The organism is Pantoea sp. ARC270 (assembly GCF_003236725.1).
In the GTDB taxonomy this organism is placed as follows: domain Bacteria; phylum Pseudomonadota; class Gammaproteobacteria; order Enterobacterales; family Enterobacteriaceae; genus Pantoea; species Pantoea anthophila.
Genome location: NZ_PUGA01000015.1, coordinates 1 through 55,455 on the forward strand (window position 1 = coordinate 1; position 55,455 = coordinate 55,455).

Genomic DNA, 55,455 nt, shown 5'->3' on the forward strand with positions numbered 1-55,455 from the left:
CAGCACCGCCAGCGCGCTCTCACTCGCCAGATGGTGCGGCGTCACCGCCATGCCCATCGGCGCCATATTACTCTGAATCATCTTTTTCTCGTTCTTCGGGTAACAGAACCGATAGCAAAGCAAGAGCTGTTCCAGTTTTTAGCCTGAGCTGACATTGCGCCGGTTAACCTGGCGTAAATTGTGCTAGCTTCTGCTGAAACAAAAGTTACAGGGTGCGATATGAAACAGCTTGATGAACGACTCCGGAGTCACTATCCCCAGCTCTCGCCGCAGGAGCAGCGCATTGCCGACTTCGTGTTTGACCACTTCGATGATCTGATCAGCTACAACAGCGCCGAGCTGGCGCGGCTCAGCGGCGTGTCGAAAGCCACGGTCAGCAGGCTGTTTAAGCGTCTGGGATATGAGAAGTACAAGGATATGCGCGATGAGCTGCGCATCCTGCGTCAGAGCGGCATGCCGCTGACCGATAACCGGGATGCGGTGCAGGGCAACACGCTGCTGGCGCGCCACTACAAGCAGGAGATGGCGAACCTGACGCAGTGGGTCAACAGCCTGGATGCCCGCCAGTTTAACGATGTGATCCAGCAGCTGGCGCAGGCGAAGCGCGTCTTTATCATCGGCATGCGCAACGCCTATCCGGTGGCGCTGCATCTGCGACAGCAGCTGGTGCAGGCGCGCTCGCAGGTCTTTATCCTGCCGCAGCCAGGCCAGACGCTGGCAGAGGAGCTGGTGGATATCACCCCGGAGGATATGGTGGTGGTGATGGCGTTTCGCCGCCGCACCCGCATCATCCGTCCGCTGATGCAGCAGCTTCAGGCGGCCGGAATACCGCTGCTGGCGCTGTGTGAGCCGCAGGCGCAGACGGTCACTGCGCTGGCACGCTGGCAGCTCTGCACGCCGCTCGACAGCGTTTCCGCCTTCGACAGCTACGGCTCGGCCATGAGTCTGATTAACCTGATTGCCAATGCGCTGCTGCATGAAATGCTGGCGCAGGGGCGGCAGCGTATTCATCAGATCGCCGATCTCTACCAGCAGTTCGACGAGCTGGAGCACCGTTAACAGGCACCATTTTGGTGCTTTGCCCCATTTCAGCACACGCCCGCCCGCGGCGTAATCCTCCCCGGTTACGCCCATTTTTCAGTGAAATCTTTGCCGCTTAACCCTTTTTACGCCGCGGCCCTTGTTGGCACATTAGTTGCAGATTGCCTGTTAAAGAATCTTTTGTTTCATCACATTTCACCGGGGTGCATAATGAAAAAAGTTTTAATGGCGGTTGCAACAGCGGCATTACTGATGGCACAGGCGGGAAGCGCACTGGCCGATCAACTGCAGGACATTCAGAAGCGCGGTGTGATCCGCGTGGCTGTTCCGCAGGATTTCCCGCCGTTTGGCTCGGTCGGTACCGATCTGCAGCCGCAGGGGTATGACATCGACATGGCGAAATACCTGGCGAAGCAGATGAAACTTAAGTTGCAGCTGGTGCCGGTCAGCAGCGCCAACCGGGTGCCTTATCTGCAAACCGACAAGGTCGATCTTGTGATCTCCAGCATGGGTAAAAATGCGGAGCGTGAAAAAGTGATCGACTTTACCCGCGCCTATGCGCCGTTCTTTCTGGGCGTCTTCGGACCGAAAGGTGACGAGATCAAGGCGGCCAGCGCGCTGAGCGGCAAGTCGATTGGCGTTACCCGCGGCGCGGTGGAGGATATGGTGCTGAGCGAAGTGGCACCGAAAGATGCGCAGGTGAAACGTTACGAAGATAACAACACCACCTTATCGGCGTATCTCTCCGGCCAGGTGCAGTATGTCGCCACCGGCAACCTGGTGGTCGCTGCCATTGCCCGTCAGAATCCGGAAAAAGCGCCAGTCGCTCAGTTTATGCTGAAAGATTCGCCCTGCTTTATCGGTCTGAAGAAAGATGAGCCTGCGCTGAAGGCGAAGGTGAATGCGCTGATTGAGCAGGGGATTAAAGATGGCACCCTGAACAAGCTGTCCGAAGAGTGGCTGAAAGCGCCACTGCCCGCCAGCCTGGGCGCATGAGGACAGATTCATGACCGGGCAACTTAACTTTCCCGCGTTGTGGCCCTACTGGCCGGAGCTGCTTTCCGGCCTCTGGGTCACCATTCAGCTGACGCTGCTGGCGACCACCGGTGGGGTGGCGATTGGCATCGCAGGCGCGGCGCTGCGCAGCGGTAAACCGGGCTGGCTGAGCCGCCTCTGGGGCCTCTATGTCGAGCTGATCCGTAATACGCCATTTGTGGTGCAGCTGTTCTTTATCGTTTTCGGTCTGCCGAATCTGGGGCTGAAACTCACCGCCGGTGAGGCGGCGCTGCTGGCGATGCTGATCAACCTGGGCGCTTACAGCACCGAGATCATCCGTGCCGGCATCCAGGTGACCCCGAAAGGTCAGTGGGAAGCGGGGCGGGTGCTGGGATTGACCCGCAGCCAGACCTTTCTGCGGGTGGTGTTACCTCCTGCGCTGCAGCGGATTTATCCGGCGCTGGTGAGCCAGTGCATTATCGTGATGCTGGGGTCGTCGGTGGTGTCGCAGGTCTCCTATGAGGAGCTGACCTTCGCCGCCAACCTGATCCAGTCGCGTACGTTTCTGAGCTTTGAAGTTTATCTGGTGACCACGCTGATCTATCTGGCGTTGTCGATTGCGATGCGCCATCTGCTGCTGGCGATAGGCCGTAAATGGTTTGGAGTGCAGCCTTCATGATGACGACCTTTACCGACTGGGACATCGTGCGCAACCTGCTGCTGGCGGCGCGCTGGACCCTGTTACTGTCGCTGGTGGCCTTTGTCGGCGGAACCCTGGTGACGCTGCCTCTGCTGCTGCTGCGTCTGCTGCAGCGCAAATGGCTGACGCGTGCGGTGCGGGGTTACACCGCGCTGTTTCAGGGAACCCCGCTGCTGATGCAGCTGTTCCTGGCCTTTTTTGGCGTCGGCTTATTTGGCATTGATGTGGCGCCCTGGACGGCTGCCTCGCTGGCGCTGACTTTTTATACCAGCGCCTTTCTGGTGGATATCTGGTACGGCAGCATCCGCGCCCTGCCGAAAGGGCAGTGGGAAGCGTCACGCTGCCTCGGCCTGACTTTTGGTCAGACGCTATGGCGGGTGGTTGCACCGCAGGCGATCCGTATCGGCATCGCCCCGACGGTAGGTTTTGCCGTACAGGTTATCAAGGGCACCGCGCTGGCGTCGATTATCGGGTTTATCGAGCTGACCAAGGCGGGCACGATTCTGAACAACGTGACCTACCAGCCGTTTAAAGTTTTCGGGCTGGTGGCGCTGGGCTACTTCCTGATGTGTTATCCGCTGTCTCGCTACAGCCAGTATCTGGAGAAAAAATTCAATGCCGCTCATCACCATTAATCAGGTGCAAAAATATTACGGCGACAACCATGTGTTGAAAGGCGTGGATCTGGATATCGACATGGGAGAGGTGATCTCGATCATCGGTCGCAGCGGATCGGGCAAAAGCACGCTGCTGCGCTGTATGAACGGGCTGGAAGGCTATCAGGAGGGCAGCATCAAGCTCGGCGGCATGACCATCACCAGTCGTGACTCGCAGGCGCGTGAAATCAGCCGCTCGATTGGCATGGTGTTTCAGAACTTCAACCTCTTCCCGCACATGACGGCGCTGGAAAACGTCATGCTGGCACCGCGCCGCGTGCTGAAGAAAAGCGACGCTGAATGCCGGGCGCTGGCGACGCAGATGCTGGAGAAGGTGGGGCTGGGCGAGCGCCTTAACTATTACCCTGCCAGCCTCTCGGGGGGCCAGCAGCAGCGCGTGGCGATCGCCCGTGCGCTGGCGATGACGCCCAAAGTTTTACTCTGTGATGAGATCACCTCTGCGCTGGATCCCGAACTGGTGGGCGAAGTCCTGAAAGTGCTGGAGCAGCTGGCAGCGGAAGGCATGACGCTGATCCTCGTCACGCATGAAATGAATTTCGCCCGCGACGTGGGCGATCGAGTGGTCTTTATGCATCAGGGGCGCGTCTGGGAGCAGGGCGACAGTAAAACGCTGTTTGCGCAGCCGCAGTCGCCGGAGCTGAAGCAGTTTATCTCTTCAGTGCGTCTCTGAGTTTTAAAAAAGGAAACCCGCATGGATATCAATCATTACCCGCAAATCAATCCGCCACAGCGTCTGCTGATGGGACCCGGCCCGATCAACGCCGATCCGCGCGTGCTGCGCGCCATGTCGAGTCAGCTGCTGGGGCAGTACGACCCGGCGATGACCCACTACATGAACGAAGTGATGGCGCTCTATCGCGGCGTATTTCGCACCGAAAACCGCTGGACGCTGCTGGTTGATGGCACCTCCCGCGCCGGTATCGAAGCGATTCTGCTCTCCGCTATCCGGCCTGGTGATAAGGTGCTGGTGCCGGTGTTTGGCCGCTTCGGCCATCTGCTGTGCGAGATTGCCCGCCGCTGCCGGGCAGACGTCCACACCATCGAAGTGCCGTGGGGCGAGGTCTTTACCCCCGATCAGATTGAAGAGGCGATTAAAAAAGTGCGGCCACGCCTGCTGCTCACGGTGCAGGGCGACACCTCCACCACCATGCTGCAGCCGCTGGCGCAGCTGGGTGCCATCTGTAAGCAGTATGGCGTGCTGTTCTACACCGATGCTACCGCGTCGCTGGCGGGTAACGCGCTGGAAACGGATGCCTGGGGACTGGATGCCGTCTCGGCGGGGATGCAGAAATGTCTGGGCGGGCCTTCCGGCACCTCGCCGATCACCCTGAGCGCAGAGATGGCCGCGGTGATCCGCAAACGTAAATGCGTGGAGCAGGGGATCCGCACCGAGGCGCATCAGGATGGCGAGGAGGAGATGATCTACTCCAACTATTTCGATCTCGGCATGATCATGGATTACTGGGGGCCGGAACGACTCAATCACCATACCGAAGCGACCAGCGCGCTGTTTGGCGCGCGCGAATGTGCCCGCCTGATCCTGCAGGAGGGGCTGGACAACGGCATCGCCCGTCACAAACTGCATGGTGAGGCAATGCTGAAGGGGATTCAGGGAATGGGGCTGGAAACCTTCGGCGACCTGAAAAACAAAATGAACAACGTGCTGGGCGTGATGATCCCGTCAGGCGTAAACGGCGACCAGGTGCGCAAGCTGATGCTGGAGGATTTCGGTATTGAGATCGGCACCTCGTTTGGCCCACTGCATGGCAAGGTCTGGCGTATCGGCACCATGGGCTACAACGCGCGTAAAGATTGCGTGCTGCAGACGCTGGCCGCGCTGGAAACGGTGCTGACTCACCTGGGGTATCGCACGCCGCAGGGCGCGGGAGCTCAGGCCGCCTGGGATCACTACGGGAGCCAGGCATGATGATGAGCGCCAGCGAAGCCCTCGCTGCTGCACAGCGCGTCATGGCGCGCTGTGATGCGCTGGCAGCGATTAGCGAAACGACGGAGGGCCTGACCCGCGTCTACCTGTCGCCGGAACATCTGCGCGCCAACGCCTGCGTAGGGGAGTGGATGCAGGCCGCGGGGATGACGGTCTGGCAGGATGAAGTCGGCAATATCTGTGGCCGCTACGAGGCAGCCGAAGCGGGGGCGCCCGCGCTGCTGCTCGGTTCGCATCTCGACACGGTGCGTAACGCCGGTCGCTACGACGGAATGCTGGGCGTGCTCAGCGCCATCGAAACCGTACAGTGGCTTCATGAGCACCAGTGCCGTCTGCCGCTGGCGATAGAGGTGATCGGTTTCGGTGATGAAGAGGGGACCCGCTTTGGCATCACGCTGCTTGGCAGCCGCGGTATTACCGGCAGCTGGCCGCAAAGCTGGGTAACCCATCCCGATGGCAACGGCATTACCGTGGCGCAGGCGATGGCGGATGTCGGGCTCGACAGTGCGCAAATCGGCGCGGCGGCCCGACGGATAGAGGACATCGTCGGCTATCTTGAACTGCACATTGAGCAGGGCCCCTGCCTGGAGCAGGAGGATCTGGCGCTGGGCGTGGTCACGGCCATCAATGGAGCGCGTCGTCTTCACTGCCGTTTTACCGGTGAGGCGGGCCATGCCGGCACGGTGCCGATGACCCACCGCAAAGATGCGCTGGCCGCAGCCGCCGAGTGGATGGTGTTTATTGAGCAGACCACCCGTGAGCAGGATCCGCAGCTGGTCGCCACCGTCGGCACCCTCAGCTGTGCTCCGGGGGCGGTGAATGTCATCCCTGGCGAGGTGTCGCTGTCGCTGGATGTGCGCGGCCCGCTCGATCATCCCCTGGAGACCCTGCTCTCCACGCTGTTAACCCAGGCCGAAGCGATTGCGCTGCGGCGTGGAGTGCAGTTTACGTCGAACGAATTTTATCGCATCGGGGCCACCGCCTGTGATTCGGCGCTGCAGCAGGCGCTGAGCCATGCGGTTGAAACGGTGCAGGGGCGCAGCCTGTCGCTGCCAAGCGGAGCCGGACATGACGCCATCGCCATTGCTGAACGCTGGCCGGTCGGTATGCTGTTTGTGCGAAACCATCGCGGCATCAGCCATCATCCGGCCGAGTCAGTCGCGGTGCAGGATGTGGCACCGGCGCTGCAGGCCTATCTGCAGGCGGTCACGCTGATCGCCGGACGGAGCTGAAAATGGAATTAACGACGTTTAATCAGCTGCCGGCTGACGAGGCGCTGGCGGCTATCCGGCATTGTGTGGCGATCCCGCACTGGCAGCTGTCGCTGGTGGCCGCTCGTCCGTTTGCCACCACAGACGCGCTGCTGACCCGCGCCGACACGCTGGCCCGCCAGTGGCAGCAGCCCGATCTGGCCGCGGCGCTGTCGGCGCATCCGCGCATCGGCGAACGCGCGCGGGGCGCAGACAAAGAGGCGACGCTGTCGCGCGGCGAGCAGTCCGCTATGCAGCAGGCCGATCACGCTCTGCAACAGGCGATGCAGCAGGGTAATCAGGCCTATGAGGCGCGCTTTGGCCGGGTCTTTCTGATTCGCGCGAAAGGGCGCAGCGGCGAGGAGATGCTGGCAGCGTTGCAGCGCCGGCTGCAGAATGACGATCAGGCTGAACAGCAGGAGGCGCTGGATCAGCTGCGTGAAATCACACTGTTACGCCTCAGGGAGACGATTCAATGAGTACCGTTACCACGCATATTCTCGACACGGCGCTGGGAAAACCGGCCAGTGGGGTGGCCATCTCGCTGGAGCAGAACAGCCCGGAGGGGTGGTTTCCCGTCTCTCAGGGTGAAACGGACAGCGACGGACGACTGAAAGATCTGACCCCGGAGCCGCTGACGCCGGGGCACTACCGCCTGACCGCTGAAATCGGCGACTATTTTGCTGCCGCCGGTCGGGATGCGCTCTACGTCAGCGCGCAGATCGATTTCATGATTGCCGAGGCGGGCAGCCATTTCCATCTGCCGTTTCTGATTTCCCCCTGGTCCTGGTCAACCTACCGCGGCAGCTGAGCCGCCCGTTTACAGCGAAAAGCGATCCGCATCCTGCCAGGCCGGGAAGCGTTCGCGGTAAGCGTGAAGCCCCTCCAGCGACAGCGTCGCATCCAGCCGGGCGCGCTGATGTGGCTCCGCCGCACTCAGGATCTCGCCCTGCGGCGAAATAATCTGGCTGTCGCCGCTGTAGTGATGCTGATTGCCATCACTGCCGACGCGGTTGCAGCCTGCGACATATGCCTGATTCTCAATCGCCCGCGCTAACAGCAGCGCCTGCCAGTGTAAGGCGCGAGGCGCTGGCCAGTTGGCGACGTAGAGCACCAGATCGTAGTCGTTGCGGTTGCGGGAGAAAACCGGGAAGCGCAGGTCGTAACAGATCTGTGGCAGGATGCGCCAGCCACGCCACGCCACCACCTGACGCGCTTCGCCGGGCTGATAGTGGTGATGTTCATCCGCCATGCGGAACAGATGTCGCTTGTCATACTGGTGCAGCGTGCCGTCCGGCTCCACCAGCAGGAAACGGTTCACCGCGCCGTTTTCGGTCTGGATCGCCGCGCTGCCGCCCACCAGCACATCGCTGCGGCGGGCATGCTGATGCAGCCACTCCACCACCCGCGCCTGCGGCAGCGAGCTTTTCGCAGCCTCCATCGCAAAGCCGGTGGTAAACATCTCGGGCAGGATAATCAGATCGCGTCCGGTGAGTCCGGCCAGCTGTTCGTCAAAATGGCGCAGGTTGGCTTCGCCATCCATCCAGCTCAGCGTCTCCTGCAAAAGCGTGATTTTTAAAGCTGACATAAGCGCTCCGCGGCAGCATCTAACGTCGCCGGCTGTTTAGCAAAACAGAGACGAATCAGTTTATGAGGAAAGGGATCGGCGCAGAACACCGACAGAGGAATCGCGGCGACGCCCACTTCGCGGGTCAGCCACTGGCAGAAACTGACATCATCCAGATCGGAGATCGCGCTGTAATCCACCAGCAAAAAGTAGGTGCCCTGGCACGGTAAAACCCTGAAGCGGCTGTGACGCAGTGCATTCGCCAGCCGATCGCGGCGGTCGCGATAGAAGGCGGGCAGGGCCTGATAGTGCTCCGGATGCTCACGCAGCATATCGGCAATCGCCAGCTGCGCCGGGGTATTGACCGAGAAGGTCAGATACTGATGTACCTTACGCAGTTCAGCGCTGATCGCCGCCGGGGCGATGCAGTAGCCCACCTTCCAGCCGGTCATGTGAAAGGTTTTGCCAAACGACGACACCGCGATGGCGCGCTGACGCAGGTCAGGATGGGCCAGCACGCTGGCGTGGCCCGCTTCATCAAAACAGATATGCTCGTAAACTTCATCGCTCAGCACGTAGACCGGTCGCGCAGCAATCGCCTGCCACAGCGCGGCAAAATCCTGCTGCTGCCAGACGGTGGCTGACGGGTTGTGCGGGGTGTTCAGGATCACCAGCCGGGTTTTATCACTCAGCAGCCCGGCAAACGCCTGCCAGTCTGGCCGGAAGGCGGGCGGCTGCAGCGCAATACGTTTCATGACGCCGCCCGAGAGCGTGACCGCCGGGGCATAGCTGTCGTAGCTGGGATCAAAGCAGATCACCTCATCGCCCGGACGCACCAGCGCGGTAATCGCCGCATAGAGCGCTTCGGTTGCGCCCGCCGTCACCGTAATCTCCGTTTCCACATCAGGCTGATAGTCATAAAGCCGCGCGGTTTTCTCCGCGATCGCCTGACGCAGCGGCAGCGCCCCGGTCATCGGCGCGTACTGGTTCGCGCCCTGGCTGACGTGATAGGCCAGCCGCTGCTGCAGATAGTCCGGGCCGCTGAAATCGGGGAAGCCCTGAGAGAGGTTGATGGCGTTATGCTGCTGCGCCAGCGCACTCATCTGGCTGAAAATCGTGGTGCCGAGCGCCGGAAGTTTGCTCTCGGGGATCAGGATGTGCTGCGTCATGATGTCAGGCCTTAAGCGCGAAGAGAGAAGCGGGGTCACCCGGGGTTTGTGCCACTATAAACAGGATGGTAGTATTTGGCAATCAAGACGCTTAGACGTCTAAATGCTTTATGCTCCGCGCGTCAGCGGCGTTGGCCGCGCTTGCTTACCCGGGTCACTTACTCATGTAAACCCGCGGGGATGCGCGCAGTTGCGGGCTTGCTAAGAGGCGGATTATCAGGCCGTGTGAGGGGCAGGGCTCATCGTATTATCAGTAATACGTCATCATTGGACACATACCAGCAGCGTAAAAGGGACATTATGCTTCATGACTGTCAGACTATGTCACTGGACAACATCTACCTCGAAGACATTCACCACATTATTCACCCGGACACGGCGGCACGAGACCTCAAAGACACCACGCAGCCCAACCGCATCATTCAGGAATGGACGTTACCACAGGGTTATATCCGGTTTGTCAGCCGGTATCATCAATTCCACTGGCAGCGTCCCTGGATGGCATATCGCGATACGCTGGACGATATCCAATGCGGGAAGCTCGTTCTTCTGAAGAAAAACAGGGCCGACTACGCCATCCCGGGTGTGCTGACGACAACGGGGGATATTCGCAATGACCTGCCTCTGTTTCTCCGATCCCGGCTTAGCGACCTTATATCCCGCCAACTGAAACGCCCGATATATTCCCTCCGCCCGTCAGTGGCAAAAACTATCAATAGTAAAGCTGCCGGCCGGTTACTGGCTGCTGGCGGAATCTATAACGGCAATATTGAAGGATTCAGAAAGACCGCTGAACAGCTCGGCGGTGATGCTTCAGCGGGATTCAATCAGGTCATGGATAGCAAAGCTCTTCTCATTACCGGCGCATCTGTAGTGGCCGGTTTTGCCATGGGTAAAATGGGAACGGTAAATGAAATTGAAAAGCTGTCAGTGCTGTCAAAAGTACCCACTCGTGCTCCATCAGAACGGGTCATTTTTGAAACCAGGCAGCTACAGAAGAAATTTAAGCACGCTGTGGATTTTAACGTATCGGGCAATCCAGGTGCTGAAGGATTGAAGTCATATGAACAGGCTATTAAAGCGCACATAGATGATCCGGTAACACAACAGATAGTCGGTAAATACCGATGGAATCAGGATGTTAATCACTACTTTAATCCTGAAACTAAAATTGATGTAATGACCAGGCCAGACGGTAACTTCATCTCTGGATGGAAGTTATCTGACACTCAAATTTCCGATCTTAAAGGTGAAGGTAATGTCTATTAATCAAAACGAAGCAGATATGCTGGCTCTTATCGAATCGTTTGTTACTGGCGCTATGTCGGCTACAGAGTTTGAGGAAAAATACCTGAACGCATGGCGTGAACACAGGGAGGCGGATTCTGCCAAAAATCAAAATAAAGAAACACAACGTTATTTTGACTCGGTATTCTCAGCTGTGGATTCTTATTGCTCCGATCCTGACCTGATTGATGAAGATGAATTAGATGCCCAGGATCTGCTTGAATGCGTCATGAATTTAAGAAAAACCTGGGAAGAATCGGTTCTGGCTTGATGGGTAACGCAGACTGACCAGAACCTTCCTGAGCCACCCGGCCTCACCTTTCACCGCAAGGAACCTTTATGTCGCAGAGTCATCCGTTAGATCAGCTGGTTGCCGCCTGTCACTGGATAGGCATGAAAGGCTGGGCTCCGGCCACCGGCGGGAATATGTCGGTACGCCGCGACGGGCATGTCTGCCTGCTGAGCGAATCGGGCAAAGATAAGGGCACGCTGACGCGTGATGATTTTATCGAGGTCGATATCGCCACCAGCCAGTCGCTGTCGGGCCGTAAGCCCTCGGCAGAAACCGGCCTGCACACGCTGATCTATCGCCTCTTTCCTGAAGCGGGCGCGGTGCTGCACACCCATACGGTCAATGCCACGGTGCTGTCGCGGGTGGAGCAGGGCGCGGCGCTGCTGCTGCACGGCTATGAGATGCAAAAATCGCTAAGCGGTCAGCATACCCATCTGGACACGGTGGCGATCCCCGTGTTCGATAACAGTCAGGATATCGTGGCGCTGGCGTCAGAGATTGAAGATTACGCCGCCCGATTTCCGCTGCGTTACGGCTTCCTGCTGCGCGGCCACGGCCTGACCTGCTGGGGCGAGGATGTCAGCGAAGCGCGCCGCCATCTGGAAGGTCTGGAATTTTTATTTGAATGTGAACGTCAACGTCGCCTGCTGGAGAAAGCATGATCCGCGCCATTGTTACTGATATTGAAGGCACCACCAGCGATATTCGCTTTGTGCACAACATCCTGTTCCCCTATGCCCGTCAGCATCTGGCGGACTTTCTGCGAGAGCATCAGCATCAGCCAGAGGTCGCGGCGGCGCTGCAGTCGGTGCGGGAAGAAGCGGGGCAGCCGCAGGCCGATCTGGCGGCGGTCATCGCGATCCTGTCCGATTTTATGGATCAGGATCGCAAATCGACCGGGCTGAAAGCGCTGCAGGGCATGATCTGGCGTGATGGCTATCTTAACGGCAGTTTTACCGGCCATCTCTATGCCGATGTGCTGCCTGCGTTACGCCGCTGGCAGGCGCAGGGCATTGAACTCTATGTATATTCCTCCGGTTCGGTTGCGGCGCAGAAATTGTTATTTGGCTACAGCGACGAAGGTGATATTACTGACATCTTCAGCGGCTACTTTGATACGCACGTCGGCGCCAAACGCGAGGTGACAGCCTATCGCACGATCGCCGCTGAGATCGGGCAGCCAGCGGAGCAGCTGCTGTTCCTCTCTGATATTCGTCAGGAGCTGGATGCCGCCGCGGAGGCGGGCTGGCAGACGATACAGTTACTGCGTGGCGAGGCGGACAGCGAGAGCCGTCATCGTCAGGTGACGGATTTTTCCCAGATTAACCCGGAGTCGATTTAGCATGAGCGCACTGACGATTTTTACTGACCGCGAAGCGAGCCAGCCGGTCTGGCACAGTACCGAAGCAGAGGCGATTCGGGAACGCCTGAACGCGAAAGGGGTGCGTTTTGAACGCTGGGAAGCCGATCGCGATCTGGGTGAGAACCCGGATGCGGAAACGGTCATTAAGGCCTATCAGCATGCGATTGATCGGCTGGTGGCTGAGAAGGGCTATCAGAGCTGGGACGTGATCAGTATGCGCGCCGATAATCCGCAGAAAACGGTGCTGCGTGAGAAATTTCTTTCCGAGCATACGCACGGCGAAGATGAGGTGCGTTTCTTTGTCGAGGGGGCCGGGCTGTTCTGTCTGCATCTTGACGGTGAGATCCTGCAGATCCTCTGCGAAAAGAACGATCTGATCTCGGTGCCTGCGGGCACGCCCCACTGGTTTGATATGGGATCGTCACCGCACTTCACGGCGATCCGGATTTTCGACAACCAGGAAGGCTGGGTGGCGCACTTCACCGGCGATAAGATCGCCGATGCCTATCCGCGTCTGGCCTGATCGGCCCACGGCCGGAAAGGGGTTTGCGGTGAGCCTCCGCGCTGCCGCAAACCCCTGATATCGCTTACTGCGGCTGGAAGATGCCGCTCTGCACCTGGTCAGGCGTGACCACCCCCGTGTCGAGTATCCAGCCGCTGATCAGGGCGGCTGGCGTCACATCGAACGCCGGATTGAAGACCCTGGCCGTTTCCGGTGCCCACTGCACGCTGCCAAAACTGCCCGCCACGCCCGTGACTTCGCTGGCGGCGCGCTGCTCTATCGGGATGGCGGCGCCATCCGGGCAGTGACGATCCAGCGTAGTATGGGGAGCCGCGACGTAGAACGGAATCTGGTGATAGTGGGCCAGCACCGCCAGGCTGTAGGTGCCGATTTTATTGGCTACGTCACCGTTGGCGGCAATGCGGTCGGCACCGACCCAGACCGCATCCACCTCGCCGCGCGCCATCAGGCTGGCGGCCATGGAATCGGTGATCAGGGTACAGGGAATCGCCAGTTCGCCCAGCTCCCACGCGGTTAACCGGCCGCCCTGCAACAGCGGTCGGGTTTCATCCACCCAGACATTTTTGATCCACCCCTGCTGATGCGCGCGGGCAATCACCCCCAGCGCGGTGCCCACACCCGCGGTGGCCAGCCCGCCGGTATTGCAGTGGGTGAGCAGCTGGCTGCCCGGTTTGATCTGCGTGCAACCGGCTTCAGCAATCGCATCACAGAGCTGTTTATCCTCCTGGACCAGCCGCCGCGCTTCGTCCGTCAGCGCAGTGACAAACGCCGGCTGGGCCAGCGCCACTTTCATCCGGTCAAGATTGTTCATCAGATTAACGGCGGTTGGCCGGGCGGCACGCAGATGTTCCAGCGCCTGTGCCAGTTCAGCGCGGGTCTGCCCCTGTTCAGCCAGCAGCGCCAGCAGCAGTGAGGCAGAGAGGCCAATCAGCGGCGCACCGCGCACCCGCAGCGCATGAATATGGTCAATCAGCTCCGTAACGCTGTGTGCGGGCAGCCAGTTCTTTTGCTGCGGCAGCGCCTGCTGATCCAGAATCCAGAGCTGATTGTCACGAACCTCTAAGCTGGTGGTTTTGAGTGTCTGCATTGTGGGTGAAATCCATGTTGCGTTAATGATGCGTATTGTGCCAACATGCTGAACGGATGTATAGACGTCTGAACGGCTTATTACACCTGGGTTATCCGCCTTCAATTGATGAGGAACAGGCAATGTCGCAATACCGTACCTTTACTGCTGCTGATGCTGTTGAGTATGCCCGGCAATTTGGCGGCGTGGACGATCCTGCCGCGCTCTGCAGCGCTGAAGAGATTGGTGATGGCAACCTTAATCTGGTGTTTAAAGTTTATGACGATCAGGGCCGGAGCCGGGTGGTGGTCAAGCAGGCGTTGCCCTATGTGCGTTGCGTCGGGGAGTCCTGGCCGCTGACGCTGGATCGGGCGAGGCTGGAAGCGCAGACCCTGGTAGAGCACTATAAATATTGTCCGCAGCATACGGTGCAGGTGACGCATTATGATGCGGAGCTGGCGGTGATGGTGATGGAGGATCTCTCCAGCCATCGTATCTGGCGCGGCGAGCTGGTGAAGGGCGCTTACTACCCGGAAGCCGCAGCGCAGTTAGGCGTTTATCTGGCACAGACCCTGTTTCATACCTCCGATTTCGTTCTGCATCCGCATCAGAAAAAGGCGGAAGTGGCGCGTTTCATTAATCCGGAAATGTGTGAAATCACTGAAGATCTCTTCTTTAACGATCCCTACACCGATCATGAGCGTAACAGCTACCCTGATGCGCTTGAGCCGCTGGTCGCCAGCCTGCGTAACGACGATGCGCTGCGCATTGCCGTCGGCGGGCTGAAGCATCGCTTCTTTGCGCATGCCGAAGCGCTGCTGCATGGCGATATTCATAGCGGCTCGATTTTCGTGGCTGATGGCAGCCTGAAGGCAATTGATGCGGAGTTCGGTTACTTTGGCCCGATTGGGTTTGATGTCGGAACGGCGATTGGCAACCTGCTGATTAACTACTGCGCGCTGCCGGGGCTGCTGGCTCCGCGTGAGGCAGCCGATGCGCGCGAGCAGCGGCTGAGTGATGTCCATCGTCTCTGGTCGACGTTTGCTTCGCATTTTCTGGCGCTGGCGGCAGAGAAAACCCGCGATGAGGCGTTGTCCTGGCCCGGCTATGCGGCGGCGTTTCTGCGCAAGGTCTGGGCGGACACCATCGGTTACTGCGGCACCGAACTGATTCGGCGCACGGTGGGGATGTCCCACGTGGCGGATATGAAGCTGATTGCCGATCCGGCGATGCGCACAGACTGCATTGGTAACGCGATTAATTTAGGACGTACGCTGATTCTGGCTGCCGATCACGTGGAAGATGTGGATGCGCTGATTGCCCGCATCCGCCAGGCGGGATAAAAAAGGCCGACATGATGTCGGCCTCTGAAACAGAGCTGGCTCAGGAAGCATAAGTTCAGCAACCCGGTGCGGCCATCACACCGGGCTGAACGCTACGCCGCCTCGCTGGTGCGCGACGCAGGCTGAGGCGCTTTCTCCGCCACCGGCACCGCCAGTGCATCTGCCTCAAACTCATCCACGTTGATGGAGCGCAGACGGCTGGCTTCAGCACGCTGCAACACCTCTGCTTCCTTCGCATCGATCCAGCCCTGCTCCAGCGCACGCTTCGCCAGCGCATCCAGACGGGTGAAGGAGAGATGCTGCTTTGTCTGTTTGCACAGGCGGTCATAAATCACTTCGGCTGCCATCACCTCCTGCAGCGCCTGTTCCATCTGACCGGCGGGGTTATTCTCGCCCGGCGTCAGATAGATGCCCCGGCCCAGACGGCTGCGGGTCGCTGACGGCTGTTGCAGCAGTTTTGCCAGCTGGTGATCCAGACGATCAGACGGGGCAGGGCAGTGATGTCCGCCCGCAAAGATAGCCATGCGTAAGGCACCCGCGACCAGCCGGTTCGGGAAGTTGCGCAGCAGATCGTCCATCGCGACCTCTGCCTGATGCAGGGCATCCTGCACGCCCCAGTGAACCAGCGGCAGATCGGCTTCATTACGGCCTTCATCGTCATAGCGTTTCAGGGTGGCTGAGGCAAGATAGAGCTGGCTCAGCACATCGCCCAGGCGCGCCGAGATGCGCTCGCGGCGTTTCAGACTGCCGCCCAGTACCGCCATCGATACATCTGAGAGCAACGCCAGGTTGGCACTGATGCGGTTCAGATGCTGATAGTAGCGACGGGTGGCATCGCGGGTCGGGCTGGCGCTGGTGCGTCCGGCGGTGAATCCCAGCCACAGGCTGCGCACGGTGCTGCTGCCGACGTGGCCGATGTGACTGAACAGCGCATCATCGAAGGCATTAACATCGTTGCTGGCGGCGGCGGCCATCTCCTGCAGAACATATGGATGGCAGCGGATCGCCCCCTGACCAAAGATAATCATGCTGCGGGTCAGGATATTCGCGCCTTCCACCGTGATGGCGATGGGCGCACCCTGATAGGCGCGTGCCAGGAAGTTACTGTTACCCAGCATAATGCCTTTGCCGCCGGCAATGTCCATGGCGTCAATAATGGCGCGCTGGCCGCGGTGGGTGCAGTGATATTTCACAATTGCTGACAGCACCGCCGGTTTTTCACCCTGCATAATCCCGGCGGTTATCAGCGTGGCCGCGGCGTCCATCACATAGGCGTTACCGGCAATGCGCGCCAGCGGCTCTTCAATCCCTTCCATCTTACCGATAGAGAGCCGGAACTGACGACGGATGTGCGCGTAAGCGCCGGTTGCCAGCGCCACACTCTTCAGGCTGCCGGTTGAGTTGGAGGGCAGCGTAATGCCACGGCCCACCGACAGACACTCCACCAGCATCCGCCAGCCCTGTCCGGCCATTTCCGGGCCACCGATGATAAAGTCAATCGGCACAAAGATATCTTTGCCGCGCGTCGGCCCGTTCTGGAACGGCACGTTAAGCGGGAAGTGGCGATGACCAATCTCCACGCCTGGCGTGCTGGTCGGGATCAGAGCACAGGTGATGCCCGGGCTGGCGTTATTGCCCAGCAGATGATCCGGGTCGGTCAGTTTAAAGGCCAGGCCGAGCACGGTCGCGATCGGGGCCAGAGTGATGTAACGCTTGTTCCAGGTCAGCCGCATGCCCAGCACCTGCTCACCCTGCCACTCACCCATGCAGACCACACCGGTATCCGGGATCGCACCCGCATCTGACCCCGCTTCCGGACTGGTCAGCGCAAAGCAGGGGATCTCTTCACCGCGCGCCAGTCGCGGCAGATAGTGATTTTTCTGCGCTTCGGTACCGTAATGCTGCAGCAGTTCGCCCGGACCCAGTGAATTGGGTACACCCACCGTGATCGCCAGAATCCCGGAGACGCCCGCCAGTTTCTGCAGAACGCAGGCCTGCGCATAGGCGGAGAAGGCCAGTCCGCCATACTCTTTTTTAATGATCATCGCGAAGAAACGATGCTCTTTCAGGTAGGCCCAGAGTTCCGGCGGCAGGTCGGCCATCTCATGGGTAATCCGGAAATCGTTCGCCAGACGGCACGCCTCTTCAACCGGGCCGTCAAGAAAAGCCTGCTCTTCCGGCGTCAGGCGTGGCTGCGGGTAGTTATGCAGCTTCTGCCAGTCTGGCTTGCCCTGAAACAGATCGCCTTCCCACCAGGTGGTGCCCGCATCAATCGCTTCTTTCTCGGTGCGGGACATCGGCGGCATCACCTGCTGGAAGCGCTGTAACATCGGCTGTGAAAAGAGTCTGCGACGCAGCGACGGCAGGTTGAACGGCAGCAGCAGGATCGCCAGCGGCAGCAGGAGCCACGGCGTCCAGAGATGCGCGACCGCCATCGCGGCGGTCCACAGCAGCAGGATCGCGCTGGCGGTCCGCAGCGACAGGCGGTGATAGAAGAGGGCGCCAATCAGCGCCACCGTGGCAAGTATCGAAACAACCATCATAGTGAACCACTCCGCAAGTAGTAAGAGGTCTGACCTGTTATGTAGAGAGGTTTAGAGCAGCCGGGCGGATTTATCAATTTGTTTACATCGCAATTACAACCTGCTTCACAAAAACGGATTTTTGCCGTTTTATTCGACAACCGGTGTCGGAATCCACACCGCTACCGCCGGGTCAGGCGTGGCATGAAGCTTTGCGCTGACCGGCCATTCCGTTAAACTTGCTGCGATTAACCTCTTCTTATAAAGGACATCCCTATGTACCAGGACATCATCCGCTCTGAGCTTAATGAAGCTGCTGATACGCTGAATAAATTCCTCAGCGATGACGCCAATATTCATGCTATCCAACGTGCTGCGGTGCTGCTGGCTGACAGCTTCAAGGCGGGTGGCAAGGTGCTTTCCTGCGGTAACGGCGGCTCCCATTGTGATGCGATGCATTTCGCCGAAGAGCTGACCGGCCGCTATCGTGAAAATCGTCCTGGCTATCCGGCGATTGCCATCTCTGACGTCAGCCATCTCTCCTGCGTCAGTAATGACTTTGGCTACGACTACGTCTTCTCACGCTATGTGGAAGCGGTGGGGCGTCCGGGCGACGTGCTGCTGGGCCTCTCAACGTCGGGCAACTCTGCCAATATCATTAAAGCGGTTGAAGCCGCCCGTGCGCAGGGGATGAAAGTGATCACCCTGACCGGCAAAGATGGCGGTAAGATGGCAGGCAGTGCCGATATTGAGATCCGGGTGCCACACTTTGGTTATGCCGATCGCATTCAGGAGATCCACATCAAGGTGATCCACATCCTGATGCTGCTGGTCGAAAAAGAGATGGTGAAGTAACTGCGCTGGCCTCCTGTCTGACGGGGGGCCGCTTAATCAGAGGCGGTGGCTATGTGCGAATTGCTCGGGATGAGCGCCAATGTTCCCACGGATATCTGTTTCAGCTTTACCGGACTGGTTCAGCGGGGCGGGGGAACCGGGCCTCACAAAGATGGCTGGGGCATTACCTTTTACGAAGATAAAGGCTGCCGTACGTTTAAAGATCCGCTGCCGAGCTTTAACTCTCCGATTGCGCGTCTGGTGCAGGAGTACCCGATCAAATCGCATTCGGTGGTGGCGCACATCCGTCAGGCGAATCGCGGGCAGGTGTCGCTGGAGAATACCCATCCGTTCACCCGCGAGCTGTGGGGCCGCAACTGGACCTACGCGCATAACGGGCAGCTGAAGGGCTATAAGCAGCTGGAGACCGGCACATTCCGGCCGGTGGGGGAAACGGACAGTGAGAAGGCGTTCTGCTGGATCCTGCATCAGCTGGCGACACGCTATCCGCGCACGCCGGGCAACTGGCCGGCGGTGTTCCGCTTCATTGGCGAGCTGGCCACCGCGCTGCGGCAGAAGGGGGTATTTAACATGCTGCTGTCAGACGGACGTTATCTGATGGCCTTCTGCTCGACCAACCTTTTCTGGATCACCCGTCGCGCCCCGTTTGGCCGGGCACAGCTGCTCGATCAGGATGTGGAAGTCGATTTTCAGCAGCACACCACGCCGCATGACGTGGTGACGGTGATTGCAACGCAGCCTCTGACGGCCAATGAAACCTGGCAGCGGATTGCGCCAGGTGAATGGGCGTTATTCTGCCTTGGAGAGCGCCAGGAATGAACGGGAAGCGGCTTCGGGACTGGCTAAAACCGGTGCCGGGCTGCTGTTCATCACATATTTCCCGCTGGCGACATTGACCATCGGCGGCTGGTGATACTTCGCAAAGTAAGCGTATCCCGGCTGCAGCTGCTGCCAGAAGCTGGCATAGGTGGAGTAGCGGTGACGCTGCATGTTGCTGTCGGTCATGCGGAACGGATAGATGCTGATGCTGACATCCTGCTGGCCGTTTCGCAGCGCGGCATTCACATAGGTAAAAATCTCATCCATATAGGCGTTGGTCATGGCATAGCAGCCAATCGACTTACAGTCGCCATGGATCATCAGGTAGTTACCGCTGTAGCCCTGATTGCGATCGTACTGATTCGGGAAGCCGATGTTGATGGCGCGATAAAAGCGGCTGTCGGGCTTCAGCTGATTCAGCTTCACGTTGTAAAAACCTTCCGGGCTTTTGAAATCGCCTTCACGGCGTTTCGGGCCGAGGCCGCCAGAAAAGTTGCAGATGCGGTAGGTATCCAGCAGGCGATATTCGTTACCGATTTTGCCGTAGAGTTCGAGCGTGCGTTCTTCCTTGAAGATCTGGATGTAGACCGGCGTGCCGAGTAACTGCTTCTTTAATTCTTTGCTGACCGGTGCCGCTGACTGAACGGGTTCGGGTGTCATTGCCATGCTGAGGGCTGGCAGTAAAATCATCGCAAACAGGAGTGCGATTTTGCCCATGCTGTGTATACCTTGAGGTGAAGAGAACATGACACAAATTTTGCGTCTTTGTTGGCATTATCGGAACTATCCGCTACCGCAGCGCAACATTAAACATTGTCTGTTTTTTTAGCAAGACGGCGTCGGCCAAATTCGCGATTTACTGAAGGTTATTCGGCCAGAAATTTGTAAACTTTATTCGCCCGGGCAACAAATATTGCAGTTACCCCTGTCAGCTGTATACTTATCCAGTGCCGGAGGGGGGTATGCGTAAAATCATTCATGTCGATATGGACTGCTTCTATGCCGCAGTGGAGATGCGTGATAATCCCCAGCTGCGCGACATCCCGATCGCCATCGGTGGCAGCCGCGAACGTCGCGGGGTCATCAGCACCGCCAACTACCCGGCCCGCAAATTTGGTGTGCGCAGCGCAATGCCGACCGGCATGGCCCTGAAGCTATGCCCGCATCTGCGCCTTCTGCCAGGGCGTTTCGACGCCTATAAGGAAGCCTCCGCGCAGATCCGCGAAATCTTTTCCCGCTATACCCCGCTGATTGAACCGCTCTCGCTGGATGAAGCCTATCTGGATGTGACCGACAGCCCGCACTGCCACGGCTCGGCCACGCTGATGGCGCAGGCGATCCGCGCCACGATTTACCGTGAAACCGGGCTGACCGCCTCGGCCGGCATCGCCCCGATCAAGTTTCTGGCCAAGATTGCCTCCGACCTGAATAAGCCGGACGGGCAGTGTGTTATCACCCCGGCAGAGATGCCTGACTTTTTACTGACGCTGCCGCTGGCGAAGATCCCCGGCGTAGGCAAAGTCTCTGCAAAGAAGCTCGAAGAGATGGGGCTGGTGACCTGTGGCGACGTGCAGAAGGTCGATTTAGCGCAGCTGCTGAAGCGCTTTGGCAAGTTTGGCCGGGTGGTGTGGGAGCGCAGCCACGGCATTGATGAGCGCGGCGTGATCGTTGAGCGCGAGCGTAAATCGCTCGGGGTCGAACGTACGCTGGCGGAAGATATCAGCGACTGGGAGGCCTGCCTGGAGATCATCGATTTTCTCTATGCCGAACTCGACCGCCGGCTGACGCAGATCCGACCCGACAGACAGGTGGCGCGTCAGGGCGTCAAACTGAAGTTCAGTGATTTTCAGCAGACCACCCAGGAGCATATCTGGCCGGTGCTGAATAAAGAGGACATGATCGCCATCGCCCGCAAGACCTGGGATGAACGCCGCGCCGGGCGCGGTGTGCGGCTGGTGGGACTGCACGTGACGATGGTGGATCCCCAGCTGGAACGTCAGCTCCTGCTGGGTTTATAAGTCAGCCTCACCCGCCGGCAGGGCTGACGCCAGATTACTTCTTATATTTCGCGGCCAGGGTGGCGAACCACGGCGCGACAAAATCCTCATTGCTGCCCCAGCCCGGAATGATTTTGTTCAGCGAGGCGACGTTCACCGCGCCAGGCTGGCTGTTCAGCTGCTGCTGAGAGATTGACGCCGCTTTAAACTGATACGTCGCCGGTGTCTCTTCACCGGCAATCTTCTTCGCCACCAGCCGCATATTGACCGCGCCAATGGTTTTAGGATCGACCGCCACCGTCTGCACCCACGGGCTGTTTTTCTCACGCATCAGCTGCAAATCCTGGTTCGAGACATCGATGCTATAGAGCTTGATCTCGGTCCGGCCATTCTCCTGCAGCGCCTTGTAAGCCCCCTGGCTGAACGCATCCCAGGCTCCCCAGATCGCGTCGATTTTCCCTTTCGGGTATTTCGCCAGAATCGCACCAATCTTGTTGGCGGTGTCGCCCTGCACGTCAGTTGAAACGGCCCCAATCGACTCCAGCTGATGAATGCCCGGATTCTCTTTCAGCAGTTTTTCATACACCACCTGACGACGCTCCATCGGCGGGAAACCGGCGACCCACAGCTTGACGATATTCGCCTTGCCGTGGAAATCGTTGATCAGCTGGCCCAGCGACAGCTGCGCCAGCGAGGCATCATCCTGAGCGGTAACGGTGACGCCGGGAATCGGGCTTTCCACCGGGGTATCAAACACCGACAGTTTGATGCCCGCATCGGCAATCCGCTTCACCAGCCCGCTGGCGTAGGGCGCCTTACCGTGCGACAGCACGATGCCGTCATACTTCTGGCTGATCGCCTGATTAACGAAGTCCTGAAAGCGCGCGTCGTCACCGTTGCTGAGGAAGGTGCTGACCTTAAAGCCAAGCTGGCGACCCTGCTGAATAGCACCGGCAACAAACTGGGTGGTGTTGTCATCGGAGCCGAGATTGCGGATCACCGCAATGCGGATAGGGCCGTCATGACCCGCGATGGCCGCAGGCACCGGCGTGACGGTCTCCGCGAAGGCGGCGCTGGCGTTCAGCAGGCTCAGGGCCAGCAGCGAGAGCGTTATTTTTTGCATTGTTATCAACTCCGGTAGACGCGCCTCAGCGGCGCTGGATATAGGTGATCGCCAGTGCTAAAGCCAGCACCAGCCCTTTGATGATGTCCATGGCGTAGTAGGGCACAGAGAGCATGACCAGACCGTTCTGCAGCACGCCCAGGATCACCGCGCCGACCAGTGTGCCGAGCGCATTCGGCTTGCCGGAGCCCGCCAGTGAGAAGCCTATCCACGCCGCCGCGACCGCATCCATCAGGTAGCCGCTGCCGGCATTGACCTGGGATGAACCGATGCGCGAGGCGAGCAGAATGCCGCCCAGGCCCGCCAGCAGGGAGGCGATGACGTAAGCCAGTACCCGGTAGCGGGTGGTGCGGATGCCGGAGAGGCGCGCCGCTTCCGGATTGCCGCCCAGCGCATACATCCGGCGACCATGTTTGGTCAGGGAGAGCGCCAGCTGTGCCGCGACGGTCACCACCAGCATGATGATGACAATGGTCGGCACCTGACCGAGCAGGCCAAACGCCGCCGGAATGGTGCCTTCCGCCATATCACCGCTCGGCAGCACCATGTTCTCGGTGATCGACCCGCCGAAGCTGTAGGTCATCGCCACACCCTGAATCACGAACAGGGTCGCCAGCGTCGCCAGCATGTCGGGGATGCGCAGGATCACAATCAGGAAGGCGTTGAACAGCCCGACCAGCGTGCAGAGCGCCAGGGTGATCAGAATCGCGGTGGTAGTGCCAAAGCCGTACCAGACAAACAGCGAAATCACCAGCGCGTTAGCCAGCGAGGCGGTCGAGCCGACCGACAGATCAAAGCCGCCGACGGTCAGGGAAATGGAGACGCCAACGGCAATGACCGTCACAATCGCAATCGAACGCAGAATGTTGATGATGTTATTGGGTTCAAGGAAGCTGTCGGAAGCCAGCCCAAAAGCGGCGATCAGGATCACCACCGTGAGCAGCATGCCCCATTTATAGAGAAAGTCGAATAGCTGGTGATGCCACGGGGTGGCGGTCAGTTTAAGATGGGTCTCTTTGCTGCTCACGCAGGGGTTCCTCCGGTGGAATAGAGCAAAAGCGTCTCTTCGGTGACGTCGTCTGCAGCCAGTTCAGCCACAATGCGTCCATCCCAGAGCACGCAAATCCGGTCGCATAAGCCGACCAGTTCAGAAAATTCACCCGACGCGTAGATAATCCCTTTCCCTTCCCGCGCCAGGCTGTCGATGAGGGTAAACAGTTCGGTTTTGGCTTTGATATCGACGCCTTTGGTCGGCTCATCGAAAATCAGCACGTCGGCGTTATTGCGCAGCCATTTACCGATCGCCACTTTCTGCTGATTGCCGCCCGACAGGCGGCGCAGCGTCTGAGCCGGACCGGTGGTGCGCACCTGCAGCTGCCGGATAATCTGCTCGGCCCAGCGCCACGCCTGGCGATGACCAAACAGGCTCCAGCGCGAAAAGCTGTCATCCGCGCTGACGCTGAGGTTCATCGCGACCGACTCATCAATAAAGATCCCCTCTTTGCGCCGCTCCTCCGGCACCAGCGCCATGCGACGGCTGACCGAATCGTGCGGCGAGCGGGGCTGCCACGGCTGACCGTGCAGTTCACCCCGGCTGACGCGACTTTGTGTGGCGCCGAACAGGGCTTTGCAGAGTTCGGTTTTCCCCGCGCCGGCCAGGCCGGCAATGCCCAGAATCTCCCCTTTATGCAGGCGCAGCGAGATAGCCTGCAGCCGCTGCGCATCGTGAAGTCCCTCTACCGCCAGCAGCAGCGGCTGCGCCTGCTGTGGACGACGCGGCGGGAAGATGTCGGTCAGCTGATGACCCAGCATCTTCTCAACAATCTGCTCTGCGCTCAGCGCGGCCATCGGGCCGGTTTCAATCAGGCGGCCGTCGCGCAGCACCGTCAGACGATCACAGATGGCTTTCAGTTCATGGATGCGGTGAGAGATAAAGACCACGCCGATGCCGCTGGCCTGCAGGCGACGCACCACGGCAAACAGTCGCTCACTTTCATGCTGGTCCAGCGGGGCGGTGGGTTCGTCCAGTATCAGGAAGCGGCAGTGGTGCGACAGCGCCCGTGCTAACAGAATCTGCTGCTTTTCCGCCAGCGTGCAGCGCTCCACCAGCCGGTTAACATCCAGCGCCACATCGAGCTGAGCCAGCAGCGCCCGCGCCTGACGGCGGATCTCTCCCCAGCGATAGCGGTGACCCGGCTCGGCCAGTCGGTCCAGCAGGATGTTTTCCGCCACGCTGAGCTGCGGCACCAGCGCCACATCCACTTCCTGCTGAACCAGATGAATGCCCAGCTGCTTAGCCTCGCGCGGTGTGCGAATGGAGACCGGCTGGCCATCAAGCAGGATCTCGCCGCTGTAGTGGCTGTGCGCGCCGGACAGGATCGCCATCAGCGTGGATTTGCCCGCTCCGTTCGCACCGGTGAGCGCATGAACCGAATGGCCTTCACTGCGGAAATCCACCGACGATAGCGCGGCAAACCCGCCAAAAGCGATGGAGATGTTACGCATCTCAAGGCAGTTTAACCCTGGCATGTGATGACTCTCCTGAAGAATGAGTGGCCGCATTTTTTCCTGAACCTTCAGGCGCGGCAACAGCCGAAAGCGCATAAGCTAGCACGAAATCTTATTAGCCATCCAGACATCCGGACATAATGGCGGCTATAACCAGCGAAGCGCGGGAACGTGGCGGAATAGCGGGGGAAAACGAAAAGAAGGCAGCGAATTATGCTGGGGGAAAGTGGCAGGCATAAAAAAACCAGGCCGGAGCCTGGTTCATTTTTCTGACGACCGGATTACTTTTCTGGCACCACATTCAGCAGGGTGGTCAGCAGTTTCCAGTAAAGGCCAACGCTTTCAATATGCACCTGCTCATCAGGCGAGTGCGGCCCGGTGATGGTCGGCCCAATCGACACCATATCCATGTTCGGGTAAGGCTTCTTGAACAGACCACACTCCAGACCGGCGTGGATCACCTGAATGTTCGGCGTCTTGTCGAACAGGGCGATGTAGGTCTGACGGGTCAGCGCCATGATGGCGGAGTCCGCATCCGGCTGCCAGCCAGGGTAGCCGCCTTTCGCTTTGGTCTGCGCACCGGCCAGCTGGCCCAGTGATGTCAGCATCTGCACCACATAATCGCGGCCCGTGTCGATCAGCGAGCGGATCAGGCAGTTGATCTCGGCGTGATCCTCTTCCATCGTCACCACACCGATATTGAGTGACGTTTCAACCACGCCTTTCGCCACGTCTGAATTGCGGATGACGCCGTTTGGCGTGCTGTTCAGCAGGTTCAGGAAGCGGTCGCGGCTGTCAGCGCTCAGGGCGGCACCCTGATGCGCCAGTGGCTCGGTGACCAGGGCAATATTCGGCTCTTTGATACCGTGCTCGTTCTGGATGGCGCTCAGGAACTGCGCCGCCGCCGATTTCAGCGCATCCGCTTTGTGGCTTTCAACCGCAACGGTCGCAAAGGCTTCACGCGGAATGGCGTTACGCAGTGTGCCGCCGGTGAAGGTCAGCAGACGCAGATCCAGTTCAGCCGCGTGGGCCGCCAGGAAGCGCGCCAGCAGCTTGTTGGCGTTGCCGAGGCCCATGTGAATATCGGCGCCGGAGTGACCGCCACGCAGCCCTTTCAGCGTCAGCTTCAGGGTCTGGAACTCAGCAGGCACGGCCTCACGGGTCAGCGGCAGGGAGGAGACGAAGTCGATCCCGCCCGCGCAGCCCATGTAGATCTCACCTTCCTCTTCAGAGTCGGTGTTGATCAGGATTTCGGCCTGCAGCCAGTTGGGCTGAAGACCGAATGCGCCATCCATGCCGGTCTCTTCGGTCATGGTCAGCAGCACTTCCAGCGGGCCATGGGTCAGGCTGTTGTCAGCCAGTACCGCCAGCGCCGAGGCCATACCGATGCCGTTATCGGCACCCAGCGTCGTGCCGCGCGCTTTGACCCACTCGCCATCAATCCACGGCTGAATCGGGTCTTTGGTAAAGTCATGCACGGTGTCGTTATTCTTCTGCGGCACCATATCGAGGTGCGCCTGCAGCGCGACCGGGGTCCGGTTTTCCATGCCAGCGGTGGCGGGCTTGCGAATCAGGATGTTGCCGACCTGATCGCGCTCACACCAGAAGCCCTGCTCTTTAGCCCAGCCGGTAATGTAGCTCGCCAGCGCTTCTTCATGAAAAGAGGGGTGAGGAATAGAGCAGATCTTAGCGAAAATATCCCACAGCGGCTGTGGAGAGAGTTGAGACAATTCAGACACGACAGGTCTCCTGTGTCAGTGTACCGGCGAGGCCGGACATCGCGAGTTTCCAGTGAAAAATCGCCGTCAGAGAATCTGACGAGCCAGGCCCGAGAATATCACTGTTTTTCACCGGGTGCGCTCCCGGACGCGCTAAAAAGCCGCAACCAGCGCGCGGGTGCTGGTTTTTAGCGCGTCAACTCCTTATAATCTCGCGCAACCTTTTCCCCGTTGCACATTTTTAAGCCATTTCGGTTGGCTGGGATTTCTATTCTATGAGCGAAAAATACGTCGTCACCTGGGACATGCTTCAGATTCATGCCCGTAAACTCGCCCAGCGTCTGCTGCCTGTTGAACAGTGGAAAGGCATCATCGCGGTGAGCCGTGGCGGTCTGGTACCGGCTTCGCTGCTGGCACGTGAACTGGGTATCCGCTATGTCGATACCGTCTGCATCTCCAGCTATGACCACGATCATCAGCGTGAAATGAAAGTGCTGAAGCGCGCAGAAGGCGACGGTGAAGGCTTCATCGTGATCGATGACCTGGTGGACACCGGCGGAACGGCGCAGGCGATTCGTGAGATGTACCCGAAAGCGCGTTTCTGCACCATTTTCGCAAAACCGGCCGGTCGCTCGCTGGTTGACGATTACATCGTCGATATCCCGCAGGATACCTGGATCGAGCAGCCGTGGGATATGGGCGTGGTCTACATCCCGCCGATTGTAAAAAGCTGATTACGCCATCCTCACGTCACAACGCCCGGTTTTCCGGGCGTTGTGCTTTCTGAGCCTCGCACCCCGAATTGCCGTACAGTACACTTAGCCATCGCCGTTTCTGTTGCAGGAGAAGTGAGAATGACGAGCAAAAACCTTAGCGAGGAGCTGTTCAAACCCCGCTTCAAACATCCTGAAACCTCTTCCCTGGTGCGTCGTCAGCATCATGCCACCCCGGATGTGCACTCCACGCTGGACGGAGAGAGCCAGCGGGGCTGGTATCGGATGCTGAATAAGCTGATGTGGACCTGGCGCGGCCTGACGCCGCAGGAGATCAGCGAAGTGCTGGCCCGTATCGCCATCAGCAAGGTCGAGCATACCGATGAGACGCTGCTCGATACGGTGATCGGTTTTCGCAGCGGCAACTGGCATTTCGAGTGGTGCAGACAGGCGGGGATCTGGCAGCAGAAGGCGCTGGAATCTGGCGACGACAGTGAGGCAGGCGACTTCTGGCTGCATGCGGCGCACCTTTACAGCGTCGCCGCCTATCCCTACATAAAAGGGGATGAGCTGGCCGATCAGGCACAGACGCTGGCCAATCGCGCCTATGAAGAGGCGACGCAGCGCCTGCCCGGTGAACTGAAGACCCTGACCTTCGCCATCGCGGGCGGAAGCCCGGTCACCGGCTTTCTGCACATGCCGCCCGGCGTCGAAGCCCCTTATCCCACCGTGCTGTTCTGCGGCGCGCTCGACTCGTTACAGAGCGATCACTACCGTCTTTTCCATGATTATCTGGCGCCTCGCGGCATCGCGATGCTGACCATTGATGTGCCGTCCGTGGGTAACTCGGTGAAATGGACGCTGAATCAGGACACCAGCTTCCTGCATCAGCAGGTGCTGCGTGAGCTGACCAATGTGCCCTGGGTCGATCATACGCGTGTGGCGGCGTTTGGTTACCGCTTTGGTGCCAACGTGGCCGTTCGGCTGGCCTACCTTGAATCGCAGCGGCTGCGGGGCGTTGCCTGTCTGGGGCCGATTGTACACGCGCTGCTGACGCAGACGGCGCTGCAGGATAAGATCCCGGATATGTACATGGACATGCTGGCGAGCCGTCTCGGCATGGCCACCGCCTCTGACAGCGCACTGCGCACCGAACTCAATCGCTATTCGCTGAAAACTCAGGGACTGCTGGGACGTCGCACGCCCACGCCGATGCTTTCGGGCTACTGGCAAAACGACCTCTTCAGCCCGGAGGAGGAGAGCAGGCTGATCGCCCGTTCCTCATCGGACGGGAAAGCCCTGCTGATTCCGGTGAAGCCGGTGATGGCCAGTTTCGACAAAGCGCTGAATGAGATTTGCGACTGGCTGGAGAAGCGTTTAAAAAGGTAACTGGCAAAATTTTCACTGTTTGCTACAACTAGTAGCGGAATTTTTCCGGGCTGCCCGGAAATCAGGGCTGTATAGCGGTCAAAACCAATGGAGAATCAGCATGACGTTACCAAGTGGTCATCCCCGCAGTCGCCTGCTTAAGCGTTTTACCGAGCTTGGACCTTATATTCGCGATGGGAAATGTGGCGAAACCCGTTTCTTCTTCGACTGCCTGGCTGCCTGCGTTAATGTGAAACCCGCACCGGAACTGCGTGAGTTCTGGGGCTGGTGGATGGAACTGGAAGCGCAGGCTGACCACTTTACCTATGTCTACCACATCGGCCTGTTCGATAAAGAGGGTGACTGGTCGGTGGCAACCATCAAGGGCAAAGAGAACACGGCGCGCGTGGAGGAGACCTTACGTAACTTCCATACCCGTCTGAAGGCGATGCTGAAGGAGTTAGATCTGGACCTTATTCCGGCCAGCGACTTCGATGAGAAACCGGTGAAGCTGAGCGCCTGAGTCAGCGGAAAAGGGCGGCCTGACCTCGTCGTCAGCGTGCTGAGAAGCATGAAGCAGAGTGAAACTGGCCGCGATAACGAAACCTGATGCGCAGGGAACCGGGTCAGAAAAGGAAAGCGTCCCGCGCCAGGGACGGCGCGGGCCGAGCGGCCAGGGATTGGCTTAAGCGACTTTCCGTTCTGACCCGGTTCCCTGAGCGGGCTCGATCTCACCGCAGCCTGAGTCAGATTGATTAACAACAAAAGGGCGAGTGAAAACCCGCCCTTTTTTATGCTGTGACCGGCGTGCCGCAACCGCCACATCAGAACTGGTAAGTCATCCCCACCGCAACGATGTCATCGTTGTTGAGCGACAGCGCGTTGTCATCATCCAGCTGGTTGATTTTGTAATCCACGAAGGCCGACATATTTTTGTTGAAGTAATAGGCCGCACCGACGTCGATATATTTCACCAGATCCACATCGCCGATACCGTTTTCGATATCTTTGCCTTTGGTCTGCACATAGCCAATAGACGGACGCAGGCCGAAATCGAACTGATACTGCGCCACCAGTTCGATGTTCTGCGCTTTGTTGGCTGCGCCCGCAACGGAGGCACCAGTGTTGCGGTTGGTGCCACTAATTGGCGTCATGTTGCGGGTGTCGGTGTAGATCGCCGCCAGGTAGACGCTGTTGGCATCATACTTCACACCTGCGCCCCAGGAGTCGGCACGGTCACCGCCGCCATAGGCGCGCGCCTGCTGCTGGTTAGTACGGTCAGAGGAGGTGATGGCACTCATCAGGCTCACGCCGCTATCACCCAGCGCATAGCCCAGTGAGGCGCCGTAACCGTCGCCGTTCTGACGGTTAATATCGGTGCGGCTGTTGGCGCTGGTGGCGTCGTTTTTGCCCTGATACTGCAGCGCAAATTTCAGTCCATCCACCAGACCAAAGAAGTTGTTGTTACGGTAAGTGGCGACGCCGGTGGCGCGCTGAGTCATGAAGTTATCTGAACGCGCCGTGCCGTCACCGCCAAATTCCGGGAATACGTCGGTCCAGGCCTCAACGTCATACAGCACACCGTAGTTGCGGCCATAGTCCACTGAACCGTACTGCGAAAATTTCAGACCGGCAAAACCGAGGCGGGTTTTGTTGCCATTGTTGGCGTCGCTGCCTTCGGAGTTATTGACGTTGTACTGATATTCCCACTGACCATAACCGGTCATCAGGTCGTTGATCTGTGTCTGACCTTTAAAGCCGATACGGGTATAGGACTTGTCACCATCTGCGCTGGCGTTATCGCTGAAGTAATGTTCCGCTTTCACTTTGCCGTATAAGTCCAGCTTGTTGCCATCTTTGTTATAGATTTCGGCAGCCTGCGCGGCAGAAGCCAGCATCAGCGTAGAGAGGAGCATGGCCAGTGTGCTTTTCTTCATTTGCTATCAATCCCAATGTGAGCGCCGTGTGAACGCCGTAAAAAAATGAAAGTTTTTGTAAAGCACCGACTTTTTACCCGTCAGAGATGAACTTTTTATGACGCTTTTCCTGATTTCTTGTTAACGGTGAACTTTTGGTCTACGCCCTTGTCCGCGTAATTTCGTGCTTTTCCCCCGCTGGCTGTTGGCTTCCTTATCGACTCCTGTTAAAACGTCCTTTCGTAAAAATTTTTCACTACGGCAGGAAATATGAGTGGCAGTCAGACCTTAGTGGTCAAGTTGGGTACCAGCGTTCTTACCGGCGGATCGCGCCGGTTAAATCGGGCGCACATGGTGGAACTGGTTCGGCAGTGTGCGCAGCAGCACGCCGCAGGCCACCGCATTGTGATCGTCACCTCCGGCGCAATGGCCGCCGGACGCGAACATCTGGGCTACCCCGAACTGCCGCCGACCATCGCCTCAAAGCAGCTGCTGGCTGCGGTGGGGCAGAGCCGTCTGATTCAGCTGTGGGAACAGCTTTTCTCTATCTACGGTATCCATATCGGCCAGATGCTTCTGACCCGCGCCGACATGGAAGATCGCGAACGCTTCCTTAATGCCCGCGACACGCTGCGTGCGCTGCTGGACAACCACATTGTGCCGGTCATCAACGAGAACGACGCCGTCGCCACCGCGGAAATCAAAGTGGGTGACAACGACAACCTCTCGGCGCTGGCGGCGATGCTTGGCGGGGCCGACAAGCTGCTGCTGCTGACCGATCAGCAGGGACTGTTCACCGCCGATCCGCGCAATAATCCCGACGCTGAGCTGATCAGTGATGTCCATGTGATTGATGACGCGTTACGTTCCTTAGCGGGCGGCAGCGTCTCCGGGCTGGGCACCGGCGGAATGTCAACCAAGCTTCAGGCCGCGGATGTGGCCTGCCGCGCCGGCATCGACGTTATCATCGCGTCAGGCAGCCGCACCGGCGTGATCAGCGATGTGATTGAGGGGAAACCGGTGGGCACGCGCTTCCATGCGCAGCAATCGCCGCTGGAAAACCGCAAGCGCTGGATTTTCGGGGCACCCCCGGCCGGTGAGCTGACCGTCGATGATGGTGCGCTGGCGGCCATTATCGAACGCGGCAGCTCGCTGCTGCCGAAAGGGATCCGCGCCATTCAGGGAAATTTCTCGCGCGGTGAAGTGATCCGCATTCGCAGCCTGCAGGGCAGGGACATCGCCCATGGGGTTTCACGCTACAACAGCGACGCAATGCGGATGATCGCCGGGCATCACAGCCAGCAGATCAGCGACATTCTGGGTTATGAATATGGCCCGGTGGCGGTTCACCGCGACGACATGATCGTCAGTTAAGGAGCGGACAATGCTTGAAGAGATGGGAAAAGCGGCGCGTGCCGCAGCGTATACCGTGGCCGATCTGTCGACGGCGGAAAAGAACCAGGTGCTGATGACCATTGCCGACTATCTGGAGGCGGAAAGCGCTGAGATTCTGGCGGCTAACGCGCTGGACTTAGCCGATGCGCGTCAGAATGGCATGAGCGCCGCGCTGATGGATCGGCTGACGCTCAATCCGGAGCGGCTGAGCAGCATGGCCAGCGATGTGCGCAAAGTCTGCCAGCTCGCCGATCCGGTTGGCCAGCTCATTGATGGCGGGCAGCTCGACAGCGGGTTGCGCATCGAACGTCGTCGTGTACCGCTGGGTGTGGTGGCCGTGATTTATGAGGCGCGGCCAAACGTCACCGTGGATGTTGCCAGCCTCTGCCTGAAAACCGGTAACGCCGCGATTCTGCGCGGCGGAAAAGAGACCTGGCGCACCAATGCGGCCACCGTGCGGGTGATCCAGAAGGCGCTGCAACAGCACGGACTACCGGCGGCAATTGTCCAGGCCATTGAGAACCCCGATCGTGAACTGGTGAATCAGCTGCTGAAGCTGGATCGCTACGTCGATATGCTGATCCCGCGCGGCGGAGCCGGCCTGCACAAGCTGTGCCGGGAAAACTCCACCATTCCGGTGATCACCGGCGGCATTGGCGTCTGCCATATCTACATTGATGAGACGATGGCGATCGAACCGGCGCTTGATCTGATCGTTAACGCCAAGAAACAGCGTCCCAGCGCCTGTAACTCGCTGGAGACTCTGCTGGTGGATCAGGCTATGGCCGATCGTTTCCTGCCCGCTTTCAGCGCGCGTATGGCGCAGGAGGCGATCGCGCTGCATGCTGACAGCAACGTGCTGGCGCAGCTGCAGCAGGGGCCGGCATCGGTCTCGCTGGTCAATCCGCAGCAGTATGACGACGAGTGGCTGTCGCTGGATCTCAACGTCCGGTTAGTGGCAAATATGGACGAGGCGATTGATCACATCCGCACGCACGGCACGCAGCACTCGGATGCCATTCTGACCCGCGACACCCGCAAGGCGATGCGCTTTGTACGCCAGGTTGACTCGTCAGCCGTCTATGTCAACGCCAGCACCCGCTTCACCGATGGCGGGCAGTTCGGTCTGGGGGCTGAAGTGGCGGTGAGTACACAGAAACTGCATGCGCGCGGTCCGATGGGATTAGAGGCGCTGACCACCTATAAATGGATAGCCTGGGGCGACGATACGCTCCGCTCATAATTGCGATAATTTTTAACAAAACGGGAGTCTTTCACAGGCTCCCGTTTTTTTTAGCGTCTCTTTTTCGGGCCAGTGAAAGATAGGATTTTCTGCGCTTCAGTTTCAATTCCGTTCCGGTCACCTTATCGCAGGCCAGATTGCTGGCTGAATTTCACGCAATTTCTTACGGAACATTCCTGAAACACAAGGCGCTATGCGGCCTGAGGCAATATTTTTTGTCCCGTCGCAGGCTGAGGCGGATAATGATAATCAGGAACGCTTGATAAAGCGGTTAGGTAGTAAACGAGCGGTAATATAAAATGAACTGGTAGCAATAATGAAAATAACATCCAGTATCTCTTCTATGGCTGATTATTAACTAATGGTTAAAAAAGAAAGTACAAAACAAGCTTTCACCGCCAGGCTGATAGCGGCCTGTGAGAGTGCCGGCATTGCCGGACATGGACGGAACAAACAGGTTGCCAGCGCCCTGCAGAAGCAGGGCTGTAAAATTTCAACGCCGGGAGTGTGGAAGTGGTTTAACGCGCAGTCAGTGCCTGATGATGGCAACTTACTGGCGCTCAGCGAGCTGCTGGGCGTCCGGGTGGAGTGGCTGCAATATGGGATGGATCAACCCGCAGAGCCGGTGACGCTGAACACGTTTGCCGCCCGGAAAAATGTGTTCCGGGTGGACAGTCTGGACATTGGTCAGCGTAGCGCGGCGGGCCTGCCCGCGCGGGACGAGTTTGTCGAAACCATCCAGGCGATTGAATATGGTCCGGATGAGGCGCGGGTGCTGTTCAACGGTCGCCCGGCGGAAAACATCCGGTTAATCGCGATTAACAGCGACTCAATGGCGGACACCTTTGCGCCGCGCGATCAGCTGTTTGTCGATATCAGCGTGCGGATGTTTGATGGCGACGGCATCTACATCTTTACCCTTGACGAGCAGCTCTACCTCAAGCGTCTGCAACTTCAGCATAAGAAAATTGCTGTAATATCAGACAATAAACGTTATGAGACCTGGTATCTCAATCATGATGACGTCACCAGCCTGAAGGTTTTGGCAAAAGTGATCATGAGCCAGGCGCGACAGTATCAAATCCTCGGCTGAGCCCGCCTTTATGGCGTTTCTCAGGCGGGCCGCAAAAAAATAATCGGCATAAATTCATAAATTTAACCAGCGGTAAATAAAAAATTAACCAACAGTGTTTGATAATGCATAAGAACCTGTTAATAATTTGGATATGGATGAACAACGCCGTTCTTTCAGGGATGAGCCGCTCTTAAACAATTGAGGCGCTGCACAAGCGCGAATCATACCACCCAAAAGTCAGTGAACTTTGGGATGGGGTGGATGCGCAAAATGCAGCGTCGTCAGATGCCGTTTATTTCCCCTTCGCTTACTTTCCACCTGGCTGCTCACGCAGCCGGGGGGCGAGCGTGCGATCGTGAATCGCGACATTCGGGCCCGTTCGGTTCGCCGAAAGCTCGCGCCTGCCACCCCATCGCCAAAGACTCATTCACAGGAGGAGTTATGGCGATAATTCACTATGGCAAAAGCGTTTTTGTGGGCAACGCACGTACTCGTCGCCATCGGCGGCGCCAACCTCTCAGCAGCCTGAAACAGAGTATTGACCAGGCCCTGAACTCTCCAGCTGAAACACCTGCCCTGCGGCGCGCAGAACAAATCTGCCAGCGTCAGGTTATCCCGCGCGTGGATCGCGCGATTACTGCACCCCGCATCATCAGCAAAGAGACTCCCGCTTTCGACAACTGCTGTCTGCCTCACGTCCATCTCTACGCCGTGAGCTGAAGCGCAAAAAAACACACCTTTTCGTTCCGGATAACGCTATGCGTTCTCCAGCTTTCGCTGGGCGTAATCTGCTGAATTACTGTTCAGTTTTGCTGCAGGGTGAGCAGGGCATTCTGCTGCGCCGGACAGGGTAATGATCAGTGGGCGTTATGTATTTCTGTTCACAGGGCTGAATGGGTTTAACCCGTCATTGAGGAGTCGTTATGAGCCAGATAATCGCAGTACTGAACTTTGAAGAAGGGTATGTCGACGCGCCTTACCTCGACACGCTGGGGTTCCCCACGGTGGCCGGTGGCATCCGCATCGGACCCAAGGGCGCCTCGCTGAACAACTATGCGTTCCGGGTGCCACGGCGCGTCGGGGATGTCTGGAAGCAGTGCATTCTCGAAAACAAAATTCAGGAGATGCAGAGCCGGGAACTGCTGCGTAACGCGCTGGCAAAGTGCAATGACGCCCGCACCGATGTGTTGCTGAGCATGGCGTATCAGCTGGGCGTCGACGGGGTCATGCAGTTTAAAAACATGCTCAGCGCCATTGTGGCTGAGAAGTTTGATGAGGCGGCGGACGCGATGATGAACAGCCTGTGGGCCCGTCAGACACCGGGCCGGGCCAGACGTCACGCCGAGATGATGCGCAGCGGAACCTATGCGGTTTACAGGGGGTTGCTATGAGATGGCTCATGTTTCTGGTCGCCGTGCTGACGGCGATCATCATCCTGCTGCTGTTGCAGCGTTTCACCACTCTCCAGTTTGTCTCGCACGCCCGCCTGCTCTTCAGAACCTGGTCAGTCTGGCTGGCGTCGCTGGGATCGATGCTCAGCGCCTGGGCGCAATCCTTTCCTTCTGCCGCCATTGATGCCTGGAGCGTGCTGCCGGAGGACGTCAAAACGATTCTGCCGCACAACTATCTGGGGCTGGTCGGCGCCTTCATGGTGGCGATGGGCGTCATCGCCCAGTTTGTTCGTCAGAAAAACCTGCTGAACGAGAAGCAGAAGGCCGGAGGAACGCAGCCATGACGCTGATTACAACATTACTGGGCGGCGGCTGGCATTGGCTTGCCGCGCTGGCCGCCGTTATTGCGGCCCTGGGGGCCACTTATTTTGGCGGCAGGAAAGTGGGCAAAGTGCAGCAAAAAGCGCGGAACGACGTCGATAACGCGCAACAGGAGGCGGCCCGCGTGACTGCGGTGGCGCAACAGCAACAACATAACCGCGAGGAGGCTAACCGTGTGGCGACTGATAACCACAGCCTTGATGACGCTGCTGCTCGCGACAAGCTGCAGCAGTCGAAATACCACAAACCCTGAGCCGGTGGCGATCACCGACTCTGCCTGCGTTCTTTTTTCCCCTCTTTATACCTACGGCGATGACGCGCAAAAAATGGACGTTCGTACGGTGCGCGCCATCAACACCCACAACGACATGTGGGACACCCTTTGCGGCCATCCGGCTGCGGCGAAGTAGTGCGCTGATGGTCAGCGCGATATCCCAATAATCCTGAGGAGGATTCTATGATCGAAGTTAACTCTTTTGCTGAACTGCGTACCACAGTCCCACCAAAATCAGGTGAAGTGGCGAGCCTGAAACGTTATTACGACAAAGATTCCAGCTTCCGTGGCGGCGCTGATTTTGTCGGCTTCCTCAGCACCACCCCGCTGAAGGATGATGGGGGTACGGTGGCGGTGGGTAACGGTTTCTACTGGAAGCGCACCATCAACGATCCCACTGAAGTGAATATCCTGCACTTCGGCGCGAAAGGGGATGGTGTTACCGATGATACCGACGCCTTTATGCGGATGCTGGCATGGACTCAGAGCTATAACACCTACGTGAAATCGCTGCCGGTGCGTTTTCCGGGTGGCCGCTTCCTGATTTCACCCATCGATCTCAGCGCGACGGAGACGGCGTTTTTTGGTATCCAGGGTGATGACAGCGATCTCGGATCGTCACCGCGTACCACCATCATTTCCGACAAAAGCGCCAATACGGTGTTTAAGGTTAATGCGCGCCGGATCGTCATCAAAGGCATCTGCTGGCATGGACAGGCTAATGCCGGAACCGTCGACACCACTGCCAAAGTCACCGTCACGCCAGAGCAGTGCAGCAACGTTCAGCCGTTCTTTGAAAACACGATTGTGGGCGGCCAGATCGTCAATATCTACTGCTTCAAGGCGCAAAGCACCGGCGGGACCGTCTTTAAGCTGCAGGATACGCTCGACAGTAAGTTTGATCAGGTCTACAGCTCAAGCACCTTCTCACGCGTGTTTGATGTTGGCTGGTCAAACACACCGAAGGGGAACTGGGACCACTCAACTGCGATTGAGTTGTGCAACGCCAACTTCCAGTCAGGCTATGGTGACGCCACGCTCTATATGCCGCGCGTGACCCAGGGGATCATGCGCAACGTCTGGATTGAGCACACCACTAACCCGGGGGATCTGTCGGACGGCGGCTGGACCATCGATACGCTCAACATTGAAGATTGCGGCACGCCGCTCAATCTCAACAATGCCCGCGTCCTGATGCGTCATATCAACCTGCAGGCCGGGGCGAAAATCACCAATGACGTGGCCGGCAATAAGTGGCTGTCGACCTTTGAATATGGCTATCGTCGGGATGAAAACTACGGCTCCTTCCTGACCGGTTCGCTGCGTGCTGGCTATTACAGCGGCTATAAAGTGGTGAACAACACCGACACCGATAACTGGTATCGGCTGGGTCAGCTCTATTTCCCGGCGCCTAACCAGCAGTGGGTGATGGAGTTAATCGGGAAAGCGGACGCCACCACGCCCTCCGGCACCGCCGGTTCGCCGGTTAACGTCGTCGGTACGGGTAAGACGCTGATCAACCTGCAGCGTCTGGAGACGGTCTGGGCCGATGCGTACCACATGGGGCAGCCGTCGGTGCTGGACATCCGCTATGGCCGGGTGGGGACCACCTATGCCGTTATCTGGGTCAAGCTGAAAGCCAACAGCGGCGAGACGATGTTCAACCTGAAGACCACCGGGCCGACCCGTTTCGACACCGGCTCCTGCTCGCTGTTCCAGTCCGACATGTCCGTGGTGACAGACGTCACCAAAGTCGGCTCTCTGAAACCCGCGGCACGCTTCGGCATGCACAACGGACTGGCGGGCATCGGGGCCAACGAAAAAGGCGTGGTTACACTCGCTACCGCAGCGGGAACACCCGCCAACAAGACCGCGCCAACGGGGTTTGTGCTGATCAATATCAACGGCGTTGACCGCAAGGTCCCTTACTACGATTGATGATCGGCATGTTTTGGGCGAGGCTCCGGCCTCGCCCTTTTTTTGATCGGCCGTCAGAAACCGTAACGGCACCCCGGCGATACTGACAGCGCGCGGTAAAACCGATAAGGTCATGGTCAGCGCAGATAAAACCCAGATATGAGGAGAAAAAGAGGATGAAAAGAGGTGTTATCGCGGCGGTGCTGGCTGCCGTTCCGCTGTTCGCGAGTGCCGCGGCCCCAGTGTATCTGTTTGATTTTATCCAGAACAAACAGACCGGCCAGGCGTATCACAAGCTCATCGCGGGACACGCTTTTCCGGCATGGGTTAAGCAGGGCGGCACCAGTACCCCGGCCACGGAGGTCACCATTAAGGGGGTGAAGTATCAGGCGCTGTCGGGATGTAAGCCACACAACTGCCCGGCGCAGACGATTGCCATCCTCTACTCGCCGGAGAAGGGCGATATTCATGGCGTCTACTCCGATTATGATGAGAAAAGCCGGCGTCAGACGCTGACCTGGCTGAACCTCGATCCCACTGATGAGGGTGGGATGCGCAACAGACTGCTGAGCGAGCTGAATGGCGATCTGACACCCTGAGTCAGGCTGGCAGACAGAGCAGAAGAGTGGCATGCGGGACGCATTGCTGAGACGTTTCCCCGCATGCCGGCCCGTTGAAACGGGCGGCCGCACAATTTGAGATTAATTTCAATTGCGGCTTGCGCCACCTGGTTAAGTGTGGCTTAATGAATCGTCGGTTTGATTAACAGACACTATCAAAGTAAGTAACCAAAGCAGTTCTCATCTCTAAGTCTGTCGCGAGACATCCCTTCTTTTTGAGTCTTCTCTTACATTCTGATTAAAATCTGTTCTCAGGCCATTACGCCGGAAGGCTCGATATATTAAGGATTTAAGCATGTCTAACAAAATTCGCGGTACCGTTAAATGGTTTAACGCAGAGAAAGGCTTCGGTTTCATCTCTCCTCAGGACGGCAGCAAAGATGTATTCGTACACTTCTCTGCAATCCAGGGCACCGATTTCCGTTCATTAGACGAAGGTCAGCAAGTTGAATTCACAGTAGAAAATGGCGCCAAAGGCCCAGCTGCTGCGAACGTTGTTGGTCTCTAAGGACTGAAAATTACTTTTAAATGTCCACACTGTCATGGCTCACAGTTTCGTACATCACATTTTGATGTCACAAGAGCCAACCCGCATGGAGCGAAATGCATTTTCTGCAAATCTGTTGTTGTTCAGGTGAACACGGCAAAGATTGCGATTCAGAGCCAGCCTCGCGCACTCTGACAGGCTAGTGAGCCATATAGCGTTGTTGCATTTACAGTAATAAAAGGCTGCCTCTGGCAGCCTTTTTTGTCTCTGCTGTTGCCCGACCCGGAAACAGGCCCGCCGCAGCAGGCCGCTTCGGGCGTTAACGCAGTACCGGCTGCAGGGAGAGTTTACCGGTGTTAAACACGCTCATGGCCTGTGCCATCCGCTCTGCCTGATCCTGCAGCGCCTGAGACGCGGCTGAGGCTTCCTGTACCAGCGCGGCGTTCTGCTGGGTCACCGCTTCCATCTGGGTAATCGCCTGGTTGATTTCACTGATGCCGCTGCTCTGTTCGCTGCTGGCGATAGTGATTTCGCTCATGATGTTCGCCACGCTCTGCACGCTGTTCACCACCTCCCCGATGGTAGAACCCGCATGCGTGACCAGCTTGCTGCCCTCATCGACTTTCGCGACAGAGTCCTCAATCAGCACTTTGATCTCTTTTGCCGCTGACGCTGAACGCTGCGCCAGATTGCGCACTTCCGTCGCAACCACCGCAAAACCGCGACCCTGTTCGCCCGCACGTGCCGCTTCAACCGCCGCGTTCAGAGAGAGAATGTTCGTCTGGAAAGCGATGGAGTCGATAACGCTGATGATATCGACAATTTTCCGTGAGGAGAGGGCGATCGCTTCCATTTTCTCAATCACCTGCTCCATCACCACGCCGCCTTCACGCGCCACGCTGGAGGTTGCCGACACCAGATGATTGGCTTCACGCGCATTATCGGCGTTGTGCTTCACCGTCGAAGTCATCTGCTCCATGGCCGATGCGGTCTCCTCCAGCGAGCTGGCCTGCTGTTCGGTACGGGTAGAGAGATCGAGGTTGCCGCTGGAGATCTGATTCGAGGCCACCGCGATCGTGTCGGAGCCGGTGCGCACTTCGGTCACAATAGAGAGCAGGTTGTCGTTCATTCGCTGCAGCGCCTGCATCAGAATGCCGGTCTCATCACGCGAGGTGACCTGCATCTGCGAACTCAGATCGCCTGCGGCAACACGTTCAGCCACGTCAACCGCCGCCACCAGCGGACGCACAATAGAGCGGGTCAGGAAGTAGCCCAGCACAATGGAAGCCAGAATCGCCAGGGCGGAGAAAATCAGCGTGACCGTAATAGCCGACTGGCCATTATCCATAATGCCCTGACCCTCACTGCGCAGCTGCGAGTCCTGGGAGTTAGCAAAATTGATGGCGTCCTGCAGGAATTTATTCTGTGTGGCGGTCATGGATTGCAGCACATAGGTGCTGGCAGCATCAAAATTACCCGCCTGTACCAGTGCCATCAGCTCGGCTTTCACCTTTTCGAAGGCCAGCGATGACGCGAGAAGACCGGCGATCTTTTTCTTACCCACCGGCGTGACCTGAATGGCCTCGATCTTTTTCATGGCGTTGTTTGTGCGTTGTGTCGCCTCTTCCAGCTGACCAAAGCGTTTCGCATTCTTTTCCGGGTGCAGCGTGTCGATCACCATGCCGCGCAGATATTTAATCTGATCGTTAACGCCGTCGCGCACATCAAAGGCCAGCCGGACCTTTACATAACGATCGTCAACGATCGAGGCGATCGCCGTATTAATACTGTTAATCCTCGTTATCGAGGTTACGCCGATGACGATCAGTAGCGTGACAATAATACCAAAGGCTGCAGCGAGCCGTATTCCCACCTTCATATTACTGATAATGAACATAATCTCTTCCCGTCTTAATATTAATCAATGAGTTATCAACAATCAGGTGCCTTGCCGTTGTGCGCAGTGCCTTGCTGATGCCTGAGGCCAGGACCGCAGACAAAAAGGGGGTCTCGCGCATACAGTTATCGGAGTGCGCAGGTGTACCTTTAATATTTTTTAAGTAATAACGTTGCGTGAATAAATAATTGGGTCTAAGCATCAGAAAAAATGAACAATGATTGAGCGGCGAAATTAAGACAAAAAAAAAGGCTGTCAGCAGAAACGCTGACAGCCCGGTTTAAGCAATGGCTTAAACGTCAGAAAATCAAAAAGTAGAGGCCAGCCCAGAATGCGAGGCTCAGGGTAACGGCGGTAATCCATGCCAGCTGGCGTAAACGGCCACGCAGCAGCTTCTGGCGAGCAGGGGTAACGGGTAAGGTTTCAATGTGCATAGTCGGTTCCTTGTCAGGTGAGCCGTAAACGCGGGCGAATGTGCCCGCATTCGCTTAGCGGGCCGCGTCGAGAACGTTGAAAATCACGTCTGACAGTTCGTTCAGCTCAAACTTCGCCACGTAGCCATCGGCACCGACTTTGCGCACGTGATCTTCGTTGGCGCTGCCGGAGAGGGAGGAGTGAATCACCACCGGCAGATATTTCAGAATCGGGTCACGCTTGATGTTGCGGGTCAGCGTAAAGCCATCCATTTCCGGCATCTCCAGATCGGTCAGCACCAGAGCAATTTTGTCATGGATCGACTCGCCTGCTGCCTGCGCTTCCTGGCTCATCTGCTTAATTTTTTCCCAGGCTTCCAGGCCGGTGTTATACATCAGCGCCGGGATGCCCATACTTTTCAGGCCCTGTTCCAGCAGCTGACGCGCCACTTTGGAATCCTCTGCCACAATCGCAACGGCGCCGGGGCGATAGTTGAACGTGCGTGGTCGCGCCGCTTCCGGCTCAACGCCGCGCACCGACGGAATGATGTCATACAGGATTTGCTCAACGTCCAGCACCATCGCCAGCTCATTGCTCTGCTTGTCACTGTCCAGACAGGCGATACTGGTGATGTTGCGACCGCCGATACCCGCTTCCGCGGTGTGAACCTGGCTCCAGTCGAGACGCACGATGTTCTCAACGGACTCAACGGCAAACGCCTGAGTGTTGCGGGCATACTCGGTCACCAGCAGCAGGTTAAGGCCGGTTTCCGGCACACAACCGGCCACGGCAGGCAGGTCGATGACCGGAATGAACTGACCCCGAATGCTCGCCATCCCCAGCAGCGGTGACCGCATGCCAGCGGCTTTGGTGATGGCCGGCATCGGCACAATTTCACGCAGCTTGAAGACGTTAATGCCAAACAGCTCGGACTTGCCTTTCAGCTGATCGGAACCTAAGCGAAAAAGCAGCAGCTCAAACTTGTTCGATAACGCGAGGTTCGCTCTTTCATCAATCTCTTTTTGAAAATTATCCATGGTTGCCTCTGCGTTAACGCAGCTGGTGAAATAGGGTGTGTAAAGGTTATCGGCAGCAAACGGAAAAAGGTGAGAAGAGAAGGGTGAAATAAAACGATCGCCAATTAATGTGCCAGGCTTAACCCTGAAGGTTCAACATGGACACCTTTCCAATAAAGGAGTGTGAAATGAAAAAAGTGATTTTAGCGTCATTGCTGGTGATGGTGAGCGCGGGCGTTGCAGCGGAAGAGGGTGGATACAAAGCGGGCGAAACGCCACCGCCACAGCATAAGCAGGATGCGGGCTATAAAGGCTCTGAGGATACCGGTCAGACGCATATCGATCAGATCCGCGACTTCCGTCAGGGCGGTTACGTGACGCTGGAAGGCTACATCGTGAAGAAAGAGCAGGGTGAACGTTATCAGTTCCGCGACAACACCGGGACGTTACCGATTATCGCGCCGAAGAAAACCTTTGATGGTAAGACCTACACTGCGGAAGACAAAGTGCGGGTCAGCGGCAAGGTGCAGGGGAAAGGGGATAAGACCACGCTGCACGTGACCCAAATCGAAGAGCCGTAATAAAAACGGGCGAGGTTATTCTCGCCCGTTTTTTCAATCCTTCAGCAGAATCGCCCGACAGGTTTTGCCTTTGATTTTGCCCTGCTTGAGTTTCACCAGCGCGCCTTTTGCCTGACTGGCTTCAATGGCCACATAGGCATGGGTCGGCGTCAGCACAATCTTCCCAATCTGCTCCGCGCGATACCCCGCCTCACCGGTCAGTGCCCCCAGAATGTCGCCCGGACGAATCTTGGCTTTACGACCGCCATCAATGCAGAGCGTCATCATGGCCGCAGGCAGCGGTTTGCTGCTGCCTTTTTTCAGCGTGCTGGCCGCGATCCACGGCAGTTTCTGCTGCAGGAAATCTTCCAGCGCATGGGCGCGAGCCATCTCATCGGGTGCCACCAGGCTGACCGCAACGCCATGCTCACCGGCGCGTGCCGTGCGCCCGATGCGATGCAGGTGGACTTCAGGGTCCCAGGCGAGCTGATAGTTGACGACCATCGCCAGTGATTTGATGTCGAGTCCGCGTGCGGCGACGTCGGTGGCGACCAGGACGCGGCCGCTGCCGTTAGCGAAGCGGATCAGGACGCGTTCGCGGTCGCGCTGTTCGAGATCGCCATGCAGCGGCAGGGCGCTGATGTCGCGTGCGTTGAGCGCCGCGGCAACATCGTCGCATTCACGTTTGGTGTTACAGAAGACCACACAGGAAGCAGGCTGATGATCGCTGAGCAGGGCAATCAGTAAGCCCAGTTTTTCATTGTGGCTCGCTTCAAAGAACTGCTGGTCAATAGCGGGCAGTTCGCTGACATCTTCCGTCACCACGCTGAGCGCGTCGCGCTGGAAGCGGATGCTGATAGCCGTGATGCCGTCAGGCCAGGTCGCGGAGAAGAGCAGGGTCTGGCGTGACGCGGGGGTGGCTTCAATGATCGTTTCCATATCATTCAGGAAGCCCATTTCCAGCATCCGATCTGCTTCATCAAGCACCAGCGTATTGAGCTGGTCGAGCTTGAGGTTTTCACGATGGATGTGGTCGAGGATACGGCCTGGCGTGCCAACCACGATATGCGGCGGATGCACCAGGGAGTCGCGCTGTGCGCTCATCGGCTGTCCGCCACACAGGGTGAGGACTTTGATGTTGCGGGTGAAGCGTGCCAGCTGGCGCAGCACGTTGCCTACCTGATCCGCCAGTTCACGGGTCGGACAGAGGATCAGGGCCTGAGTCTGAAAGCGGGTGCTGTCGATATGGTGCAGTAAGCCGATACCAAACGCAGCCGTTTTACCGCTGCCGGTTTTTGCCTGCGCGCGCACGTCGCGTCCCTGCAGAATGGCGGGCAGCGTGGCGGCCTGGACCGGCGTCATGCTGGTGTAGCCCATCTCGCGCAGGTTATCGAGCTGGCTGTCGGGAAGCGAATTGAGGGTAGAAAAAGCGGTCACGGGCGCGGCCTCTGAGGCTGAAAGTGTAGGGCATGATTGCGGGGCAAGTCTGGCAGAAAGCACGCCAGACGGCAACGGGAACCTCGATGGTTAGCAGGTTGAATCTATCCCTGCCGTATCGCTTAGGAATAGACTGAAGTTTGCCTGAAAATGGTGGTTTTTTTTAATTAATTGGCCGGTGCCGAACGCGACTAATCAAAAAAGGGTATTTCATGAGGCCAGTCATAGGTTTATAAGCTGCCGTTTTTAAAAATTTATTTCATTGTTAATCAGATAAATCCTTTGTCACGACTCCAGTAATAGAATTAATCATTAAAAAATATCACTCCTGGTGCCGATAAAAATCCTGAGCTAATTGCTTTATATTTAGCGCGCCATATTCCTGGTACAACGACCGGTAGAGGGTATTTGCATTGAGTAATAGCATCCAGGGACCACATGAAAATGTGCTTAAAATAGTAGGCCGCGCCGTACTGACACTTCACGTTCATGGAGAGAGCTTATCAGCGGATAAGATCGCTTCGATGATCGGGTGTTATGCGGAAGATGAGCCCTGTGATCAGGAAGATCGTCGCTTATACGCGCTGGCAATGGAATTAATGTCGAATCAACAATGGGCCAAAAGCGCGTAACACGCACTCCGCTCAGGTAAATGCAGAGCCTCCCCTGTGGAGGCTCTGTCGTTTCTGGGGCGTATCAGGGAAGAGTTTTGGGTAGTGAAGCTGCCGCTGGTTAACCCTGCGCAGGTAGGTGTCAGCCGCAGAGCAGGCTTCAGGGAGCATACGCCCTCCGCAAAGACGCAAAACCGCCATCCCTGGCAGGCTCAGCGCGGGCCATCCCTGGCCCGCTATGCTTTGCTACAGGCGTATGCTCCCTTCGCTTTATGTCCGGCAGACGCATCAGTTACTGACATTGACGGCAAGATCACAGGCAGGATGATTGTGGCTGCAATGATGAAGTATAAGGCGCAGGGAACAGGGTCAGAAGAGGAAAGCGTCCCGCGCCAGGGACGGCGCGGGCCGAGCGGCCATGGATGGCCTGAGCGACTTTCCGATCTGACCCTGTTCCCTGAGCAGGCTCGTTCTCTCCGCTATGACTAAGCAGGCTAAACGCCCACCATCCGCCCTGCGATTTCAGGCCGATGACAGCGCAAACACGGGTTTACCGCGCGAGAAGGTCGCGACTACCGGTGAAATGCGTGCCACGGCTTCGGCGGAGCAGCTGGCGGCTACCAGCATCATGCTCGCCTCATCGCCCGGTTGCGGCCACTGTCTCTCACCCTGAGCCGAAAGCGGGAGCCGATCGTCTGTGGCAATCCCCAGCGCCCGCGACAGCGAAAACTCATCCGATCCGCGATAGAGCTGGGCATAGAGATTCGCTTTTTCCAGCATGCTGCCGGTGCCAAAGGGTGACCAGTGATCGATAACGCTGTCGGTGCCGGTCATGACTTTTACGCCCGCCGCCTGCAGCTGCGGAATCGGCATGGTCAGTTTGCCGAGGGGAAGCGTTGAGGCCACGCTGAACTGCTGCTCTGCCAGCCCTTCAATCATTGTGTTCAGAGCGCTCCTCTCCAGCGTCGCCAGCGCAAAACCGTGGCTCAGCGTCACATTGCCTTTCAGCGCCGGGTTCCTGGCGACGGTATCGATCATGTACTGGATCGCGGCTACGCCAGCCGGGGACGTTTCATGCAGATGGATGTCAACGCCGCGCTGATAATCGAGTGCAATCCGGAACATCGCATCCAGTGACTTCTCCATCGCGCCATCCACGCTGGTGGGGTCCAGCCCGCCCACCTTTGCGACGCCGTGCTGCATCGCCTCACGCATCAGGCCATCGACCTGCGAGTGCAGCAGGCCGTGCTGTGGAAACGCCACGATCTCGCAGTGAAAGGCGGGGTGCCGCGCCAGCGCCGCCTGCAGATGTTCCAGACTCTGCAGGCCACTGACCGGATCGATATTGCAGTGGCTGCGGGCGCGGGTGGTGCCTTTGGCGTTCAGCAGGGCGATTAACGCTTCGGCGCGCGCCTGTGAGTGCGGCAGCAGTTGCGGAATCAGTACCTGCTCGCGGGCTATCATATCCATGATGGTTTTGCCCTGACGGGGACGGGGCGCCTGCCACGGGCCGCCGTAAAAGGTCTTATCAAGATGGATGTGCATATCCCGGGTGGCGGGCAGCAGCAGTGCATCCTGCGCATCCCATGACGGCAGAGTCGTGTCGCCCTGACCGGCGGGCGTCAGCCGTTCGATACTGCCGTCGCGCACGCTGATATCGTAACGGCCGGTGCGGGTGGCGACGATCTCATCCTCCTCGCGAATAAATCCCTCCTCCAGCCGCACATTGCGCAGCAGATAGTGATCCTGCTGAGGCAGCAGGGCGGGGATGTCAGGGTGGGAGACGGAGGGAGCGGAGGTCGTTGCGGCACTGGCCGGGCCGAGACCCGCAGCGAGCAGGCCGCCTGCGGCGGTCCAGCGGACACCCTGTCCGAGAAAGTCACGGCGGCTCGATGAAGAGGAAACAGGCATAAAAACTCCAGTCAGGGGAACAGACCGTTAATCTGACAAAGGCGGGCTTACCCTGCTGCGCTATTTCTCACTGGTGACTATTCGATATCTCACTGCCAGCGCAGCTGACCGAACGCCGCCAGTGATTCCGCCAGCGCACGCTGCAACGGATCCTGTGGATGACGGCAGAACAGCGCCAGTTCAAAAGTATCAATCACCGGCAGCCCCTGCTCTCGGCCCAGCACCCGATGTCCGGGCAGGCGACAGCTGGCGGGCAGCAACGTCAGCCCCAGCCCCTGCGCACTGGCGGCGGCCAGCGCCACCAGACTGGCGCTGCTGTAACTGATGCGCCAGCTTCGGCCCAGCGCATCGAGCGTCTGACACACCTCATCGCGATAAAGCCCCTGCTGGGGAAACAGCACCAGCGGCACCGGCGTCTGTTCGAAGCAGGGCCACTCTGCGCTGTCGAGCCACAGCAGCGGTTCCGGCCGCGATGCCAGCGGACGATCGCCATAGGGCTGCTTAATCAGCATGATATCCAGCTCTTCACGCTGCCAGGCGCGCCTCAGCTCCACCTGCATGCCGCTCATCACATCCAGCCGCAGCTGAGGGTGGGCGCGACTGAAGTGCGCCAGCAGACCGGCGGTGGGGGCGGCAAAATCTTCCGGCACTCCCAGCCGCAGCACGCCGTCGCGCCACTGATCGCTCAGGACATCGTGGGCTTCTCCGTTCAGCGCAATAATCCGTCGCGCATAACCTAAAAGTTTCTCGCCCTCTTCGGTGATCTGCACCTGATGCGAGGAGCGAACCAGCAGCGCCTTTTCCACCATCTCCTCAAGGCGCCGCACCTGCTGGCTGACGGTGGACTGCGACAGGTGCACCCGGTCGGCCGCCCGGGTAAAGCTGGTGGTTTCGCACACGGCCACAAAACTGAGCAACTGCTGCGGGGTAAACATCGGCTGACGATTCATTTTTTCACTACCTGGCAGAGTAATATTTCATTTCCCAATAGTATCGGCTGCTGTCAGGCTGACAACTTTTAAACGTATGGATTGCTGATGAAGAGAGATAACGTTCTGCTGCTGGCGGCACTGGTACTGGCCGGGCTGAATATGCGGCCGCTGATGACCTCCGTCAGCCCGCTGCTCGGCCAGTTACGCCAGAGCATTGGCCTGTCACCGCTGGCGGCGTCGCTGCTGCCAGCGCTGCCGATGATGATGATGGGCGCGATTGCCCTCGTCAGTGCGCCACTGATGCAGCGCTTTTCCGTGCGCAAACTGCTGCTGGGTGGGCTGCTGCTGTTGCTGCTGGCCCTGGCGAGCCGGCTGTTTGTGACGGAGGGGCGAGGACTGGTGCTGACGACCCTGCCGGGCGGTGCGGGCATCGGCATCGTGCAGATGGCGATGCCGGGAGTGATCCGTCAGCGCTTTGGCCAGCGCAGTGCCGGGGTCACCGGCCTGTGGGCCGCGGCGCTGATGGGCGGCGGCATCGGTGCGGCAATCTCGCCGTGGCTGACCGGGCAGCTTGGCTGGCAGGGCGCGCTGAGCAGCTGGGCGCTGCCGGTGGTGCTGGCTATGCTGCTCTGGCTGTTTATCGCCAGCAGACCGGTCGCCCGCCAGGAGAGGGCAGCGCTGCCTTCCCTCTGGCGTAAACCGCGCGCCTGGACACTGGCGCTGAGTTTCGGCCTGGTGAACGGCGGTTACGCCATCTGTGTCGCCTGGCTGCCCGACTTCTATCATCACCTTGGCTGGCCTGCGCAGGCGGGCGGCTCACTGCTCGGCATGATGATCGGCTGTCAGGTGACCGGGGCGCTGCTGCTGCCTCTGCTGGCGCGGGGGCGCGATCGCCGTCCGCTGCTGCTGCTGACGCTGGCGATGCAGCTCAGCGGCATGCTTGGCTTCCTGTTTGCCCCGCAGCTGGCTCCCTGGCTCTGGGCGGGGATCGCGGGCGCAGGACTGGGCGGGGCGTTTCCGCTGGCGCTGGTTCTGGCCCTGGATCATCTGGCGCAGCCGCAGGCGGGTGCACGGCTGGTCGCCTTTATGCAGGGCGTCGGCTTTATTATCGCGGGCAGTATGCCGTTTATCGCCGGGCAGTTGCACACGCTTACCGGCCACTTCACCAGCGTGTGGGTTCTGCAGGCGGCGGTTACGCTGCTGCTGATTGCGCTGAATCTGCGTTTCCATCCGCGCAGTTATCCGCACGCCTTTCCCGAAGGAAATTGCTGATTTTGGTCAGACCAATCGGCGCAATATTTTTTCCCTGGTTCACACAACCAGAAAAATCGCGCAACTTTTGTTGCCACAGGTTAACAATTCATTAACTATCTCCAGCCATAAGGCCCGCGAAAGCCGGATGTGGTCTGACCAATCCGGCGGGCTGAGGGAATGCAGCACAGCGACTGTGTTCCATCTCATCTTTCCTCTGGAGATAACGGCATGCAGATCTGGCAACAAAACTACGATCCGCTGGGCAACATCTGGCTTTCGAGCCTGGTCGCACTGATACCGATTCTGTTTTTCTTCTTTGCACTGATTAAACTTAAGATGAAGGGCTATCTGGCGGCCACCCTGACTGTGGTGCTGGCGCTGCTGGTGGCGCTGTTCCTCTATCAGATGCCGGTGGCACAGGCGCTCGCCGCCGTGGTGTATGGTTTTCTCTACGGCCTGTGGCCGATAGCCTGGATCATTGTCGCCGCCGTTTTCGTCTACAAAATTTCGGTTAAAACCGGCCAGTTCGATATTATCCGCGCCTCTATCCTGTCGATTACGCCCGATCAGCGCCTGCAGATGCTGATTGTCGGCTTCTCGTTCGGCGCCTTTCTGGAAGGGGCGGCGGGCTTTGGTGCGCCCGTCGCGATTACCGCCGCGCTGCTGGTGGGGCTGGGCTTCAACCCGCTCTATGCCGCCGGGCTCTGCCTGATCGTGAATACCGCGCCGGTCGCCTTTGGCGCGATGGGGATTCCGATTATCGTGGCGGGGCAGGTCACCGGGCTGGATAGCTTCGCCATTGGCCAGATGGCCGGACGTCAGCTGCCGCTGCTGACCCTGATTGTGCTGTTCTGGATTATGGCAATTATGGATGGCTGGCGTGGGGTAAAAGAGACCTGGCCGGCAGTCATGGTGGCGGGCGGTTCCTTTGCTGTCGCCCAGTTTCTCAGCTCCAACTTTCTGGGGCCGGAGCTGCCTGACATTATCTCGTCGCTCGCCTCGCTGATCTCTCTGACGCTGTTTCTGCGGGTCTGGAAGCCGGTGCGCATCTTCCGCTTTGCTGATGCCGGGGCGAAGCAGGGTGACGCCCTGACGCCGCCGCAGACGTACCGGCTGGGCCAGATCGTTCGCGCCTGGATGCCGTTCCTGTTTCTCACCGCCACCGTAACGCTCTGGAGTATTCCGCCGTTTAAGGCGCTGTTCACCCAAGGCGGCGCGCTCTATGAGTGGGTGCTGAACATACCGGTTCCGCTGCTGAATGGGCTGGTGGCGCGGGTGCCGCCGGTGGTCAGCAGCGCCACGCCTTATCCGGCCCTCTATAAGCTCGATCTGATCTCCGCCACCGGCACCGCAATTCTGATCGCGGCGATTGCGGCGATGATCTTCCTGCGCATGAAGCCCAGGGCCGGATTGCAGACCTTCGCGGCCACGCTGAAGGAGCTGGCGCTGCCCATCTACTCTATCGGAATGGTGCTTGCCTTTGCCTTTATCTCCAACTACTCCGGCCTCTCCGCCACGCTGGCGCTGGCCCTCGCGCACACCGGTCACGCGTTTACCTTCTTCTCGCCATTTCTGGGCTGGCTGGGCGTCTTCCTGACCGGCTCTGACACCTCATCCAATGCGCTCTTCGCCGCCCTGCAGGCCACCACCGCGCAGCAGATTGGCGTCTCCGATGTCCTGCTGGTGGCGGCCAACACCACCGGCGGCGTGACCGGCAAGATGATCTCACCGCAGTCGATCGCCATCGCCTGTGCGGCGGTCGGGCTGGTGGGCAGAGAGTCCGACCTGTTCCGCTTTACCGTGAAACACAGCCTGATTTTCACCTGTATGGTCGGTCTCATTACCACCCTTCAGGCCTACGTTTTCCCCTGGATGATCCCATGACAAACCCGGCAGACCCGCTGGTGACGCGCCTGCGGGCGTACATCACCGACCATCAACTTGAGCCAGGCATGCGCCTGCCCGCCGAGCGACAGCTGTCGGCTGAACTCGGCGTTTCACGCTCCTCGCTGCGTGAGGCGATTCAGCAGCTGATCAGCAGCGGGATGCTGATCAGCCGGCGCGGCGGCGGAACCTGGCTCCGGCAGCAGCTGGCCCCCTGGTCGGAACAGCGCATCGTGGAGCCGATTCGCCAGCTGCTGCATGACGATCCCGACTACCGCTATGACATTCTGGAGGCGCGTCACGCCATTGAGGCCAGCACCGCCTGGCATGCGGCACTGCGCGCCACCGACGCCGACAGAGAGCGGCTGCAATACGCCTTTGATGCCACGCTGAAGCTGAAGGAGAGTGACGATCCCGATCTCGCCGCCCAGGCCGATGTGCGCTTCCATCTGGCGATTGCCGAGGCGTCGCACAACCTGGTGCTGCTGCAGACCATGCGGGGCTTTTTTGAACTGCTGCAATCCTCGGTCATGCAGAGCCGTCAGCGGATGTATACCCAGCCTGCGATTTTTGCCCGCCTCACGGAACAGCATCAGGCGCTGCTCGACGCCATTCTCGCGGGCGACGCCGACGCCGCCCGGCAGGCAGCGATGCAGCACCTGGGGTTTGTTCACACCACCATGAAAAGCCTGCATGAAGATGAAGCGCGTCAGGCGCGCATCACCCGCTTACCGGATAACGACACACGCAACCCTAAGGAATCTGACTGATGATTATCTCAGCTGCCAGTGACTATCGCGCCGCCGCGCAACGTATCCTGCCGCCGTTCCTGTTCCACTATCTTGACGGCGGGGCCTATGCCGAACATACCCTGCGTCGCAATGTGGAGGATTTGTCGGACGTGGCGCTGCGCCAGCGTATTCTGAAGAACATGTCAGAACTGAGCCTGGATACGACCCTGTTTAAGGAAACCCTGTCGATGCCGGTTGCGCTGGCGCCGGTAGGACTGTGTGGCATGTATGCCCGTCGGGGAGAGGTGCAGGCGGCGCGTGCGGCTGCCCAGAAAGGGATTCCGTTTACCCTCTCCACGGTTTCGGTCTGCCCGATTGAAGAGGTGGCACCGGCGATTAACCGCCCGATGTGGTTCCAGCTCTATGTGCTGCGCGACCGTGGCTTTATGCGCAACGCCCTGGAGCGCGCCAAAGCCGCGGGCTGCTCGACTCTGGTCTTTACCGTCGATATGCCGACGCCCGGTGCCCGCTATCGCGATGCGCACTCCGGCATGAGCGGCCAGCACGCCGCGCTGCGGCGCTACTGGCAGGCGGTCACGCATCCGCAGTGGGCGCTGGATGTCGGCCTGCAGGGACGTCCACACGATCTGGGCAATATCTCTGCCTATCTCGGCAAGCCGACCGGACTGGAAGATTACATCGGCTGGCTGGCGAACAACTTCGATCCCTCTATCTCCTGGCGCGATCTGGAGTGGATCCGTGAGTTCTGGGACGGGCCCATGGTGATCAAAGGGATTCTGGACCCGGAAGATGCGCGCGATGCGGTGCGCTTCGGGGCCGACGGGATTGTGGTGTCTAACCACGGCGGCCGTCAGCTGGATGGTGTGCTGTCGTCTGCGCGGGCGTTACCGGCGATTGCCGATGCCGTCAAAGGGGACCTCGCCATTCTGGCAGACAGCGGTATCCGCAACGGGCTGGATGTGGTGCGCATGATTGCGCTGGGCGCAGACAGCGTGCTGCTGGGACGCGCCTTTATCTATGCGCTGGCGACCCACGGTCAGCGCGGCGTGGAAAACCTGCTGAACCTGATTGAGAAGGAGATGCGCGTTGCCATGACCCTGACTGGCGCGAAGTCCATCGCGGATATCACGCGCGATTCGCTGGTGCAGGCCGGGGCGCTGCTGGCTCCGCAGAGCGCTTCACCCCGTCCGCGCGCGGTGAGTTAAGCCTGCGAAAATGAATGCATTGTCTATACTTAGCTTCTTTACCCACAGGAGGAATGAGATGACCATTCATAAGAAAGGTTCGGCGCATTGGGAAGGCGATATCAAAGGCAAAGGCACCGTCAGCACTGAGAGCGGCGTGCTGAGCCAGCAGCCCTATGGCTTTAACACCCGTTTTGAAGGCGGCAAAGGCACCAACCCGGAAGAGCTGATTGGTGCAGCGCACGCGGCCTGTTTCTCTATGGCCCTGTCGCTGATGCTGGGCAATGCGGGCCACAAGCCGGAAAGCATTGATACCACGGCCGATGTGTCGCTGGACAAGAAAGGCGACGGCTTTGCTATCACCAAAGTGGCGCTGACCAGCACCGTCTCTCTGCCAGGCATTGATAAGTCAGCGTTTGATGAAATCATCAACAACGCCAAGGCGGGCTGCCCGGTTTCTCAGTTACTGAATGCGGAAATCACACTGGATTACACGCTGAATAACTGATGCCGGTAACGGGTCGCTCTCTGGCGGCCCTGGCGCGACGCTATGCACAACCGGTCCTGCTGTTGACCGAAACAGATGCGCCTTCAGGCGCATCTTTGCTTTCTGACAGAGAGGAAACCGCGATGATGAGAGTCCGGGCGGCCAGAAAACAGTGGAAGAGGGGGCTGGTGCTGTTATGCATCTGTGGTGCACTGCTGCTGATACGCCGGGCTGCGATGATTTGGGCCTGAACCGATGAAGGGAACAGGTCGCCACACGCTGGGCATCTTACTGATGGTGATTATCGTGCTGGAGGCGATTTACTTCCTGCTGACAGCCTCATGGCTGCCGTGGCGGTAGATTTCGCTCAGACAAAGGCATCTTCGCGCCGTCTGACCCGCACGTCGCTGCGCGCAATGCGATGAGCCTTACGCGGATCGCCCACCACAAACTCAAAGGTAGGCGTGTAGTAAAACGGCAGCCAGCCGCCATAACTGCTCTCCCACTCCCAGCGGACAGGGCAGGGCCACAGAATGCCATCATACAAAAGATAGTAAACCCAGCGTCCGGCAGGACGACGAGGACGTGATGTTTTCATGGGATTCACAACGATAATGGTGAACAACAGCTTATATTTTGTACGCTAAATTGCCAGCTTGCAATGTTGCCGCGCGGCTTTATTGCGACTGGCCCTGAATCAGCGATGAACTTCACCGCAAAGCAGGACCACGTTCGGTCTGACTTTGTGAATACGGTGCGCCATCGTTTCACAGTCGGCTTTGGTCGGATAGATACGCTCCGAGACGGGTAACGCCTCACAGGCATCATATCCACACGCGCTCACTAACAACACAAATCCTATCAACATCGCTCTTCTCCTTTACACGGTCTGCTGGTCCGGACTGTGACGTTTTTTTTCCCTTTTTATCCACCAGTATAGACAAACGTGCCGGGGCAGCATTGTCAGTGTGAGCGGTGGCCCGCAACACGGCCGGAAAACGGTGCGTCAGCAGAGAGGCGATGAGGCGTCAGCCCGCGAAATACCAGGCGGGCAGCAGCGCAATCAGGTTGTTCAGGGTGTGCAGAAAGATAGGCAGGGCAAGACTGTTACTCCGCAGCCGGGCGTAGCAGAGCAGCAGCGAAAAGAGTGTCAGGGCGATCAGGGTCTGCCAGTGAACATACTGCGTGTGCATCACCGCGAACAGCAGCGAGGTCAGCAGCATACAGGCGAAGCGGCTGCGCGGCGCCCACAGCAGAAAGCCCTGCAACAGGAATCCGCGGAACAGCACCTCTTCAAACACCGGGGCCAGCAGCACGGCGGTGAGCAGCAGAATCAGCAGCGAATTGCGTCCCTGCTGGGCCTGCATCACCAGCCAGCCTTCCGGCTGCATAAACTGCATCTGGGCCGCCATCAGGACAAACAGCGCGCCGGTAAAGAGCAGGGTCTGCAGCATGCCGAGTTCACCCAGCGGCAGATCGGCGCGGCGCTGGCAGTAGAAGCGATACAGCGGGTAGATGACCGCAAATTCAAACAGGCAGAGCACCGGCACCAGCAGTCCGTCATTGCGCAGCACG

58 protein-coding genes (1 of these 58 only partly in view) are annotated in these 55,455 nt (G+C 58.5%); 39 read left to right on the forward strand and 19 right to left on the reverse strand.

Features of this window, described 5'->3' with window-relative positions; genetic code table 11:
- The first annotated feature begins 219 nt into the window (after window positions 1–219).
- The 9 genes from hpxU to uraH all read left to right on the forward strand — a co-directional run bounded on the left by hpxU (window position 220) and on the right by uraH (window position 7,420).
- The gene (gene hpxU / locus CKF42_RS09085; RefSeq protein WP_009091922.1) at window positions 220–1,059 is read left to right on the forward strand and encodes a MurR/RpiR family transcriptional regulator HpxU; all 840 of its coding nucleotides are present in this window, start codon (window positions 220–222) and stop codon (window positions 1,057–1,059) included.
- 192 nt (window positions 1,060–1,251) lie between these two features.
- Complete coding sequence (locus CKF42_RS09090) at window positions 1,252–2,037, forward strand: transporter substrate-binding domain-containing protein (RefSeq protein ID WP_009091921.1); 786 nt, start codon at window positions 1,252–1,254, stop codon at window positions 2,035–2,037.
- A gap of 10 nt (window positions 2,038–2,047) precedes the next feature.
- Complete coding sequence (locus CKF42_RS09095) at window positions 2,048–2,716, forward strand: amino acid ABC transporter permease (RefSeq protein ID WP_009091920.1); 669 nt, start codon at window positions 2,048–2,050, stop codon at window positions 2,714–2,716.
- On the forward strand, window positions 2,716–3,372 hold the full coding sequence (locus tag CKF42_RS09100; protein ID WP_058956418.1) for an amino acid ABC transporter permease: 657 nt from the start codon (window positions 2,716–2,718) through the stop codon (window positions 3,370–3,372). The genes CKF42_RS09095 and CKF42_RS09100 overlap by 1 nt, the downstream gene beginning before the upstream one ends.
- Window positions 3,353–4,084, forward strand: coding sequence for an amino acid ABC transporter ATP-binding protein (locus CKF42_RS09105; protein WP_009091918.1), 732 nt, complete (start codon window positions 3,353–3,355; stop codon window positions 4,082–4,084). Before CKF42_RS09100 ends, CKF42_RS09105 begins: the two co-directional genes overlap by 20 nt.
- Window positions 4,085–4,105: 21 nt before the next feature.
- A complete protein-coding gene (locus tag CKF42_RS09110) occupies window positions 4,106–5,341 on the forward strand; it encodes an alanine--glyoxylate aminotransferase family protein (protein ID WP_009091916.1) in 1,236 nt (411 codons plus the stop codon).
- The gene (gene hpxK / locus CKF42_RS09115; protein WP_009091915.1) at window positions 5,338–6,591 is read left to right on the forward strand and encodes an allantoate amidohydrolase; all 1,254 of its coding nucleotides are present in this window, start codon (window positions 5,338–5,340) and stop codon (window positions 6,589–6,591) included. The genes CKF42_RS09110 and hpxK overlap by 4 nt, the downstream gene beginning before the upstream one ends.
- 2 nt (window positions 6,592–6,593) lie before the next feature.
- A complete protein-coding gene (gene uraD / locus CKF42_RS09120) occupies window positions 6,594–7,088 on the forward strand; it encodes a 2-oxo-4-hydroxy-4-carboxy-5-ureidoimidazoline decarboxylase (protein WP_111208020.1) in 495 nt (164 codons plus the stop codon).
- Window positions 7,085–7,420: a hydroxyisourate hydrolase gene (gene uraH, locus CKF42_RS09125; RefSeq protein WP_009091913.1), complete on the forward strand. Its 336-nt coding sequence runs from the start codon at window positions 7,085–7,087 to the stop codon at window positions 7,418–7,420. Before uraD ends, uraH begins: the two co-directional genes overlap by 4 nt.
- A gap of 9 nt (window positions 7,421–7,429) precedes the next feature.
- Here uraH and CKF42_RS09130 read toward each other — a convergent pair whose 3' ends face one another.
- Window positions 7,430–8,197 carry an amidohydrolase gene (locus tag CKF42_RS09130; RefSeq protein WP_111208021.1) on the reverse strand — a complete coding sequence of 256 codons (768 nt, stop codon included), beginning with the start codon at window positions 8,195–8,197 and terminating at the stop codon, window positions 7,430–7,432.
- Window positions 8,185–9,345, reverse strand: coding sequence for a pyridoxal phosphate-dependent aminotransferase (locus tag CKF42_RS09135; protein ID WP_111208022.1), 1,161 nt, complete (start codon window positions 9,343–9,345; stop codon window positions 8,185–8,187). Before CKF42_RS09135 ends, CKF42_RS09130 begins: the two co-directional genes overlap by 13 nt.
- Window positions 9,346–9,645: 300 nt before the next feature.
- Here CKF42_RS09135 and CKF42_RS21180 point away from each other — a divergent pair, with 300 nt between their 5' ends.
- From CKF42_RS21180 to CKF42_RS09160, 5 genes are all read left to right on the forward strand, one after another.
- On the forward strand, window positions 9,646–10,614 hold the full coding sequence (locus CKF42_RS21180; RefSeq protein ID WP_111208023.1) for a colicin D domain-containing protein: 969 nt from the start codon (window positions 9,646–9,648) through the stop codon (window positions 10,612–10,614).
- Entirely contained in the window at window positions 10,604–10,903 is a 300-nt protein-coding gene (locus CKF42_RS09145) for a colicin immunity domain-containing protein (protein WP_111208024.1), read from the forward strand. The genes CKF42_RS21180 and CKF42_RS09145 overlap by 11 nt, the downstream gene beginning before the upstream one ends.
- A 68-nt stretch (window positions 10,904–10,971) precedes the next feature.
- Window positions 10,972–11,586, forward strand: coding sequence for a methylthioribulose 1-phosphate dehydratase (locus tag CKF42_RS09150; RefSeq protein ID WP_009091910.1), 615 nt, complete (start codon window positions 10,972–10,974; stop codon window positions 11,584–11,586).
- Window positions 11,583–12,266, forward strand: a complete 684-nt coding sequence (gene mtnC, locus CKF42_RS09155) for an acireductone synthase (RefSeq protein ID WP_111208025.1) — start codon at window positions 11,583–11,585, stop codon at window positions 12,264–12,266. The genes CKF42_RS09150 and mtnC overlap by 4 nt, the downstream gene beginning before the upstream one ends.
- A 1-nt stretch (window position 12,267) precedes the next feature.
- Window positions 12,268–12,810, forward strand: a complete 543-nt coding sequence (locus tag CKF42_RS09160; protein ID WP_009091908.1) for an acireductone dioxygenase — start codon at window positions 12,268–12,270, stop codon at window positions 12,808–12,810.
- Between the two features lie 64 nt (window positions 12,811–12,874).
- Here CKF42_RS09160 and mtnA read toward each other — a convergent pair whose 3' ends face one another.
- Window positions 12,875–13,897, reverse strand: a complete 1,023-nt coding sequence (gene mtnA, locus CKF42_RS09165; RefSeq protein WP_111208026.1) for an S-methyl-5-thioribose-1-phosphate isomerase — start codon at window positions 13,895–13,897, stop codon at window positions 12,875–12,877.
- Between the two features lie 122 nt (window positions 13,898–14,019).
- On the opposite strand from mtnA, the gene mtnK reads away from it, so the two are divergent.
- Window positions 14,020–15,219 carry an S-methyl-5-thioribose kinase gene (mtnK, locus tag CKF42_RS09170; RefSeq protein WP_058956396.1) on the forward strand — a complete coding sequence of 400 codons (1,200 nt, stop codon included), beginning with the start codon at window positions 14,020–14,022 and terminating at the stop codon, window positions 15,217–15,219.
- Between the two features lie 92 nt (window positions 15,220–15,311).
- Here the strand turns inward: mtnK and fadE are convergent, their stop codons facing one another.
- A complete protein-coding gene (gene fadE / locus CKF42_RS09175) occupies window positions 15,312–17,762 on the reverse strand; it encodes an acyl-CoA dehydrogenase FadE (protein ID WP_111208027.1) in 2,451 nt (816 codons plus the stop codon).
- Window positions 17,763–18,017: 255 nt separating this feature from the next.
- On the opposite strand from fadE, the gene lpcA reads away from it, so the two are divergent.
- Together lpcA and CKF42_RS09185 are read left to right on the forward strand one after the other, a co-directional pair.
- Entirely contained in the window at window positions 18,018–18,596 is a 579-nt protein-coding gene (gene lpcA / locus CKF42_RS09180; RefSeq protein WP_009091904.1) for a D-sedoheptulose 7-phosphate isomerase, read from the forward strand.
- Window positions 18,597–18,647: 51 nt separating this feature from the next.
- Window positions 18,648–19,415: a class II glutamine amidotransferase gene (locus CKF42_RS09185; RefSeq protein ID WP_009091903.1), complete on the forward strand. Its 768-nt coding sequence runs from the start codon at window positions 18,648–18,650 to the stop codon at window positions 19,413–19,415.
- Here the strand turns inward: CKF42_RS09185 and dpaA are convergent.
- Window positions 19,386–20,132 carry a peptidoglycan meso-diaminopimelic acid protein amidase gene (dpaA, locus tag CKF42_RS09190; RefSeq protein WP_046101303.1) on the reverse strand — a complete coding sequence of 249 codons (747 nt, stop codon included), beginning with the start codon at window positions 20,130–20,132 and terminating at the stop codon, window positions 19,386–19,388. The genes CKF42_RS09185 and dpaA overlap by 30 nt on opposite strands.
- Before the next feature lie 245 nt (window positions 20,133–20,377).
- Between dpaA and dinB the strand changes: the two genes are divergently transcribed.
- Window positions 20,378–21,433 carry a DNA polymerase IV gene (gene dinB, locus CKF42_RS09195; RefSeq protein WP_111208028.1) on the forward strand — a complete coding sequence of 352 codons (1,056 nt, stop codon included), beginning with the start codon at window positions 20,378–20,380 and terminating at the stop codon, window positions 21,431–21,433.
- Between the two features lie 34 nt (window positions 21,434–21,467).
- Here dinB and CKF42_RS09200 read toward each other — a convergent pair whose 3' ends face one another.
- The 4 genes from CKF42_RS09200 to pepD all read right to left on the reverse strand — a co-directional run bounded on the left by CKF42_RS09200 (window position 21,468) and on the right by pepD (window position 26,782).
- The gene (locus tag CKF42_RS09200) at window positions 21,468–22,535 is read right to left on the reverse strand and encodes a sugar ABC transporter substrate-binding protein (protein WP_046101305.1); all 1,068 of its coding nucleotides are present in this window, start codon (window positions 22,533–22,535) and stop codon (window positions 21,468–21,470) included.
- Window positions 22,536–22,560: 25 nt separating this feature from the next.
- The gene (locus tag CKF42_RS09205) at window positions 22,561–23,562 is read right to left on the reverse strand and encodes an ABC transporter permease (RefSeq protein WP_009091899.1); all 1,002 of its coding nucleotides are present in this window, start codon (window positions 23,560–23,562) and stop codon (window positions 22,561–22,563) included.
- Window positions 23,559–25,064 carry a sugar ABC transporter ATP-binding protein gene (locus tag CKF42_RS09210; RefSeq protein WP_111208044.1) on the reverse strand — a complete coding sequence of 502 codons (1,506 nt, stop codon included), beginning with the start codon at window positions 25,062–25,064 and terminating at the stop codon, window positions 23,559–23,561. The genes CKF42_RS09205 and CKF42_RS09210 overlap by 4 nt, the downstream gene beginning before the upstream one ends.
- A 260-nt stretch (window positions 25,065–25,324) precedes the next feature.
- Window positions 25,325–26,782 (reverse strand): beta-Ala-His dipeptidase, encoded by a 1,458-nt coding sequence (pepD, locus tag CKF42_RS09215; protein ID WP_009091896.1) that lies wholly within the window; start codon window positions 26,780–26,782, stop codon window positions 25,325–25,327.
- 254 nt (window positions 26,783–27,036) lie between these two features.
- Here pepD and gpt point away from each other — a divergent pair, with 254 nt between their 5' ends.
- The 3 genes from gpt to crl all read left to right on the forward strand — a co-directional run bounded on the left by gpt (window position 27,037) and on the right by crl (window position 29,365).
- Entirely contained in the window at window positions 27,037–27,495 is a 459-nt protein-coding gene (gene gpt, locus CKF42_RS09220; protein WP_009091894.1) for a xanthine phosphoribosyltransferase, read from the forward strand.
- A gap of 120 nt (window positions 27,496–27,615) precedes the next feature.
- A complete protein-coding gene (gene frsA / locus CKF42_RS09225; RefSeq protein WP_111208029.1) occupies window positions 27,616–28,863 on the forward strand; it encodes an esterase FrsA in 1,248 nt (415 codons plus the stop codon).
- Window positions 28,864–28,963: 100 nt separating this feature from the next.
- Window positions 28,964–29,365 carry a sigma factor-binding protein Crl gene (gene crl, locus CKF42_RS09230; protein ID WP_009091890.1) on the forward strand — a complete coding sequence of 134 codons (402 nt, stop codon included), beginning with the start codon at window positions 28,964–28,966 and terminating at the stop codon, window positions 29,363–29,365.
- A 301-nt stretch (window positions 29,366–29,666) separates the two neighbouring features.
- Here crl and ompC read toward each other — a convergent pair whose 3' ends face one another.
- A complete protein-coding gene (ompC, locus tag CKF42_RS09235; protein ID WP_111208030.1) occupies window positions 29,667–30,779 on the reverse strand; it encodes a porin OmpC in 1,113 nt (370 codons plus the stop codon).
- 249 nt (window positions 30,780–31,028) lie between these two features.
- On the opposite strand from ompC, the gene proB reads away from it, so the two are divergent.
- From proB to CKF42_RS21320, 11 genes are all read left to right on the forward strand, one after another.
- Window positions 31,029–32,132, forward strand: coding sequence for a glutamate 5-kinase (gene proB, locus CKF42_RS09240; RefSeq protein ID WP_009091886.1), 1,104 nt, complete (start codon window positions 31,029–31,031; stop codon window positions 32,130–32,132).
- 10 nt (window positions 32,133–32,142) lie between these two features.
- The gene (proA, locus tag CKF42_RS09245; RefSeq protein ID WP_111208031.1) at window positions 32,143–33,396 is read left to right on the forward strand and encodes a glutamate-5-semialdehyde dehydrogenase; all 1,254 of its coding nucleotides are present in this window, start codon (window positions 32,143–32,145) and stop codon (window positions 33,394–33,396) included.
- A 361-nt stretch (window positions 33,397–33,757) separates the two neighbouring features.
- On the forward strand, window positions 33,758–34,489 hold the full coding sequence (locus tag CKF42_RS09250; protein WP_009091882.1) for a S24 family peptidase: 732 nt from the start codon (window positions 33,758–33,760) through the stop codon (window positions 34,487–34,489).
- Window positions 34,490–34,912: 423 nt separating this feature from the next.
- On the forward strand, window positions 34,913–35,191 hold the full coding sequence (locus CKF42_RS09255) for a hypothetical protein (RefSeq protein ID WP_058956390.1): 279 nt from the start codon (window positions 34,913–34,915) through the stop codon (window positions 35,189–35,191).
- 203 nt (window positions 35,192–35,394) lie between these two features.
- On the forward strand, window positions 35,395–35,862 hold the full coding sequence (locus CKF42_RS09260; protein ID WP_009091877.1) for a glycoside hydrolase family protein: 468 nt from the start codon (window positions 35,395–35,397) through the stop codon (window positions 35,860–35,862).
- Window positions 35,859–36,206, forward strand: coding sequence for a hypothetical protein (locus CKF42_RS09265; RefSeq protein ID WP_111208032.1), 348 nt, complete (start codon window positions 35,859–35,861; stop codon window positions 36,204–36,206). The genes CKF42_RS09260 and CKF42_RS09265 overlap by 4 nt, the downstream gene beginning before the upstream one ends.
- Window positions 36,203–36,496, forward strand: coding sequence for a hypothetical protein (locus CKF42_RS09270; protein ID WP_009091873.1), 294 nt, complete (start codon window positions 36,203–36,205; stop codon window positions 36,494–36,496). Before CKF42_RS09265 ends, CKF42_RS09270 begins: the two co-directional genes overlap by 4 nt.
- A gap of 204 nt (window positions 36,497–36,700) precedes the next feature.
- Window positions 36,701–38,455 carry a glycosyl hydrolase family 28-related protein gene (locus CKF42_RS09275; protein ID WP_046101314.1) on the forward strand — a complete coding sequence of 585 codons (1,755 nt, stop codon included), beginning with the start codon at window positions 36,701–36,703 and terminating at the stop codon, window positions 38,453–38,455.
- 155 nt (window positions 38,456–38,610) lie between these two features.
- A complete protein-coding gene (locus CKF42_RS09280; protein ID WP_111208033.1) occupies window positions 38,611–39,033 on the forward strand; it encodes an Ivy family c-type lysozyme inhibitor in 423 nt (140 codons plus the stop codon).
- 316 nt (window positions 39,034–39,349) lie between these two features.
- Window positions 39,350–39,562 (forward strand): RNA chaperone/antiterminator CspA, encoded by a 213-nt coding sequence (gene cspA, locus CKF42_RS09285; protein WP_009091867.1) that lies wholly within the window; start codon window positions 39,350–39,352, stop codon window positions 39,560–39,562.
- A 3-nt stretch (window positions 39,563–39,565) separates the two neighbouring features.
- Window positions 39,566–39,736, forward strand: a complete 171-nt coding sequence (locus tag CKF42_RS21320) for a cold-shock protein (protein WP_111208045.1) — start codon at window positions 39,566–39,568, stop codon at window positions 39,734–39,736.
- Between the two features lie 124 nt (window positions 39,737–39,860).
- On the opposite strand, the gene CKF42_RS09295 is transcribed toward CKF42_RS21320, so the two are convergent.
- From CKF42_RS09295 to CKF42_RS09300, 3 genes are all read right to left on the reverse strand, one after another.
- Window positions 39,861–41,438 carry a methyl-accepting chemotaxis protein gene (locus CKF42_RS09295; RefSeq protein ID WP_111208034.1) on the reverse strand — a complete coding sequence of 526 codons (1,578 nt, stop codon included), beginning with the start codon at window positions 41,436–41,438 and terminating at the stop codon, window positions 39,861–39,863.
- Window positions 41,439–41,737: 299 nt separating this feature from the next.
- Complete coding sequence (locus tag CKF42_RS21440) at window positions 41,738–41,872, reverse strand: hypothetical protein (RefSeq protein WP_255348909.1); 135 nt, start codon at window positions 41,870–41,872, stop codon at window positions 41,738–41,740.
- Between the two features lie 54 nt (window positions 41,873–41,926).
- On the reverse strand, window positions 41,927–42,889 hold the full coding sequence (locus CKF42_RS09300) for a chemotaxis protein (RefSeq protein WP_111208035.1): 963 nt from the start codon (window positions 42,887–42,889) through the stop codon (window positions 41,927–41,929).
- Between the two features lie 167 nt (window positions 42,890–43,056).
- Between CKF42_RS09300 and CKF42_RS09305 the strand changes: the two genes are divergently transcribed.
- The gene (locus CKF42_RS09305; RefSeq protein ID WP_009091859.1) at window positions 43,057–43,449 is read left to right on the forward strand and encodes a YgiW/YdeI family stress tolerance OB fold protein; all 393 of its coding nucleotides are present in this window, start codon (window positions 43,057–43,059) and stop codon (window positions 43,447–43,449) included.
- A 33-nt stretch (window positions 43,450–43,482) separates the two neighbouring features.
- On the opposite strand, the gene dbpA is transcribed toward CKF42_RS09305, so the two are convergent.
- The 3 genes from dbpA to CKF42_RS09330 form a co-directional block, all read right to left on the reverse strand.
- The gene (dbpA, locus tag CKF42_RS09310) at window positions 43,483–44,865 is read right to left on the reverse strand and encodes an ATP-dependent RNA helicase DbpA (protein WP_111208036.1); all 1,383 of its coding nucleotides are present in this window, start codon (window positions 44,863–44,865) and stop codon (window positions 43,483–43,485) included.
- Window positions 44,866–45,998: 1,133 nt separating this feature from the next.
- A complete protein-coding gene (locus CKF42_RS09325; RefSeq protein ID WP_111208038.1) occupies window positions 45,999–47,387 on the reverse strand; it encodes an amidohydrolase in 1,389 nt (462 codons plus the stop codon).
- Between the two features lie 89 nt (window positions 47,388–47,476).
- Window positions 47,477–48,337, reverse strand: coding sequence for a LysR substrate-binding domain-containing protein (locus CKF42_RS09330; protein ID WP_111208039.1), 861 nt, complete (start codon window positions 48,335–48,337; stop codon window positions 47,477–47,479).
- 87 nt (window positions 48,338–48,424) lie between these two features.
- On the opposite strand from CKF42_RS09330, the gene CKF42_RS09335 reads away from it, so the two are divergent.
- From CKF42_RS09335 to yniD, 6 genes are all read left to right on the forward strand, one after another.
- Entirely contained in the window at window positions 48,425–49,591 is a 1,167-nt protein-coding gene (locus CKF42_RS09335) for a cyanate transporter (RefSeq protein WP_111208040.1), read from the forward strand.
- A 210-nt stretch (window positions 49,592–49,801) separates the two neighbouring features.
- Window positions 49,802–51,457: an L-lactate permease gene (gene lldP / locus CKF42_RS09340; RefSeq protein WP_046101323.1), complete on the forward strand. Its 1,656-nt coding sequence runs from the start codon at window positions 49,802–49,804 to the stop codon at window positions 51,455–51,457.
- On the forward strand, window positions 51,454–52,227 hold the full coding sequence (gene lldR / locus CKF42_RS09345; protein WP_009091846.1) for a transcriptional regulator LldR: 774 nt from the start codon (window positions 51,454–51,456) through the stop codon (window positions 52,225–52,227). Before lldP ends, lldR begins: the two co-directional genes overlap by 4 nt.
- Window positions 52,227–53,414, forward strand: coding sequence for an FMN-dependent L-lactate dehydrogenase LldD (gene lldD / locus CKF42_RS09350; RefSeq protein WP_111208041.1), 1,188 nt, complete (start codon window positions 52,227–52,229; stop codon window positions 53,412–53,414). Before lldR ends, lldD begins: the two co-directional genes overlap by 1 nt.
- A gap of 58 nt (window positions 53,415–53,472) precedes the next feature.
- The gene (locus CKF42_RS09355; protein WP_046101325.1) at window positions 53,473–53,901 is read left to right on the forward strand and encodes an OsmC family protein; all 429 of its coding nucleotides are present in this window, start codon (window positions 53,473–53,475) and stop codon (window positions 53,899–53,901) included.
- Window positions 53,902–54,026: 125 nt separating this feature from the next.
- On the forward strand, window positions 54,027–54,131 hold the full coding sequence (gene yniD / locus CKF42_RS21325; protein ID WP_369974598.1) for a small membrane protein YniD: 105 nt from the start codon (window positions 54,027–54,029) through the stop codon (window positions 54,129–54,131).
- Window positions 54,132–54,247: 116 nt separating this feature from the next.
- On the opposite strand, the gene CKF42_RS09365 is transcribed toward yniD, so the two are convergent.
- The 3 genes from CKF42_RS09365 to CKF42_RS09370 all read right to left on the reverse strand — a co-directional run.
- Window positions 54,248–54,478, reverse strand: coding sequence for a hypothetical protein (locus tag CKF42_RS09365; protein WP_046102016.1), 231 nt, complete (start codon window positions 54,476–54,478; stop codon window positions 54,248–54,250).
- Between the two features lie 99 nt (window positions 54,479–54,577).
- Window positions 54,578–54,748, reverse strand: a complete 171-nt coding sequence (locus tag CKF42_RS21220; protein WP_009091837.1) for a hypothetical protein — start codon at window positions 54,746–54,748, stop codon at window positions 54,578–54,580.
- Between the two features lie 160 nt (window positions 54,749–54,908).
- A protein-coding gene (locus tag CKF42_RS09370) for a CPBP family intramembrane glutamic endopeptidase (protein WP_009091835.1) crosses the window boundary here: on the reverse strand, window positions 54,909–55,455 show its 3' portion. It continues 104 nt past the right edge of the window; 547 of the gene's 651 nt are visible here — the last part of the coding sequence; the start codon falls outside the window, past its right edge; it ends in the stop codon at window positions 54,909–54,911.

Excerpts from the sequence above, each read along its gene's own strand:
- CKF42_RS09095 (WP_009091920.1), top strand. The coding sequence starts at position 2,048 with ATGACCGGGCAACTTAACTTTCCCGCGTTGTGGCCCTACTGGCCGGAG.
- CKF42_RS21440 (WP_255348909.1), bottom strand. The coding sequence starts at position 41,872 with ATGCACATTGAAACCTTACCCGTTACCCCTGCTCGCCAGAAGCTGCTG.
- mtnK (WP_058956396.1), top strand. The coding sequence starts at position 14,020 with ATGTCGCAATACCGTACCTTTACTGCTGCTGATGCTGTTGAGTATGCC.
- cspA (WP_009091867.1), top strand. The coding sequence starts at position 39,350 with ATGTCTAACAAAATTCGCGGTACCGTTAAATGGTTTAACGCAGAGAAA.
- hpxK (WP_009091915.1), top strand. The coding sequence starts at position 5,338 with ATGATGATGAGCGCCAGCGAAGCCCTCGCTGCTGCACAGCGCGTCATG.
- CKF42_RS21180 (WP_111208023.1), top strand. The coding sequence starts at position 9,646 with ATGCTTCATGACTGTCAGACTATGTCACTGGACAACATCTACCTCGAA.
- hpxU (WP_009091922.1), top strand. The coding sequence starts at position 220 with ATGAAACAGCTTGATGAACGACTCCGGAGTCACTATCCCCAGCTCTCG.
- CKF42_RS09300 (WP_111208035.1), bottom strand. The coding sequence starts at position 42,889 with ATGGATAATTTTCAAAAAGAGATTGATGAAAGAGCGAACCTCGCGTTA.
- proA (WP_111208031.1), top strand. The coding sequence starts at position 32,143 with ATGCTTGAAGAGATGGGAAAAGCGGCGCGTGCCGCAGCGTATACCGTG.
- gpt (WP_009091894.1), top strand. The coding sequence starts at position 27,037 with ATGAGCGAAAAATACGTCGTCACCTGGGACATGCTTCAGATTCATGCC.
- CKF42_RS09090 (WP_009091921.1), top strand. The coding sequence starts at position 1,252 with ATGAAAAAAGTTTTAATGGCGGTTGCAACAGCGGCATTACTGATGGCA.
- proB (WP_009091886.1), top strand. The coding sequence starts at position 31,029 with ATGAGTGGCAGTCAGACCTTAGTGGTCAAGTTGGGTACCAGCGTTCTT.
- CKF42_RS09270 (WP_009091873.1), top strand. The coding sequence starts at position 36,203 with ATGACGCTGATTACAACATTACTGGGCGGCGGCTGGCATTGGCTTGCC.
- dpaA (WP_046101303.1), bottom strand. The coding sequence starts at position 20,132 with ATGGGCAAAATCGCACTCCTGTTTGCGATGATTTTACTGCCAGCCCTC.
- CKF42_RS09200 (WP_046101305.1), bottom strand. The coding sequence starts at position 22,535 with ATGCAAAAAATAACGCTCTCGCTGCTGGCCCTGAGCCTGCTGAACGCC.
- lldP (WP_046101323.1), top strand. The coding sequence starts at position 49,802 with ATGCAGATCTGGCAACAAAACTACGATCCGCTGGGCAACATCTGGCTT.
- CKF42_RS09110 (WP_009091916.1), top strand. The coding sequence starts at position 4,106 with ATGGATATCAATCATTACCCGCAAATCAATCCGCCACAGCGTCTGCTG.
- yniD (WP_369974598.1), top strand. The coding sequence starts at position 54,027 with ATGAGAGTCCGGGCGGCCAGAAAACAGTGGAAGAGGGGGCTGGTGCTG.
- CKF42_RS09150 (WP_009091910.1), top strand. The coding sequence starts at position 10,972 with ATGTCGCAGAGTCATCCGTTAGATCAGCTGGTTGCCGCCTGTCACTGG.
- CKF42_RS09100 (WP_058956418.1), top strand. The coding sequence starts at position 2,716 with ATGACGACCTTTACCGACTGGGACATCGTGCGCAACCTGCTGCTGGCG.
- CKF42_RS09355 (WP_046101325.1), top strand. The coding sequence starts at position 53,473 with ATGACCATTCATAAGAAAGGTTCGGCGCATTGGGAAGGCGATATCAAA.
- CKF42_RS09250 (WP_009091882.1), top strand. The coding sequence starts at position 33,758 with ATGGTTAAAAAAGAAAGTACAAAACAAGCTTTCACCGCCAGGCTGATA.
- CKF42_RS09255 (WP_058956390.1), top strand. The coding sequence starts at position 34,913 with ATGGCGATAATTCACTATGGCAAAAGCGTTTTTGTGGGCAACGCACGT.
- CKF42_RS09160 (WP_009091908.1), top strand. The coding sequence starts at position 12,268 with ATGAGCGCACTGACGATTTTTACTGACCGCGAAGCGAGCCAGCCGGTC.
- fadE (WP_111208027.1), bottom strand. The coding sequence starts at position 17,762 with ATGATGGTTGTTTCGATACTTGCCACGGTGGCGCTGATTGGCGCCCTC.
- uraD (WP_111208020.1), top strand. The coding sequence starts at position 6,594 with ATGGAATTAACGACGTTTAATCAGCTGCCGGCTGACGAGGCGCTGGCG.
- CKF42_RS09265 (WP_111208032.1), top strand. The coding sequence starts at position 35,859 with ATGAGATGGCTCATGTTTCTGGTCGCCGTGCTGACGGCGATCATCATC.
- CKF42_RS09280 (WP_111208033.1), top strand. The coding sequence starts at position 38,611 with ATGAAAAGAGGTGTTATCGCGGCGGTGCTGGCTGCCGTTCCGCTGTTC.
- CKF42_RS09185 (WP_009091903.1), top strand. The coding sequence starts at position 18,648 with ATGTGCGAATTGCTCGGGATGAGCGCCAATGTTCCCACGGATATCTGT.
- CKF42_RS09305 (WP_009091859.1), top strand. The coding sequence starts at position 43,057 with ATGAAAAAAGTGATTTTAGCGTCATTGCTGGTGATGGTGAGCGCGGGC.
- CKF42_RS09330 (WP_111208039.1), bottom strand. The coding sequence starts at position 48,337 with ATGAATCGTCAGCCGATGTTTACCCCGCAGCAGTTGCTCAGTTTTGTG.
- mtnA (WP_111208026.1), bottom strand. The coding sequence starts at position 13,897 with ATGCAGACACTCAAAACCACCAGCTTAGAGGTTCGTGACAATCAGCTC.
- CKF42_RS09210 (WP_111208044.1), bottom strand. The coding sequence starts at position 25,064 with ATGCCAGGGTTAAACTGCCTTGAGATGCGTAACATCTCCATCGCTTTT.
- lldR (WP_009091846.1), top strand. The coding sequence starts at position 51,454 with ATGACAAACCCGGCAGACCCGCTGGTGACGCGCCTGCGGGCGTACATC.
- dinB (WP_111208028.1), top strand. The coding sequence starts at position 20,378 with ATGCGTAAAATCATTCATGTCGATATGGACTGCTTCTATGCCGCAGTG.
- lldD (WP_111208041.1), top strand. The coding sequence starts at position 52,227 with ATGATTATCTCAGCTGCCAGTGACTATCGCGCCGCCGCGCAACGTATC.
- lpcA (WP_009091904.1), top strand. The coding sequence starts at position 18,018 with ATGTACCAGGACATCATCCGCTCTGAGCTTAATGAAGCTGCTGATACG.
- CKF42_RS09275 (WP_046101314.1), top strand. The coding sequence starts at position 36,701 with ATGATCGAAGTTAACTCTTTTGCTGAACTGCGTACCACAGTCCCACCA.
- ompC (WP_111208030.1), bottom strand. The coding sequence starts at position 30,779 with ATGAAGAAAAGCACACTGGCCATGCTCCTCTCTACGCTGATGCTGGCT.
- CKF42_RS09145 (WP_111208024.1), top strand. The coding sequence starts at position 10,604 with ATGTCTATTAATCAAAACGAAGCAGATATGCTGGCTCTTATCGAATCG.
- CKF42_RS09325 (WP_111208038.1), bottom strand. The coding sequence starts at position 47,387 with ATGCCTGTTTCCTCTTCATCGAGCCGCCGTGACTTTCTCGGACAGGGT.
- mtnC (WP_111208025.1), top strand. The coding sequence starts at position 11,583 with ATGATCCGCGCCATTGTTACTGATATTGAAGGCACCACCAGCGATATT.
- CKF42_RS09365 (WP_046102016.1), bottom strand. The coding sequence starts at position 54,478 with ATGAAAACATCACGTCCTCGTCGTCCTGCCGGACGCTGGGTTTACTAT.
- CKF42_RS21220 (WP_009091837.1), bottom strand. The coding sequence starts at position 54,748 with ATGTTGATAGGATTTGTGTTGTTAGTGAGCGCGTGTGGATATGATGCC.
- CKF42_RS09130 (WP_111208021.1), bottom strand. The coding sequence starts at position 8,197 with ATGTCAGCTTTAAAAATCACGCTTTTGCAGGAGACGCTGAGCTGGATG.
- CKF42_RS09105 (WP_009091918.1), top strand. The coding sequence starts at position 3,353 with ATGCCGCTCATCACCATTAATCAGGTGCAAAAATATTACGGCGACAAC.
- CKF42_RS09260 (WP_009091877.1), top strand. The coding sequence starts at position 35,395 with ATGAGCCAGATAATCGCAGTACTGAACTTTGAAGAAGGGTATGTCGAC.
- CKF42_RS09295 (WP_111208034.1), bottom strand. The coding sequence starts at position 41,438 with ATGTTCATTATCAGTAATATGAAGGTGGGAATACGGCTCGCTGCAGCC.
- crl (WP_009091890.1), top strand. The coding sequence starts at position 28,964 with ATGACGTTACCAAGTGGTCATCCCCGCAGTCGCCTGCTTAAGCGTTTT.
- frsA (WP_111208029.1), top strand. The coding sequence starts at position 27,616 with ATGACGAGCAAAAACCTTAGCGAGGAGCTGTTCAAACCCCGCTTCAAA.
- CKF42_RS09335 (WP_111208040.1), top strand. The coding sequence starts at position 48,425 with ATGAAGAGAGATAACGTTCTGCTGCTGGCGGCACTGGTACTGGCCGGG.
- uraH (WP_009091913.1), top strand. The coding sequence starts at position 7,085 with ATGAGTACCGTTACCACGCATATTCTCGACACGGCGCTGGGAAAACCG.
- CKF42_RS09135 (WP_111208022.1), bottom strand. The coding sequence starts at position 9,345 with ATGACGCAGCACATCCTGATCCCCGAGAGCAAACTTCCGGCGCTCGGC.